Origin of the sequence: Escherichia sp. KTE52 (assembly GCF_000408325.1) — a bacterium.
In the GTDB taxonomy this organism is placed as follows: domain Bacteria; phylum Pseudomonadota; class Gammaproteobacteria; order Enterobacterales; family Enterobacteriaceae; genus Escherichia; species Escherichia marmotae.
The window spans coordinates 925,967-983,637 of record NZ_KE138677.1 but is presented as its reverse complement, the minus strand read 5'-3'; the positions used below and the strand labels follow the sequence as shown (position 1 = coordinate 983,637).

At 52.4% G+C, this 57,671-nt stretch carries 46 protein-coding genes and 1 pseudogene (2 of these 47 running past the window's edge); 37 read left to right on the top strand and 10 right to left on the bottom strand.

Annotated elements, in window-relative coordinates; all coding sequences use genetic code 11:
• On the top strand, positions 1-404 hold the 3' portion of the coding sequence (gene tadA, locus A1SC_RS12495; RefSeq protein WP_001516895.1) for a tRNA adenosine(34) deaminase TadA. Its footprint begins 100 nt before the window's first position; the window shows 404 of its 504 coding nt (coding positions 101-504); its start codon lies off the left edge, out of view; it ends in the stop codon at positions 402-404.
• Here tadA and mltF read toward each other — a convergent pair.
• The gene (mltF, locus tag A1SC_RS12500; RefSeq protein ID WP_000734181.1) at positions 401-1,957 is read right to left on the bottom strand and encodes a membrane-bound lytic murein transglycosylase MltF; all 1,557 of its coding nucleotides are present in this window, start codon (positions 1,955-1,957) and stop codon (positions 401-403) included. The two genes, tadA and mltF, sit on opposite strands and share 4 nt — an antisense overlap.
• 257 nt (positions 1,958-2,214) lie before the next feature.
• Between mltF and purL the strand changes: the two genes are divergently transcribed.
• The 5 genes from purL to glnB all read left to right on the top strand — a co-directional run bounded on the left by purL (position 2,215) and on the right by glnB (position 10,719).
• A complete protein-coding gene (gene purL / locus A1SC_RS12505; protein WP_016262267.1) occupies positions 2,215-6,102 on the top strand; it encodes a phosphoribosylformylglycinamidine synthase in 3,888 nt (1,295 codons plus the stop codon).
• Between the two features lie 588 nt (positions 6,103-6,690).
• Complete coding sequence (gene qseE / locus A1SC_RS12510; RefSeq protein ID WP_016262266.1) at positions 6,691-8,118, top strand: two component system sensor histidine kinase QseE/GlrK; 1,428 nt, start codon at positions 6,691-6,693, stop codon at positions 8,116-8,118.
• A 164-nt stretch (positions 8,119-8,282) separates the two neighbouring features.
• A complete protein-coding gene (gene qseG, locus A1SC_RS12515) occupies positions 8,283-8,996 on the top strand; it encodes a two-component system QseEF-associated lipoprotein QseG (RefSeq protein WP_001215851.1) in 714 nt (237 codons plus the stop codon).
• Positions 8,986-10,320, top strand: a complete 1,335-nt coding sequence (gene glrR, locus A1SC_RS12520; RefSeq protein WP_001516890.1) for a two-component system response regulator GlrR — start codon at positions 8,986-8,988, stop codon at positions 10,318-10,320. The genes qseG and glrR overlap by 11 nt, the downstream gene beginning before the upstream one ends.
• A 60-nt stretch (positions 10,321-10,380) precedes the next feature.
• The gene (gene glnB / locus A1SC_RS12525; RefSeq protein WP_000717694.1) at positions 10,381-10,719 is read left to right on the top strand and encodes a nitrogen regulatory protein P-II; all 339 of its coding nucleotides are present in this window, start codon (positions 10,381-10,383) and stop codon (positions 10,717-10,719) included.
• Between the two features lie 43 nt (positions 10,720-10,762).
• On the opposite strand, the gene hmpA is transcribed toward glnB, so the two are convergent.
• Complete coding sequence (gene hmpA, locus A1SC_RS12530; protein ID WP_000883084.1) at positions 10,763-11,953, bottom strand: NO-inducible flavohemoprotein; 1,191 nt, start codon at positions 11,951-11,953, stop codon at positions 10,763-10,765.
• Positions 11,954-12,282: 329 nt separating this feature from the next.
• On the opposite strand from hmpA, the gene glyA reads away from it, so the two are divergent.
• Positions 12,283-13,536, top strand: a complete 1,254-nt coding sequence (glyA, locus tag A1SC_RS12535) for a serine hydroxymethyltransferase (protein ID WP_016262265.1) — start codon at positions 12,283-12,285, stop codon at positions 13,534-13,536.
• A 199-nt stretch (positions 13,537-13,735) separates the two neighbouring features.
• Here the strand turns inward: glyA and A1SC_RS12540 are convergent, their stop codons facing one another.
• Positions 13,736-14,929, bottom strand: coding sequence for an ROK family protein (locus A1SC_RS12540; protein WP_001516887.1), 1,194 nt, complete (start codon positions 14,927-14,929; stop codon positions 13,736-13,738).
• A gap of 117 nt (positions 14,930-15,046) precedes the next feature.
• Here A1SC_RS12540 and A1SC_RS12545 point away from each other — a divergent pair, with 117 nt between their 5' ends.
• The 6 genes from A1SC_RS12545 to A1SC_RS12570 all read left to right on the top strand — a co-directional run bounded on the left by A1SC_RS12545 (position 15,047) and on the right by A1SC_RS12570 (position 23,976).
• The gene (locus A1SC_RS12545) at positions 15,047-18,328 is read left to right on the top strand and encodes a DUF5107 domain-containing protein (protein ID WP_016262264.1); all 3,282 of its coding nucleotides are present in this window, start codon (positions 15,047-15,049) and stop codon (positions 18,326-18,328) included.
• Between the two features lie 96 nt (positions 18,329-18,424).
• Complete coding sequence (locus A1SC_RS12550) at positions 18,425-19,408, top strand: substrate-binding domain-containing protein (protein ID WP_016262263.1); 984 nt, start codon at positions 18,425-18,427, stop codon at positions 19,406-19,408.
• 22 nt (positions 19,409-19,430) lie between these two features.
• Positions 19,431-20,942, top strand: a complete 1,512-nt coding sequence (locus tag A1SC_RS12555; RefSeq protein ID WP_016262262.1) for a sugar ABC transporter ATP-binding protein — start codon at positions 19,431-19,433, stop codon at positions 20,940-20,942.
• Between the two features lie 24 nt (positions 20,943-20,966).
• Entirely contained in the window at positions 20,967-21,965 is a 999-nt protein-coding gene (locus A1SC_RS12560; protein WP_016262261.1) for an ABC transporter permease, read from the top strand.
• Positions 21,966-21,997: 32 nt separating this feature from the next.
• Positions 21,998-23,092 carry a zinc-dependent alcohol dehydrogenase family protein gene (locus A1SC_RS12565; RefSeq protein ID WP_024214602.1) on the top strand — a complete coding sequence of 365 codons (1,095 nt, stop codon included), beginning with the start codon at positions 21,998-22,000 and terminating at the stop codon, positions 23,090-23,092.
• Between the two features lie 11 nt (positions 23,093-23,103).
• Positions 23,104-23,976, top strand: a complete 873-nt coding sequence (locus tag A1SC_RS12570) for an aldose 1-epimerase (protein ID WP_016262259.1) — start codon at positions 23,104-23,106, stop codon at positions 23,974-23,976.
• Positions 23,977-24,061: 85 nt separating this feature from the next.
• On the opposite strand, the gene A1SC_RS12575 is transcribed toward A1SC_RS12570, so the two are convergent.
• Complete coding sequence (locus A1SC_RS12575; protein ID WP_016262258.1) at positions 24,062-24,484, bottom strand: DoxX family protein; 423 nt, start codon at positions 24,482-24,484, stop codon at positions 24,062-24,064.
• Positions 24,485-24,720: 236 nt separating this feature from the next.
• Here A1SC_RS12575 and A1SC_RS12580 point away from each other — a divergent pair, with 236 nt between their 5' ends.
• The gene (locus A1SC_RS12580; protein WP_000244163.1) at positions 24,721-25,860 is read left to right on the top strand and encodes a 3-phenylpropionate MFS transporter; all 1,140 of its coding nucleotides are present in this window, start codon (positions 24,721-24,723) and stop codon (positions 25,858-25,860) included.
• Here A1SC_RS12580 and csiE read toward each other — a convergent pair whose 3' ends face one another.
• The 3 genes from csiE to suhB form a co-directional block, all read right to left on the bottom strand.
• A complete protein-coding gene (gene csiE, locus A1SC_RS12585) occupies positions 25,861-27,135 on the bottom strand; it encodes a stationary phase inducible protein CsiE (protein WP_016249077.1) in 1,275 nt (424 codons plus the stop codon).
• A gap of 196 nt (positions 27,136-27,331) precedes the next feature.
• Positions 27,332-28,180: an alpha/beta hydrolase gene (locus tag A1SC_RS12590; RefSeq protein WP_001516879.1), complete on the bottom strand. Its 849-nt coding sequence runs from the start codon at positions 28,178-28,180 to the stop codon at positions 27,332-27,334.
• 144 nt (positions 28,181-28,324) lie between these two features.
• Positions 28,325-29,128: an inositol-1-monophosphatase gene (gene suhB / locus A1SC_RS12595; RefSeq protein WP_000553448.1), complete on the bottom strand. Its 804-nt coding sequence runs from the start codon at positions 29,126-29,128 to the stop codon at positions 28,325-28,327.
• Positions 29,129-29,246: 118 nt separating this feature from the next.
• On the opposite strand from suhB, the gene trmJ reads away from it, so the two are divergent.
• From trmJ to sseB, 11 genes are all read left to right on the top strand, one after another.
• The gene (gene trmJ, locus A1SC_RS12600) at positions 29,247-29,987 is read left to right on the top strand and encodes a tRNA (cytosine(32)/uridine(32)-2'-O)-methyltransferase TrmJ (RefSeq protein ID WP_000940037.1); all 741 of its coding nucleotides are present in this window, start codon (positions 29,247-29,249) and stop codon (positions 29,985-29,987) included.
• A 270-nt stretch (positions 29,988-30,257) separates the two neighbouring features.
• Positions 30,258-30,746, top strand: a complete 489-nt coding sequence (gene iscR, locus A1SC_RS12605) for a Fe-S cluster assembly transcriptional regulator IscR (protein WP_001241357.1) — start codon at positions 30,258-30,260, stop codon at positions 30,744-30,746.
• Between the two features lie 111 nt (positions 30,747-30,857).
• Positions 30,858-32,072, top strand: coding sequence for a cysteine desulfurase (gene iscS / locus A1SC_RS12610; protein WP_001295373.1), 1,215 nt, complete (start codon positions 30,858-30,860; stop codon positions 32,070-32,072).
• Between the two features lie 27 nt (positions 32,073-32,099).
• Entirely contained in the window at positions 32,100-32,486 is a 387-nt protein-coding gene (gene iscU / locus A1SC_RS12615; protein WP_000331707.1) for a Fe-S cluster assembly scaffold IscU, read from the top strand.
• Between the two features lie 16 nt (positions 32,487-32,502).
• Positions 32,503-32,826: an iron-sulfur cluster assembly protein IscA gene (gene iscA / locus A1SC_RS12620; RefSeq protein WP_000028953.1), complete on the top strand. Its 324-nt coding sequence runs from the start codon at positions 32,503-32,505 to the stop codon at positions 32,824-32,826.
• 95 nt (positions 32,827-32,921) lie between these two features.
• Complete coding sequence (hscB, locus tag A1SC_RS12625; protein ID WP_000384411.1) at positions 32,922-33,437, top strand: co-chaperone HscB; 516 nt, start codon at positions 32,922-32,924, stop codon at positions 33,435-33,437.
• Between the two features lie 16 nt (positions 33,438-33,453).
• Positions 33,454-35,304: a Fe-S protein assembly chaperone HscA gene (gene hscA / locus A1SC_RS12630; RefSeq protein ID WP_001516878.1), complete on the top strand. Its 1,851-nt coding sequence runs from the start codon at positions 33,454-33,456 to the stop codon at positions 35,302-35,304.
• A gap of 1 nt (position 35,305) precedes the next feature.
• The gene (gene fdx / locus A1SC_RS12635) at positions 35,306-35,641 is read left to right on the top strand and encodes an ISC system 2Fe-2S type ferredoxin (RefSeq protein ID WP_001124467.1); all 336 of its coding nucleotides are present in this window, start codon (positions 35,306-35,308) and stop codon (positions 35,639-35,641) included.
• An 11-nt stretch (positions 35,642-35,652) separates the two neighbouring features.
• A complete protein-coding gene (iscX, locus tag A1SC_RS12640) occupies positions 35,653-35,853 on the top strand; it encodes a Fe-S cluster assembly protein IscX (RefSeq protein ID WP_000523616.1) in 201 nt (66 codons plus the stop codon).
• 58 nt (positions 35,854-35,911) lie between these two features.
• Positions 35,912-37,195, top strand: coding sequence for an aminopeptidase PepB (pepB, locus tag A1SC_RS12645; RefSeq protein WP_000133530.1), 1,284 nt, complete (start codon positions 35,912-35,914; stop codon positions 37,193-37,195).
• Positions 37,196-37,402: 207 nt separating this feature from the next.
• Positions 37,403-38,179, top strand: coding sequence for an enhanced serine sensitivity protein SseB (gene sseB, locus A1SC_RS12650; RefSeq protein ID WP_010378943.1), 777 nt, complete (start codon positions 37,403-37,405; stop codon positions 38,177-38,179).
• Positions 38,180-38,210: 31 nt separating this feature from the next.
• Here sseB and timP read toward each other — a convergent pair whose 3' ends face one another.
• Together timP and sseA are read right to left on the bottom strand one after the other, a co-directional pair.
• A complete protein-coding gene (timP, locus tag A1SC_RS25810) occupies positions 38,211-38,336 on the bottom strand; it encodes a small toxic inner membrane protein TimP (RefSeq protein ID WP_242664687.1) in 126 nt (41 codons plus the stop codon).
• Between the two features lie 143 nt (positions 38,337-38,479).
• The gene (sseA, locus tag A1SC_RS12655) at positions 38,480-39,325 is read right to left on the bottom strand and encodes a 3-mercaptopyruvate sulfurtransferase (protein WP_000108593.1); all 846 of its coding nucleotides are present in this window, start codon (positions 39,323-39,325) and stop codon (positions 38,480-38,482) included.
• Positions 39,326-39,531: 206 nt separating this feature from the next.
• Between sseA and yfhM the strand changes: the two genes are divergently transcribed.
• The 12 genes and pseudogenes from yfhM to A1SC_RS26015 all read left to right on the top strand — a co-directional run.
• Positions 39,532-44,490 (top strand): alpha2-macroglobulin, encoded by a 4,959-nt coding sequence (yfhM, locus tag A1SC_RS12660; RefSeq protein ID WP_016262257.1) that lies wholly within the window; start codon positions 39,532-39,534, stop codon positions 44,488-44,490.
• A complete protein-coding gene (pbpC, locus tag A1SC_RS12665) occupies positions 44,491-46,803 on the top strand; it encodes a peptidoglycan glycosyltransferase PbpC (RefSeq protein WP_016262256.1) in 2,313 nt (770 codons plus the stop codon).
• A 148-nt stretch (positions 46,804-46,951) separates the two neighbouring features.
• A complete protein-coding gene (gene ndk / locus A1SC_RS12670; RefSeq protein WP_000963841.1) occupies positions 46,952-47,383 on the top strand; it encodes a nucleoside-diphosphate kinase in 432 nt (143 codons plus the stop codon).
• Between the two features lie 149 nt (positions 47,384-47,532).
• The gene (locus A1SC_RS12675) at positions 47,533-48,687 is read left to right on the top strand and encodes a dual-specificity RNA methyltransferase RlmN (RefSeq protein ID WP_000003330.1); all 1,155 of its coding nucleotides are present in this window, start codon (positions 47,533-47,535) and stop codon (positions 48,685-48,687) included.
• Between the two features lie 284 nt (positions 48,688-48,971).
• Entirely contained in the window at positions 48,972-49,982 is a 1,011-nt protein-coding gene (gene rodZ / locus A1SC_RS12680) for a cytoskeleton protein RodZ (protein WP_001090818.1), read from the top strand.
• Between the two features lie 26 nt (positions 49,983-50,008).
• Positions 50,009-51,127, top strand: a complete 1,119-nt coding sequence (gene ispG / locus A1SC_RS12685) for a flavodoxin-dependent (E)-4-hydroxy-3-methylbut-2-enyl-diphosphate synthase (RefSeq protein ID WP_016262255.1) — start codon at positions 50,009-50,011, stop codon at positions 51,125-51,127.
• A gap of 110 nt (positions 51,128-51,237) precedes the next feature.
• Entirely contained in the window at positions 51,238-52,512 is a 1,275-nt protein-coding gene (gene hisS / locus A1SC_RS12690; RefSeq protein ID WP_001107164.1) for a histidine--tRNA ligase, read from the top strand.
• A gap of 17 nt (positions 52,513-52,529) precedes the next feature.
• A complete protein-coding gene (gene yfgM, locus A1SC_RS12695; RefSeq protein WP_016262254.1) occupies positions 52,530-53,150 on the top strand; it encodes an ancillary SecYEG translocon subunit YfgM in 621 nt (206 codons plus the stop codon).
• A gap of 10 nt (positions 53,151-53,160) precedes the next feature.
• The gene (gene bamB / locus A1SC_RS12700) at positions 53,161-54,339 is read left to right on the top strand and encodes an outer membrane protein assembly factor BamB (protein ID WP_001177078.1); all 1,179 of its coding nucleotides are present in this window, start codon (positions 53,161-53,163) and stop codon (positions 54,337-54,339) included.
• Positions 54,340-54,456: 117 nt separating this feature from the next.
• Entirely contained in the window at positions 54,457-55,932 is a 1,476-nt protein-coding gene (der, locus tag A1SC_RS12705; protein WP_001516872.1) for a ribosome biogenesis GTPase Der, read from the top strand.
• 67 nt (positions 55,933-55,999) lie between these two features.
• Entirely contained in the window at positions 56,000-56,221 is a 222-nt protein-coding gene (locus A1SC_RS12710; RefSeq protein WP_000422354.1) for a zinc ribbon domain-containing protein, read from the top strand.
• A gap of 182 nt (positions 56,222-56,403) precedes the next feature.
• Positions 56,404-56,610 (top strand): annotated as a pseudogene (locus A1SC_RS26015) (hypothetical protein); the annotation flags it as partial.
• A gap of 238 nt (positions 56,611-56,848) precedes the next feature.
• Here the strand turns inward: A1SC_RS26015 and xseA are convergent.
• On the bottom strand, positions 56,849-57,671 hold the 3' portion of the coding sequence (gene xseA, locus A1SC_RS12715; protein ID WP_016249069.1) for an exodeoxyribonuclease VII large subunit. 554 nt of this gene lie beyond the right edge of the window; the window shows 823 of its 1,377 coding nt (coding positions 555-1,377); its start codon lies beyond the right edge, outside the window; it ends in the stop codon at positions 56,849-56,851.

Sequence of the window (57,671 nt, the reverse complement as noted above, 5' to 3'; positions counted from 1 at the left end):
TGGTGCATAACAACCGGGTAATCGGTGAAGGCTGGAACCGACCTATTGGTCGCCATGATCCTACAGCTCATGCAGAAATCATGGCGCTGCGGCAGGGAGGGCTGGTGCTGCAAAACTATCGCCTGATCGACGCGACATTATATGTCACGCTGGAACCGTGCGTGATGTGCGCCGGAGCGATGATCCACAGCCGTATTGGTCGCGTGGTCTTTGGCGCGCGTGATGCGAAAACTGGCGCCGCCGGATCATTAATGGATGTACTTCACCACCCGGGCATGAATCATCGAGTGGAAATTACGGAAGGAATACTGGCGGATGAGTGCGCGGCGCTACTCAGCGATTTTTTCCGAATGCGCCGTCAGGAAATCAAAGCGCAGAAAAAAGCGCAATCCGCGACAGATTAATTTCGTTTCTCTTCACTTCCCTTCCTGGAAAACAGTAGAGAAGGGGAGTGCGTCAGATAATTAGATGACGACTGCGAAAGAAATGAGAGAAAGGGAAATTTTTCTTTACCCAATTCCGCTGGCGATACCGCCGGATAATCCTGAGCCAACTGCATCGCCGCTTCTGTTGCCTGCTTTTCTTTTTCTTGCAAGTAACCCACCAGGCTAATCTGGTACTTACGAATATTTTCTACATAAGCATAGGCTTCATGCCCACGTGCATAGCCGTAAGTCAGCTTGCTGTAATAGGGTTTCTGGCTAAGCAAAGGCAGACGTTGTTTAACATCGGCCCAGCTATCAGGATTACCTTTAGTTTTTGCCGTCAGGGCACGGGCATCCAGCATGTGTGCATAGCCCATATTATAGGCGGCGAGCGCAAACCAGATCCGCTCATTTTCTGGCACGCTTTCTGGCACTTTACTCATCATATTATGCAGGTAACGCGCGCCGCCGCTGATGCTTTGTTCGGCATCAGTACGGTCGGTAATGCCCAGGCTTTGCGCGGTATTTTTGGTTAACATCATCATGCCGCGCACGCCAGTCGGAGAAGTCGCCTGCGCGTCCCAGTGCGATTCCTGATAAGCTATCGCTGCCAGCAAACGCCAGTCAATTTCCTCGGCGTATTTCTCAAATAGCGGTTTTAACTGTGGCAGAACAGCATCAACGGCGCGTAAAAACGTGCGCGTATCGACATAATCAAAATCATTGCCATGCCCGAGATATTTCTCTTCAATACGCGCCAGTGTGCCGTCCTCATTCATTTCATTGAAGAAATCGAGCAGGGCAGCAGAAAGCGTATTATCGTTATCTAATTGACTAAACCAGGTCACGGGTTGTTCATCGGTAATATCCAGCGCCACGGCGAGTTCCGGGTGAACGCGCTGGAACAAGCTGATAGCGACAGAATCGGCAATGGTGTAATCCAGCTTACCTTCGATAACATCTTCCATTAACTCCGCAGACCCTTTTCTGTCGTCCACTTTCCAGCCTAATTCCGGGAACTTAGTCTCTTTCAGTTTTTGCAGATCATTAATGACAACATGCCCAGGTGCGACGGCCAACTTTTCCGCCGTCAGATTACCCAGCGTACGTGGTCGATACTGACCCACTTTATAGACCAGTTGTTGTGAAACGGAATAATAGGTTGGGCCGGGTTGATAATTTTTAACCCTTTCGCTGTTATAGACCAGCCCTGCAGCCAGCAGATCGGCATCACCGTTATCGAGATCGTCAAATAACTGGCTGATGTTCTGCCGCACGGTGACTTTCAGTTTAACGCCAAGATAGTCAGCAAACTGTTTGGCCAGTTCATAATCCAGCCCGAAGGGTTTGCCGTTGATTTCGTTCCAGGTGAGAGGTGTGTGAATAGTACTCACGCGCAACTCTCCCCGCGCTTGTATGGCGGCGATACGGTTGTCGGCTTTACCAAACCAGGGAATGGATGGCCAGAGAGCGACCGCGAGAAGCAGTGCCAGAATACCGATGAACAGATAATTAATCTTTAATTTTTTCAATTAGTTAATTCTCTGCGTCGTGCTTTTCCCTGCCTGAAAAATCGTAATAATGTAGAAAGGTTTCATCATAAATGAGCGGCATTTTGCGTAAACCCGCGCCAGTTGGCAACTTATTACAGATATTGGCGGCACGCGTTGCTAATCCACGGCGGCGATTTTATTTCCACGCAAACGGTTTCGTCAGCACGCCAGATTCTTTATAATGACGCCCGTTTCCCCCCTTTGGGTACACCGAAAGCTTAGAAGACGAGAGACTTATGATGGAAATTCTGCGTGGTTCGCCTGCACTGTCGGCATTCCGAATCAATAAACTGCTGGCACGTTTTCAGGCTGCCAGGCTCCAGGTTCACAACATTTACGCCGAGTATGTCCATTTTGCTGACCTCAATGCACCGTTAAACGATGATGAGCACGCGCAACTTGAACGCCTGCTGAAATATGGCCCGGCACTCGCCAGCCATGCCCCGCAAGGCAAACTACTGCTGGTGACTCCGCGTCCTGGCACCATCTCTCCCTGGTCTTCGAAAGCGACCGATATTGCCCATAACTGCGGGCTGCAACAGGTAAACCGTCTTGAACGTGGCGTTGCTTACTATGTTGAAGCCGGTACGCTGACTCACGAACAATGGCAGCAGATTACCGCTGAACTACACGACCGCATGATGGAAACGGTCTTTTTTGCGTTAGATGATGCAAAGCAGTTGTTTGCTCATCATCAACCGGCTCCGGTTACCAGCGTTGATTTGCTGGGACAGGGTCGTCAGGCCCTGATCGACGCTAACCTGCGTCTTGGCCTGGCATTGGCAGAAGATGAGATTGACTATCTGCAAGACGCTTTCACAAAGCTTGGTCGTAACCCGAACGACATCGAGCTTTATATGTTCGCCCAGGCGAACTCTGAGCACTGCCGTCACAAGATTTTTAACGCCGACTGGATTATCGACGGTGAACAACAGCCAAAATCGCTGTTCAAGATGATTAAAAACACCTTCGAAACCACACCAGATCACGTTCTCTCTGCATATAAAGATAACGCCGCCGTGATGGAAGGTTCCGAAGTAGGCCGCTATTTTGCCGACCATGAAACGGGGCGCTACGATTATCATCAGGAACCGGCTCACATCCTGATGAAAGTGGAAACCCACAACCACCCGACGGCAATTTCTCCGTGGCCGGGTGCGGCGACCGGTTCCGGTGGTGAAATCCGTGATGAAGGCTCAACCGGACGCGGCGCGAAGCCGAAAGCCGGCCTGGTTGGATTCTCCGTTTCCAACCTGCGTATTCCAGGCTTTGAACAGCCGTGGGAAGAAGATTTTGGTAAACCGGAACGTATTGTTACCGCACTGGACATTATGACCGAAGGCCCGCTGGGCGGCGCGGCGTTTAACAACGAATTTGGCCGTCCGGCACTGAACGGTTACTTCCGTACTTATGAAGAAAAAGTGAACAGCCACAATGGCGAAGAGCTGCGTGGTTATCACAAGCCGATCATGCTGGCGGGCGGGATCGGCAACATCCGCGTCGATCATGTGCAGAAAGGCGAAATCAACGTTGGTGCTAAGCTCGTCGTCCTCGGTGGTCCGGCAATGAACATCGGTCTTGGCGGCGGAGCAGCGTCTTCTATGGCTTCCGGTCAGTCTGATGCCGACCTCGATTTCGCTTCTGTACAGCGCGACAACCCCGAAATGGAACGTCGTTGCCAGGAAGTGATCGACCGCTGCTGGCAGTTGGGCGATGCAAACCCAATCCTGTTTATCCATGACGTTGGTGCAGGTGGTCTTTCTAACGCTATGCCGGAACTGGTGAGTGACGGCGGGCGTGGCGGTAAATTCGAATTGCGCGATATTCTTAGCGACGAACCGGGGATGAGTCCGCTGGAAATCTGGTGTAACGAATCCCAGGAACGCTACGTGCTGGCTGTTGCCGCCGATCAGTTGCCGTTGTTTGACGAACTGTGTAAGCGTGAACGCGCGCCATATGCGGTGATTGGTGAAGCAACCGAAGAACTGCATCTTTCTCTGCACGATAGTCATTTTGATAATCAGCCGATCGATCTGCCGCTGGACGTGTTGCTTGGTAAAACGCCGAAGATGACCCGCGATGTACAAACGCTGAAAGCGAAAGGCGACGCGCTGGTTCGTGAAGGGATTACTATTGCTGACGCGGTGAAACGCGTGCTGCATCTGCCGACCGTGGCAGAGAAAACCTTCCTCGTTACCATTGGCGACCGTAGCGTAACCGGCATGGTGGCGCGCGATCAGATGGTCGGTCCGTGGCAAGTACCGGTAGCTAACTGTGCGGTTACTACCGCCAGCCTCGACAGCTACTACGGTGAAGCAATGGCAATTGGTGAACGTGCGCCGGTTGCGCTGCTGGATTTTGCCGCCTCTGCTCGTCTGGCGGTCGGTGAAGCGTTAACCAACATTGCTGCTACGCAGATTGGCGATATTAAACGCATCAAACTTTCCGCCAACTGGATGGCGGCGGCAGGCCACCCTGGTGAAGATGCGGGCCTGTATGAAGCAGTGAAGGCGGTGGGCGAAGAACTTTGTCCGGCGCTCGGCCTGACGATCCCGGTCGGTAAAGACTCTATGTCGATGAAAACCCGCTGGCAGGAAGGTAATGAAGAGCGCGAAATGACCTCCCCGCTGTCGCTGGTAATCTCTGCATTTGCCCGTGTGGAAGATGTGCGTCACACCATTACGCCGCAGCTTTCTACCGAAGATAACGCACTGCTGCTGATTGACCTCGGCAAAGGCAATAACGCGCTGGGCGCAACGGCGCTGGCGCAGGTATATCGTCAGCTTGGCGATATACCGGCAGATGTGCGCGATGTTGCTCAACTGAAAGGTTTCTACGACGCCATTCAGGCGCTGGTCGCCCAACGTAAGCTGCTCGCCTACCACGATCGTTCTGACGGTGGCCTGTTGGTGACGCTGGCGGAAATGGCGTTTGCCGGTCATTGCGGCATTGAAGCAGATATCGCAACTCTGGGTGAAGATCGCCTGGCCGCGTTGTTTAACGAAGAGCTGGGGGCGGTGATTCAGGTACGCGCTGCAGACCGTGAAGCCGTAGAAGGCGTACTGGCACAGCACGGACTTGCTGATTGTGTCCATTATGTCGGTCAGGCTGTTTCTGGTGACCGTTTTGTGATTACGGCCAACGGGCAGGCTGTATTCAGCGAAAGTCGCACCACGTTGCGTGTCTGGTGGGCAGAAACCACCTGGCAGATGCAGCGTCTGCGTGACAATCCGGAGTGTGCCGATCAGGAACACCAGGCGAAATCTAACGATGCCGATCCGGGTCTGAATGTGAAATTGTCGTTCGATATCAACGAAGATGTGGCGGCACCGTTTATTGCCACTGGCGCGCGCCCGAAAGTTGCTGTGCTGCGTGAGCAGGGTGTGAACTCGCATGTTGAAATGGCGGCAGCGTTCCACCGTGCGGGCTTCGATGCTATCGACGTGCATATGAGCGACCTGCTGGCTGGACGCACTGGCCTGGAGGATTTCCACGCCCTGGTCGCGTGCGGTGGTTTCTCCTACGGTGACGTGCTGGGCGCAGGTGAAGGTTGGGCGAAGTCTATCCTGTTCAACGACCGTGTGCGCGATGAGTTTGCAACCTTCTTCCATCGTCCGCAAACGCTGGCGCTGGGGGTATGTAACGGTTGCCAGATGATGTCTAATCTGCGTGAATTGATCCCTGGTAGCGACCTGTGGCCACGTTTTGTGCGTAACACCTCCGATCGCTTTGAAGCGCGTTTCAGCCTGGTTGAAGTGACCCAAAGCCCGTCGCTGCTGTTGCAGGGGATGGTGGGTTCACAGATGCCGATAGCTGTTTCTCACGGTGAAGGGCGCGTGGAAGTGCGTGACGCTGCGCATCTGGCGGCACTGGAAAGCAAAGGGCTGGTGGCGCTGCGCTATGTTGATAACTTTGGTAAAGTCACTGAAACTTACCCGGCTAACCCGAACGGTTCCCCGAACGGCATTACGGCGGTCACGACTGAAAGCGGTCGTGTCACCATCATGATGCCGCACCCGGAACGTGTTTTCCGCACTGTCAGCAACTCCTGGCACCCGGAGAACTGGGGTGAGGATAGCCCGTGGATGCGTATTTTCCGCAATGCGCGTAAGCAGTTGGGGTAAGACTGCGGGTATTTTACGCAACGCATTGGTTTTACAGGCCGGATAAGGCGTTTACGCCGCATCCGGCATTAAACACCAACCACTATCATATGCTCCCAACTCCGGGAGCTTTTTTGTGTCTGTAAATCACGACAATGGGTGGTTTACCGTGTCGCTCATTGGCGACATTTAACCTGTTGATTTTATTTAAGACTAATAATTTTATCTTTGACCGTCTCTTTTAGGCGACACAACGGCTGATTTATAGTCAAATCGTGAAGCACTCATAAACCTATCAAAACAACGTACAATCAGTACGTTATCAAACTATTTTGTTTATTGGCACAGTTAATGCATAATAGTAACCAGTGGCTCATTCACCCACTTATGTCAGCCCCTTCGGGACGTGCTACATAAAAACCGAATGACGCACAACAAGGTGCCTGCCGTCCAACTTCTGATATCAGCGTAGCTATATCAACCATCGGGCGAAACGTCGAGTTAGGCACCGCCTTATTCCACAACAAAGCCGGGTAATTCCCGGCTTTGTTGTATCTGAACAGCCCCTCGGTTAGCATCACGTTATTCGCGTCTGACGAGAGTAATGCCTTGAAACGCTGGCCCGTTTTTCCCCATTCATTACGACAACTGGTAACGCTGGCATTCCTGCTGATCCTGCTGCCCTTGTTAGTGTTGGCATGGCAAGCCTGGCAAAGCCTGAATGTACTTAGCGATCAGGCGGCGCTGGTCAACCGCACGACGCTTATCGATGCCCGGCGCAGTGAAGCGATGACCAACGCGGCGCTGGAGATGGAGCGTAGCTACCGTCAGTATTGCGTGTTGGACGATCCCACCCTGGCGAAGGTCTACCAAAGCCAGCGCAAGCGTTACAGCGAAATGCTCGACGCCCACGCAGGCGTGCTGCCGGACGATAAACTCTACCAGGCATTGCGTCAGGATTTGAACAATCTCGCCCAACTTCAGTGCAACAACAGCGGCCCCGATGCCGCCGCTGCTGCGCGTCTGGAAGCCTTCGCCAACGCGAATACTGAAATGGTACAGGCCACGCGCACCGTGGTGTTCTCTCGTGGGCAGCAACTGCAACGAGAAATTGCCGAACGTGGGCAATATTTCGGCTGGCAATCGCTGGTACTGTTTTTGGTAAGCCTGGTAATGGTGCTGCTTTTCACACGGATGATTATCGGTCCGGTAAAAAATATTGAACGGATGATCAACCGATTGGGGGAAGGGCGTTCTCTGGGGAATAGCGTTTCGTTCAGCGGCCCTCGTGAATTACGTTCGGTCGGGCAACGAATTATCTGGTTAAGCGAGCGCCTGTCATGGCTGGAATCTCAACGCCATCAGTTTTTAAGACATCTATCTCATGAATTAAAAACGCCGCTGGCGAGTATGCGCGAAGGTACTGAATTACTTGCTGATCAGGTTGTTGGGCCGCTCACGGCAGAGCAGAAAGAGGTGGTGAGCATTCTCGATAACAGCAGTCGCAATCTGCAAAAGCTGATCGAACAACTGCTTGATTACAACCGTAAACAGGCGGACGGCGCGGTGGCACTGGAGAACGTCGAGCTTGCACCACTGGTGGAGATGGTAGTTTCCGCTCACAGCTTGCCTGCACGGGCTAAAATGATGCATACCGACGTCGATCTGCAGGCAACAGTTTGCCAGGCAGAGCCAATGTTGTTGATGAGCGTGCTGGATAATCTTTACTCCAATGCGGTGCACTACGGGGCTGAATCCGGTAACATTTGCCTTCACAGCAGCTTACATGGCGCGCGGGTTTACATTGATGTCATCAATACAGGTATGCCCATTCCGCAAGAGGAACGCGCCATGATCTTCGAACCCTTTTTTCAGGGAAGTCACCAGCGAAAAGGGGCGGTGAAGGGCAGCGGTCTGGGATTAAGCATTGCCAGGGATTGTATTCGCCGTATGCAAGGGGAACTGTATCTGGTCGATGAGAGCGGGCAAGACGTTTGTTTCCGTATTGAATTGCCTGCGTCAAAAAACACGAAATAATGCTAAGAGCCTATCCCATTAGGCTATTTTATTTGCCAGTTTGGCCCCGGGCAGTGCTCGAAATCCTCACGTACTACGTGTACGCTCCGGTTTCTCCGCGCTGTCCATGTCCAAACTTCCTGCAACAATTACGCCCACTGGGAAAGGCTCTAAGTCTGGTGAATATGCGACACATTTTTCAACAAATTTTGCCCCGGCGGCTATGGCTGGCGGGGTTGCCTTGTCTGGCATTGCTGGGCTGTGTGCAGAGTTACAATAAACCAGCTCTTAATACGCCAGCAGAAGAAAAAATTCCGGTTTATCAACTGGCTGATTATCTTCCTACTGAATGTAGTGACATCTGGGCGCTGCAAGGGAAATCAACCGAAACTAACCCGCTTTACTGGCTACGGGCGATGGATTGTGCCAACCGCTTAATGCCAGCGCAATCGCGTCAGGAAGCCCGCAAGTATGGCGACGGTAGCTGGCAAAATACCTTTAAACAGGGAATTTTGCTGGCCGACGCTAAAATTACGCCTTTTGAGCGCCGCCAGTTAGTTGCGCGCATTGACGCGTTAAGTACCGAGATCCCGGCGCAGGTTCGCCCGCTGTATCAGCTCTGGCGCGATGGTCAGGCGTTACAATTGCAACTGGCGGAAGAGCGTCAACGCTACAGTAAACTCCAGCAGTCCAGCGATAGCGAGCTGGATGCTTTGCGCCAGCAACATCACGTTCTACAGCAGCAACTGGAACTTACCACCCGTAAACTGGAAAATCTGACCGATATTGAACGTCAGCTCTCGACCCGTAAACCTGCCGGAAATTTCGCGCCGGACGCGACGCACGAGAGTGAAAAGCCCGCGCCATCTACCAATGAGGTCACCCCTGATGAGCCATAAACCTGCGCATTTATTATTGGTCGATGATGATCCCGGATTGTTGAAATTACTTGGTCTGCGCCTGACCAGCGAAGGCTACAGCGTGGTCACGGCGGAAAGTGGCGCTGAAGGGTTGCGGGTACTGAATCGCGAAAAAATAGATTTAGTCATCAGCGACCTGCGGATGGATGAAATGGACGGTATGCAACTGTTTGCCGAAATCCAGAAAGTGCAGCCGGGGATGCCGGTTATCATCCTCACCGCGCATGGTTCCATTCCCGATGCCGTTTCCGCGACACAGCAAGGCGTGTTTAGTTTCCTCACCAAACCCGTCGATAAAGACGCGTTGTATCAGGCAATTGACGATGCGCTGGAGCAATCCGCGCCAGCCACCGACGGACGCTGGAGCGAGGCTATTGTCACCCGCAGTCCGCTGATGCTGCGTTTGCTGGAACAGGCGAGGCTGGTAGCGCAGTCTGACGTTAGTGTGCTGATTAACGGCCAGAGCGGCACGGGGAAAGAGATTTTCGCCCAGGCGATCCACAACGCCAGCCCACGCAACAACAAACCGTTTATTGCCATTAACTGTGGCGCATTGCCTGAACAGTTGCTGGAGTCAGAACTGTTTGGTCATGCACGCGGCGCGTTTACTGGTGCCGTCAGCAATCGCGAAGGTTTATTCCAGGCGGCGGAAGGCGGTACGCTGTTTCTCGATGAGATTGGCGATATGCCCGCGCCGTTACAGGTAAAATTGCTGCGCGTGTTGCAGGAGCGCAAAGTCCGTCCGCTGGGCAGCAACCGCGATATTGATATCGACGTGCGGATTATTTCCGCCACTCATCGCGACCTGCCAAAAGCGATGGCGCGAGGTGAGTTCCGCGAAGATCTCTATTACCGCCTCAACGTTGTTAGTCTGAAGATCCCCGCACTGGCGGAGCGCACGGAAGATATTCCGTTGTTAGCAAACCATTTATTGCGTCAGGCGGCAGAGCGACATAAACCGTTTGTCCGTGCGTTCTCCACCGATGCGATGAAGCGCCTGATGACCGCCACCTGGCCGGGCAATGTGCGCCAGTTGGTGAATGTGATTGAACAGTGCGTGGCGCTGACGTCATCTCCGGTGATTAGTGATGCGCTGGTGGAGCAGGCGCTGGAAGGAGAAAACACGGCGCTACCTACCTTTGTTGAGGCGCGTAATCAGTTTGAACTCAACTACTTGCGCAAGCTGCTGCAAATCACCAAAGGCAATGTCACCCACGCGGCGAGAATGGCGGGGCGCAACCGGACAGAATTTTATAAACTGCTTTCCCGACACGAACTGGATGCAAACGATTTCAAGGAATGAATTGGCGTAATGTGTTACGTTTAGCAGATCAAAAGACAGGCGACCTTTTCAAGGAATAGCATGAAAAAGATTGATGCGATTATTAAACCCTTCAAGCTGGACGATGTCCGCGAAGCACTGGCTGAAGTCGGCATTACCGGTATGACGGTAACCGAAGTGAAAGGTTTTGGCCGCCAGAAAGGCCATACCGAGCTGTATCGCGGCGCGGAGTATATGGTGGATTTTCTGCCGAAGGTGAAAATTGAGATCGTCGTACCCGACGACATTGTGGATACCTGTGTAGACACCATTATTCGCACAGCGCAAACCGGTAAAATTGGTGACGGTAAAATCTTCGTCTTTGACGTGGCACGGGTCATTCGTATCCGTACCGGTGAAGAGGACGACGCGGCAATTTAAACCGCGTCGGGGTTGCCGGATGTCTCCATCCGGCAATATCAAATCACAGCACCTTATGTGGGCCAAAGCATTCGTAATGAATGTTTTCCTGCTTCACGCCCAGATCCACTAACTGTTTTGCGGCAAACTGCATGAAGCCAACCGGGCCGCAGAGATAGAACTGCATTGCCGGATTGCTGAACGCACCTTCGAGTTTGCTCAGATCCATCAGACCTTCGCTATCAAACTGACCTTTCGCGCGATCGGCTTCACTCGGCTGACGATACCAGGTATGCGCGGTAAAGCGCGGCAGCGATTGCCCCAGTTCCTTAACTTCATCGGCAAAGGCGTGAACATCGCCATTTTCTGCAGCATGGAACCAGTTCACCTGGGCGCTATGGCCTGTTTTTGCCAACGTGTCGAGCATCGCCAGCATTGGCGTCTGACCGACACCCGCAGAGATTAAGGTCACTGGCGTGTCATTCGCTACATCCATAAAGAAATCACCAGCCGGAGCCACCAGCTTAACGACATCGCCAACGTTAGCGTGATTGTGCAGCCAGTTGGATACCTGTCCGCCATCTTCGCGTTTCACTGCAATACGATAGCCTTTGCCATCCGGTTTACGGGTCAAAGAGTACTGACGAATTTCCTGATGCGGGAAACCTTCCGGCTTCAGCCAAATGCCGAGATATTGTCCCGGACGGTATTCTGCCACTGCGCCACCGTCGACCGGTTCCAGTTCGAAACTGGTGATCAATGCGCTGCGTGGTGTTTTAGCCACAATGCGGAAATCGCGCGTACCTTCCCAGCCACCGGCTTTGCTGGCGTTTTCGTTATAAATTTCTGCTTCGCGATTGATAAACACATTTGCCAGTACGCCATACGCTTTGCCCCATGCGTCCAGCACTTCCTGACCCGGGCTGAACATTTCGTCGAGGGTGGCCAGCAGGTGTTCGCCTACGATGTTGTACTGCTCCGGTTTGATCTGGAAGCTGGTGTGTTTCTGCGCGATTTTCTCCACTGCTGGCAGCAGCGCAGGCAGGTTTTCAATATTACTGGCGTAGGCGGCAATGGCGTTAAACAGGGCTTCACGTTGATCGCCATTACGCTGGTTACTCATATTGAAAATGTCTTTGAGTTCTGGGTTATGAGTAAACATACGGTCGTAGAAATGGGCGGTTAATTTCGGCCCTGTTTCCACCAGCAAAGGGATAGTGGCTTTTACTGTAGCGATGGTTTGAGCGTCAAGCATAGAGTCTTCCTTTTTTTGCATCTTAATTGATGTATCTCAAATGCATCTTATAAAAAATAACCCTGTCCTGTAAATGGTTCCTTGGTGTTTTTCATTAGGAATGTGATGAAGTGAAAAATTTGCATCACAAACCTGAAAAGAAATCCGTTTCCGGGAGTAAGTCCTTTATTCACCAAAGCCTTGACGTGCTTGAAGGTAATCGTTTGCGTAAATTCCTTTGTCAAGACCTGTTATCGCAGAATGATTCGGTTATACTGTTCGCCGTTGTCCATCAGGACCGCCAAAATTAGGCGAAAAAATTTTATTGTTAGCTGAGTCAGGAGATGCGGATGTTAAAGCGTGAAATGAACATTGCCGATTATGATGCCGAACTGTGGCAGGCTATGGAGCAGGAAAAAGTACGTCAGGAAGAGCACATCGAACTGATCGCCTCCGAAAACTACACCAGCCCGCGCGTAATGCAAGCACAGGGCTCTCAGCTAACCAACAAATATGCTGAAGGTTATCCGGGTAAACGTTACTACGGCGGTTGCGAGTATGTTGATATCGTCGAACAACTGGCGATCGATCGCGCGAAAGAGCTGTTCGGCGCTGACTACGCTAACGTTCAGCCGCACTCCGGTTCCCAGGCTAACTTTGCGGTCTACACCGCGCTGCTGGAACCAGGCGATACCGTTCTGGGTATGAACCTGGCACACGGCGGTCACCTGACTCACGGTTCTCCGGTTAACTTCTCCGGTAAACTGTACAACATCGTTCCTTACGGTATCGATGCAACAGGTCATATCGACTACGCAGATCTGGAAAAACAAGCGAAAGAACACAAACCGAAAATGATCATCGGCGGCTTCTCAGCATATTCCGGCGTGGTTGACTGGGCGAAAATGCGTGAAATCGCTGACAGCATCGGTGCTTACTTGTTCGTTGATATGGCGCACGTTGCGGGCCTGGTTGCTGCTGGCGTCTATCCGAACCCGGTTCCTCATGCTCACGTTGTCACTACTACCACTCACAAAACCCTGGCGGGTCCGCGCGGCGGCCTGATCCTGGCGAAAGGTGGTAGCGAAGAACTGTACAAAAAACTGAACTCTGCTGTCTTCCCGGGTGGGCAGGGCGGTCCGCTGATGCACGTAATCGCCGGTAAAGCAGTAGCGCTGAAAGAAGCGATGGAGCCGGAGTTCAAAACTTACCAGCAGCAGGTCGCGAAAAACGCCAAAGCGATGGTAGAAGTGTTCCTCGAGCGCGGCTACAAAGTGGTTTCCGGCGGTACTGATAACCACCTGTTCCTGGTTGATCTGGTTGATAAAAACCTGACCGGTAAAGAAGCTGACGCCGCTCTGGGCCGTGCTAACATCACCGTGAACAAAAACAGCGTACCGAACGATCCGAAGAGCCCGTTTGTGACCTCCGGTATTCGTGTGGGTACTCCGGCGATTACCCGTCGCGGCTTTAAAGAAACAGAAGCGAAAGAACTGGCTGGCTGGATGTGTGACGTGCTGGACAGCATCAATGATGAAGCGGTTATCGAGCGCATCAAAGGTAAAGTTCTCGACATCTGCGCTCGCTACCCGGTTTACGCATAAGCGAAACGGTGGTTTGCTGACAATGTGCTCGTTGTTCATGCCGGATGCGGCATGAACGCCTTATCCGGCCTACAAAACTTTGCAAATTCAATACATTGCAATATCCGTGTAGGCCTGATAAGCGTAGCGCATCAGGCAATCTTACGTTTGTGATCATCGCGAGGCTTCCTTCGGGAAGCCTTGTTACGTTATCGCGGCATTAAATTTGCCGTAACTGCGCTTCAACATACAAATAGCCAATCCCCAGCACCTGTTGCGCGCGGCTTAATTGCCCGAAGCCAATTTGCGTCGCTTTCACGCCAGGCCCTTCATCGCGGTCGAACGGATTAAACCCTGTCTGGCGAATAATGGTATTAAGCCAGTTCTCGCCAAAGGCGCAGCTACGACCATACAGCCAAATCTGATTAATATTGAGGATGTTGAGGAAGTTATACAGACTTAAACCAATGGCGTTAGCACTGCGGTCAACCCAACTGGTGACCCACGGTTCTCCACTTTGCCAGGCAGCGATTAATTGCGCGGTAGTCAGTTTTTCGGGATCAAGTTGAGTATTGTCCGGCTGTGATTTTAGCCATACCCGCGCCTGCTTTTTTAATGCGCTTAACGAGGCGACGGTTTCCAGGCAGCCGTAACGTCCACAATCACAGGCGACGCCATCGGGGTTAACGATGGTGTGACCAATCTGTCCGCTGCCATACAAACTGCCGCGATAAATTTGCTCGTTAATCACGAACGACGAGCCAATGCCGTAATCAACGTTGATCACGCAGAAATCACGCCCCTGCGAATTTTTTTGCCATTTCTCCGCCAGCGCCAGCATCACGCAGTCATTATCGACCATTACCCGAATGCCGAGCTTTTCTTCCAGCAGATATTTCACCTCAACCGGCGCTGTCCACGGCGCTTGCGGCATGGTTTGCGATACGCCGGTGACCGGATCAACCTGGCCGTGAATTGCCAGCGCCAGATTGATAGTGCGCTCTGGCCACAGTTTGCGATGGCGATGCCAGCATTTTTCGATCTCCGCCAATAGCGCCTGCGGTGTCGGAGCGTCAATCTGAAAGCGTTCAAATTCACCTTTCGGACTTAAACAGGCATTAGCGACCTGACACTCAATGCTGGTGGGCGTAACGTTCAGACACAGCGTCCAGGCACCCTCCGGTGCAATGAGCCATGTGCCGCTGCTATGCCCGCGCGTCTGGCTTTCATCGTCGATATTCACCACCCGCTTTTCGTTTTCCAGCTCCTGCAAAATATTACTGACTGCCGGAATTGAAATTTGCGCCAGTCGGGCCAGCGTCGATTTATTGGCACGTTTTTGCCGGTACAGCAGTTCCAGAATCACGCATTTGTTATGGTGGCGGATCTGTTGATTGTTAATGCAGGCTCTCATCTTCACTAAACCTTGTTTAGTTAATTGCGTGATTATTCCGCGAAAACATTGCCAGATTGTTCAATACACTGCCACAAATCTTTTAATTCAGTATGTCTTGTTAATATTGAGGGCACCATGACTCCAGTAAAAGTGTGGCAAGAGCGCGTTGAGATCCCGACCTATGAAACCGGGCCGCAGGATATACATCCCATGTTTCTGGAAAATCGCGTTTATCAGGGATCGTCCGGCGCGGTTTATCCCTATGGCGTGACAGATACGCTGAGCGAGCAGAAAACCCTGAAATCGTGGCAGGCGGTATGGCTGGAAAACGACTACATCAAAGTGATGATCCTGCCGGAACTGGGCGGTCGTGTGCATCGCGCGTGGGATAAAGTAAAACAGCGCGATTTTGTCTATCACAATGAGGTGATAAAACCGGCGCTGGTAGGGCTGCTGGGGCCGTGGATCTCTGGCGGGATTGAGTTTAACTGGCCGCAACACCATCGCCCGACCACCTTTATGCCCGTTGATTTCGCCATCGAAGCACATGAAGATGGCGCACAGACTGTATGGGCTGGCGAAACGGAACCGATGCACGGTTTACAGGTGATGACCGGTTTCACGCTGCGCCCTGACCGCGCCGCACTGGAAATCGCCAGCCGCGTCTATAACGGCAATGCTACGCCGCGTCATTTTTTGTGGTGGGCCAATCCGGCGGTGAAAGGTGGTGAAGGGCATCAGAGTGTTTTCCCACCGGATGTGACTGCGGTATTCGATCATGGCAAACGGGCCGTTTCAGCTTTCCCCATTGCCACCGGAACCTATTACAAAGTGGACTACTCCGCCGGAGTGGACATTTCTCGTTATAAAAATGTACCCGTTCCAACATCATATATGGCCGAAAAATCACAGTACGATTTTGTTGGCGCGTGGTGTCACGATGAAGATGGCGGTTTGCTTCACGTTGCCAACCACCATATTGCACCAGGTAAAAAACAGTGGAGCTGGGGACACAGTGAATTTGGTCAGGCGTGGGATAAGAGCCTGACCGACAATAACGGCCCGTATATCGAACTGATGACTGGCATTTTTGCTGACAACCAGCCCGATTTTACCTGGCTTGATGCTTACGAAGAGAAGCGTTTCGAGCAGTATTTCCTGCCTTATCATTCTCTGGGCATGGTGCAAAACGCCTCCCGCGACGCGGTGATTAAATTAGAGCGTAGCGAGCGGGGGATTGAGTGGGGGCTGTATGCCATCTCCCCGTTGAGTGGATATCGTCTGGCGATCCGCGAAATCGGCAAATGCAACGTGTTACTTGACGATGCCGTAGCCCTGACACCAGCGACCGCCATCCAGGGCGTGTTACACGGTATTGATCCGGGCAGATTGACTATCGAACTTTCCGATGCTGACGGCAATATTGTACTGAGTTATCAGGAACATCAGCCGCAAGAACTACCGTTGCCGGACGTTGCTAAAGCGCCACTGGCAGCACAAGACATTACCAGTACAGATGAAGCCTGGTTTGTCGGTCAGCATCTGGAGCAATACCATCACGCCAGCCGTTCGCCGTTCGATTACTACCTGCGCGGCGTGGCGTTGGATCCGCTCGATTATCGCTGCAACCTGGCGCTGGCGATGCTGGAATATAACCGCGCAGATTTCCCGCAAGCGGTGGCATATGCCAGTCAGGCGCTAAAACGCGCACATGCACTGAATAAAAACCCGCAGTGCGGACAGGCAAGTTTGATTCGCGCCAGTGCTTACGAACGTCAGGGGCAATATCAACAAGCCGAAGAGGATTTCTGGCGTGCAGTCTGGAGCGGCAACAGTAAAGCGGGCGGCTATTACGGTCTGGCACGACTGGCGGCGCGTAATGGCAACTTCGAGGCAGGGCTGGATTTTTGCCAACAAAGCCTGCGCGCCTGCCCAACTAATCAGGAAGTGCTTTGCCTGCATAATCTGCTGCTGGTATTAAGCGGCCGTCAGGATAATGCGCGTTTACAGCGCGAGAAACTGCTGCGCGATTATCCGCTGAACGCCACCCTGTGGTGGTTGAACTGGTTCGATGGTCGTTCTGAATCTGCCTTCACGCAGTGGCGAGGTCTGTGTCAGGGGCGCGACGTGAACGCCCTGATGACTGCCGGGCAGTTGATTAACTGGGGAATGCCCGCCCTGGCGGCAGAGATGCTGAACGCACTGGACTGCCAACGCACGTTGTCGCTTTATCTGCAAGCGAGCTTATTGCCGAAAGCTGATCGTGGCGAACTGGTGACAAGAGCCATTGATGTCTTTCCGCAGTTTGTCCGTTTCCCGAATACGCTGGAGGAAGTGGCGGCACTGGAGAGCATTGAAGAGTGTTGGTTCGCCCGTCATTTACTGGCCTGCTTCTACTACAACAAGCGTTGCTACGACAAAGCCATTGCCTTATGGCAGCGTTGCGTAGAGATGTCGCCGGAGTTTGCCGACGGCTGGCGCGGGTTGGCGATCCATGCGTGGAATAAGCAGCACGATGATGAACTGGCCGCGCGTTATCTTGATAATGCTTATCAGCTTGCGCCACAGGATGCACGTCTGCTTTTCGAACGCGATTTGCTGGATAAGTTAACCGGATCTTCGCCGGAGAAACGACTGGCGCGTCTGGAAAATAATCTGGAAATTGCCCTGAAACGCGACGACATGACCGCAGAACTGCTCAATTTGTGGCATCTCACCGGTCAGGCAGACAAAGCGGCGGACATTCTCGCCACGCGCAAATTCCATCCGTGGGAAGGCGGGGAAGGGAAAGTTACCTGCCAGTTTATCCTCAACCAGTTGTTACGCGCCTGGCAACACCTTGATGCCAGACAGCCGCAGCAGGCAAGCGAACTGCTTCATGCCGCGTTGCATTATCCGGAGAATTTAAGCGAAGGTCGTTTACCTGGGCAGACTGATAACGACATCTGGTTCTGGCAGGCAGTATGCGCGAAAACGCAGGGCGATGAAGCTGAGGCGACGCGCTGCTTACGAATGGCGGCGACCGGCGATCGCACCATTAACATCCACAGTTATTACAACGATCAGCCGGTCGATTATCTCTTCTGGCAAGGGATGGCACTGCGATTGCTGGGCGAACAACAAACGGCACAGCAACTGTTCAGTGAAATGAAACAGTGGGCGCAACAGATGGCGAAAACCAGTATCGAAGCGGATTTCTTTGCTGTTTCACAACCGGACTTGTTGTCGCTGTATGGCGATTTACAACAGCAGCATAAAGAAAAATGCCTGATGGTGTCGATGCTGGCGGCTGCGGGATTAGGGGAGATTGCGCAATATGAATCTGTGCGCGCTGAACTGACGGCGATTAATCCGGCCTGGCCGAAAGCGGCATTATTCACCACCGTGATGCCTTTTATTTTTAACTACGTTCACTAAACCCTATTAACTGTAATATTTGAGCGGTATGCGCTGCCGCTCATCACTAAATAATTAAAATAAGCCGTTGTAAATAAAAACCCTACAGGAGGCACTATGCCTGAAAAAATGAGAGCACCCCGTAATATAATTTTAATAGCTACGCTTTTGGGTAGCGCACTATTCGCCAGGGCTGCGGAAAAAGAAATGACCATTGGCACAATATATCTTGATACTCAGGGATATTACGCCGGTGTACGTCAGGGTGTTCAGGATGCGGCAAAAGATTCCTCAGTACAGGTACAGTTAATAGAAACCAACGCACAGGGGGATATTTCAAAAGAAAGTACTTTTGTTGATACCCTCGTGGCGCGTAATGTTGATGCCATTATTTTGTCGGCAGTGTCTGAAAATGGCAGTAGCCGCACCGTTCGACGCGCCAGTGAGGCGGGTATTCCAGTGATTTGCTACAACACCTGTATTAATCAGAAAGGGGTCGATAAATATGTCTCGGCGTATCTGGTGGGCGATCCTCTGGAATTCGGTAAAAAACTGGGTAATGCCGCCGCCGATTATTTTATTGCCAACAAAATTGAGCAACCAAAAATTGCCGTCATAAATTGCGAAGCTTTTGAAGTTTGTGTGCAGCGGCGTAAAGGGTTTGAAGAAGTATTAAAAGCCCGTGTTCCCGGAGCGCAAATTGTCGCGAATCAGGAAGGTACTGTTTTAGATAAAGCGATTTCTGTCGGTGAAAAACTGATTATCTCCACGCCGGATCTCAACGCCATTATGGGAGAATCGGGCGGCGCGACACTCGGCGCAGTTAAAGCAGTACGTAATCAAAATCAGGCCGGGAAAATTGCCGTCTTTGGTTCAGATATGACGACTGAAATTGCCCAGGAACTGGAAAACAACCAGGTGCTGAAAGCGGTAGTGGATATTTCCGGTAAGAAAATGGGTAACGCTGTTTTTGCGCAAACATTGAAGGTTATCGATAAAAAAGCCGACGGTGAGAAAGTGATTCAGGTGCCTATCGATCTCTATACCAAAACGGAAGACGGTAAGCAGTGGCTGGCAACGCATGTTGATGGTCTGCCCTAATAGCTGATTCGCAGAGGTCCCTATGTTCACGGCAACAGAGGCAGTCCCGGTAGCAAAAGTGGTGGCAGGAAATAAGCGTTATCCCGGCGTCGTTGCGCTGGATAACGTTAATTTCACGCTCAATAAAGGCGAAGTTCGCGCGCTGTTAGGTAAAAACGGCGCGGGCAAATCGACCCTCATTCGAATGCTCACCGGCAGCGAACGCCCGGACAGCGGCGATATCTGGATTGGCGAGACGCGGCTGGAAGGTGACGAAGCTACGCTGACTCGCCGTGCCGCTGAACTGGGGGTACGCGCGGTTTATCAGGAGTTAAGTCTGGTGGAAGGGCTGACGGTGGCGGAAAACCTCTGCCTCGGTCAATGGCCTCGCCGCAACGGCATGATTGATTACCCGCAAATGGCGCAGGATGCCCAGCGTTGTTTACAGGCGCTGGGCGTTGACGTTAGCCCTGAACAACTTGTATCGACGCTAAGTCCGGCGCAAAAGCAACTGGTGGAAATTGCGCGAGTGATGAAGGGCGAGCCGCGCGTGGTCATTCTTGATGAACCTACCAGTTCGCTTGCCAGTGCGGAAGTTGAACTGGTGATCAGCGCCGTGAAAAAGATGTCGGCACTGGGCGTGGCGGTGATTTATGTCAGCCACCGGATGGAAGAAATCCGCCGTATCGCTTCCTGCGCCACCGTCATGCGCGATGGTCAGGTGGCGGGCGATGTGATGCTCGAAAACACCTCCACCCGTCATATTGTGTCGCTGATGCTTGGACGCGATCACGTTGATATTGCGCCGGTTGCCGCCCAGGAAATTGCTGACCAGATCGTGCTGGATGTTCGTGCGTTACGCCACAGACCAAAACTGGCGGAGATCAATTTTTCACTGCGTCGTGGTGAAGTGCTCGGTATTGCTGGCCTGCTGGGAGCCGGGCGCAGTGAATTGCTGAAAGCGATTGTTGGACTGGAAGCGTTTGAGCAGGGCGAAATTGTTATCAACGGCGAGAAAATCACGCGCCCGGATTACGGCGACATGTTGAAACGCGGCATCGGCTATACCCCGGAAAATCGCAAAGAAGCGGGGATCATTCCCTGGCTGGGCGTTGACGAAAATACAGTGCTGACCAACCGGCAAAAAATCAGCGCTAACGGCGTGCTGCAATGGTCCACCATCCGCCGCCTGACCGAAGAGGTGATGCAACGGATGACAGTCAAGGCTGCCAGTAGCGAAACGCCGATTGGTACGCTTTCCGGCGGTAATCAGCAAAAAGTGGTGATCGGTCGTTGGGTCTATGCCGCCAGCCAGATTCTGTTGCTCGACGAGCCAACGCGCGGCGTCGATATCGAAGCCAAGCAGCAGATTTACCGTATTGTCCGCGAGCTGGCCGCAGAAGGAAAAAGCGTGGTGTTTATCTCCAGTGAAGTGGAGGAGTTGCCGCTGGTGTGCGACCGCATCCTGTTGTTACAGCACGGCACGTTCTCGCAGGAGTTTCACTCGCCGGTCAATGTGGATGAGCTGATGTCCGCCATTCTGTCTGTGCACTGATGAATTTTACCGAGGAACCTGAAGATGTCTGCTTCGTCATTACCATTGCCGCAGGGCAAGAGCGTCTCGCTCAAACAATTTGTCAGTCGCCACATTAATGAGATCGGTTTGCTGGTGGTAATAGCCATTTTGTATCTGGTCTTCTCCCTGAACGCACCAGGCTTTATCTCATTAAATAACCAGATGAACGTGCTACGCGATGCCGCCACCATCGGTATTGCCGCCTGGGCGATGACGCTGATTATTATCTCCGGTGAAATTGATGTCAGCGTTGGGCCAATGGTGGCTTTTGTCTCGGTGTGCCTGGCATTTTTACTGCAATTTGAGGTTCCTCTGGCGGTGGCGTGTTTGTTGGTGTTGCTGTTAGGCGCGCTGATGGGAACGCTCGCCGGGGTGTTACGTGGCGTGTTTAACGTGCCAAGTTTTGTGGCCACGCTGGGGTTGTGGAGCGCCCTGCGCGGTATGGGGCTGTTTATGACTAACGCCCTGCCTGTGCCGATTGACGAAAACGAGGTACTGGACTGGCTGGGTGGGCAATTTCTCGGCGTGCCGGTATCCGCGCTGATCATGATGGTGTTGTTTGCGCTGTTTGTGTTCATCAGCCGTAAAACTGCCTTCGGGCGTTCGGTTTTTGCTGTGGGCGGTAATGCCACGGCGGCGCAGTTGTGCGGGATTAACGTCCGGCGAGTACGCATTCTTATTTTTACCCTTTCAGGATTATTAGCGGCGGTGACCGGCATTTTACTGGCGGCGCGCCTCGGTTCTGGTAACGCAGGCGCGGCAAACGGTCTGGAGTTTGACGTGATCGCAGCCGTGGTAGTTGGTGGTACGGCGCTTTCCGGTGGTCGCGGCTCCCTGTTCGGTACGCTGCTTGGCGTTCTGGTCATTACGCTAATCGGTAACGGCCTGGTGCTGCTCGGAATTAACTCCTTTTTCCAGCAGGTGGTCCGCGGCGTCATCATCGTGGTGGCGGTACTGGCGAATCTCTTGCTGACCCAGCGAAGCAGTAAAGCGAAACGCTAAATATTAACGCCCCTGGCGCGGGTGCGGCAGGGATGAAAATTAATCGTATTGTTAATGAGGGACTTATGAAAACGATGCTGGCAGCTTACTTACCAGGAAATTCGACCGTTGATCTACGGGAAGTTGCGGTGCCGACGCCGGGGATTAACCAGGTACTGATCAAAATGAAATCCTCCGGGATTTGCGGAAGCGATGTCCACTATATCTATCATCAACACCGCGCCACGGCGGCGGCGCCCGATAAACCGTTGTATCAGGGATTTATCAACGGTCATGAACCGTGCGGGCAGATTGTGGCTATGGGGCAAGGCTGTCGACATTTTAAAGAGGGCGATCGTGTGCTGGTGTATCACATTTCCGGCTGTGGTTTTTGCCCGAACTGCCGCCGCGGCTTTCCTATCTCTTGTACTGGCAAAGGAAAAGCGGCTTACGGCTGGCAGCGTGACGGTGGTCATGCCGAATATCTGCTGGCGGAAGAAAAAGATCTGATCCTCCTGCCAGACGCACTGAGCTACGAAGATGGAGCGTTTATCAGTTGCGGCGTTGGCACGGCGTATGAAGGGATTTTGCGCGGCGAAGTCTCCGGCAGCGATAACGTGCTGGTGGTCGGTCTGGGGCCGGTCGGGATGATGGCGATGATGCTGGCGAAAGGTCGCGGTGCGAAACGGATCATCGGCGTTGATATGTTGCCGGAACGTCTGGCGATGGCGAAACAGTTAGGTGTGATGGATCACGGTTATTTAGCAACCACTGAAGGTCTGCCGCAGATAATTGCCGAACTCACCCACGGCGGCGCGGATGTTGCGCTCGATTGTTCCGGTAATGCTGCGGGGCGCTTGCTGGCATTGCAATCCACCGCCGACTGGGGACGCGTGGTTTACATCGGGGAAACTGGAAAAGTGGAGTTCGAGGTCAGCGCCGATCTGATGCACCATCAACGGCGGATTATTGGCTCCTGGGTGACCAGCCTGTTCCATATGGAAAAATGCGCTCACGATCTGACGGACTGGAAACTGTGGCCGCGTAACGCCATTACCCACCGCTTCTCACTGGAACAGGCGGGTGAGGCGTATGCGCTGATGGCAAGTGGCAAATGTGGGAAAGTCGTGATTAATTTCCCGGATTAAGGAGTTAGCGGATGACCATCTATACCTTATTTCATGGGGCGCTAAAGCTGGATATCTCTGACCAGGGCGGAGTCATAGAAGGCTTCTGGCACGACACGACGGCGTTGCTACGTCCGGGTAAAAAAAACGGTGTGGCAACCGATGCCTCCTGTTTTCCGCTGGTGCCGTTTGCTAACCGGGTGAGCGGCAACCGCTTTGTCTGGCAAGGGCGTGAGTATCCGCTACATCCTAACGTTGAATGGGACGCGCATTATCTGCACGGCGATGGCTGGCTGGGCCAGTGGCAATGTGTAACGCGCAGCGATGATAGTTTATGTCTGGAGTATGAACATCGCGGTGGCGTTTATCATTATCGGGTAAGTCAGACGTTTCATTTAACGGCAGATGCGCTGACGGTCACGCTCTCTGTCACCAATGAAGGTGCAGAGACGCTGCCGTTTGGTATGGGCTGGCATCCTTATTTTCCGTTGTCGTCGCAAACGCGGATTCAGGCGCAGGCGAGCGGTTACTGGCTGGAGCGGGAACAGTGGCTGGCGGGGGCGTTTTGCGCGCAGTTACCGCTGGAGCTGGATTTCAATCAGCTCGCGCCGTTGCCGCGTCAGTGGGTGAACAATGGTTTTTCCGGATGGAATGGTCAGGCACGCATTGAGCAGCCACAGCAGGGTTACGCCATCACTATGGAAACGACGCCGCCCGCACCGTGTTATTTCATCTTTGTTTCGGATCCGACGTTTGATAAAGGGTATGCGTTTGATTTCTTCTGCCTGGAGCCGATGAGTCATGCGCCGGATGACCATCATCGTCCCGAAGGCGGAGATCTCATTGCGCTTGCGCCGGGGGAGTCAACAACCTTAGAGATGTCGTTGCGGGTTGAGTTGCTGTAATTTATAAAATGCCGGATGCACAGGCCTACAATGGGTGCCGGAGCGGTAGGCCGGATAAGGCGTTCACGCCGCATCCGGCATGTTTTTAACGCCGATCGAGAGAAATCGCCCCCGGTCCGGTAATCGCCAGCAGCAAGAATGCGCCTGCAATACTGACATTTTTCCAGAAATTAATCATATTTGGCCCGACCGCATCCCCCGTCATATCCCAGTAATGATGGCCAATCACCGCTGTACCCAGCGTGTAGAAAATAAACAGCACCGCCAGCGGACGAGTGAAAAAACCAAGCACGATTAATATCGCGGCAGGCACTTCCATAACTACCGCAATAATTGCCGCCAGCATCGGCATTGGTGCGCCCAGCGAGGCCATATATTGGACCGTACCGTCAAAGCCCATCATTTTGGGAAAACCAAAAATAATGAAAATTAAGATGATGGCAATACGGGCAATTAACAACAAAACGGGGCGGGTTGCGCCAAAATCAAAATAACGTAGTGTGTTCATAACCAATCCCTTTGCAAAAAGATGTGATTTAAACGTAATACACACTCTGGCACCTCGCCACGCCCCAGGCGTTGAGATATTCGCTAATTATCCTGGTTTGCTATAACGGCATAGCGCAGGTCGCTGACAATGTGCTTGCTGCTTCATGCCGGGAAGCTCGCTCGAATATTCTTATTTTCCAACTTGCAACAACATTCGATTAACTCCAGACTAACGCCTCCTGACGGGAGGGACTCATGGTTTTGCAATCCACGCGCTGGCTGGCGCTCGGTTATTTCACGTACTTTTTTAGCTACGGCATTTTTCTACCTTTCTGGAGCGTCTGGCTTGAGGGGATTGGCTTAACGCCAGAAACCATCGGTCTGTTGTTAGGGGCCGGTCTGGTTGCCCGTTTTCTCGGTAGTTTGATAATCGCGCCCCGCGTCAGCGATCCTTCTCGTCTGATTTCCGCGCTGCGGGTGCTGGCGTTGCTGACGCTGCTGTTTGCCGTTGCCTTCTGGGCTGGCGCGCATGTCGCGTGGCTGATGGTGGTAATGGTCGGTTTTAACCTCTTTTTCTCACCGCTGGTGCCGTTGACTGACGCGCTGGCGAATACCTGGCAAAAGCAGTTTCCGCTTGATTACGGCAAAGTGCGGCTGTGGGGCTCGGTGGCATTTGTCATTGGTTCGGCGCTGACGGGCAAACTGGTCACGGTGTTTGATTATCGGGTGATCCTCGCGATGTTGACGCTGGGCGTGGCATCCATGCTACTTGGTTTTCTCATTCGCCCGACCATTCAACCACAAGGGGTAAGCCGCCAGCAGGAGAGCACGGGATGGCCGGCCTGGCTGGCGCTGGTTCGCCAGAACTGGCGCTTTCTGGCTTGTGTTTGTCTATTGCAGGGAGCGCACGCGGCGTATTACGGTTTTAGCGCCATTTACTGGCAGGCAGCGGGTTACTCGGCTTCGGCGGTGGGCTATTTGTGGTCACTTGGGGTGGTGGCGGAAGTGATCATCTTTGCGCTGAGTAACAAACTTTTCCGTCGCTGTAGCGCTCGCGATATGTTGTTGATCTCAGCGATTTGCGGAGTGGCGCGTTGGAGCATTATGGGGGCAACCACTGAGTTACCGTGGTTGATATTGGTGCAGATCCTGCATTGCGGCACTTTTACCGTGTGCCACCTGGCCGCCATGCGCTATATCGCCGCTCGTCAGGGTAGTGAGGTGATCCGTTTGCAGGCGGTTTACTCTGCCGTCGCGATGGGCGGCAGTATCGCTATCATGACCGTCTTCGCCGGATTCTTGTATCAATATCTGGGGCACGGCGTGTTCTGGGTGATGGCATTGGTGGCGCTTCCGGCAATGTTTCTGCGCCCAAAAGTGGTTCCCTCATGCTGATTATTCCAGCATTTTACGGATCTGCTCCTGTTGGTGTGCGGTCAGGGTCTGATTCGTATGAATCAGCGGCGGCGAAAAGAGCGGTAACGGGATGGTATAAGGTGCAATAATCAGCACAGCGTTTCTCGGTGCGCCATTTCGTAAAAAGGCCTTCACCGATATATGTTTAATATTGAGCGGCAGTAGCGTAATTTCGCGCAATTGTTGCTCAATACTTGCTTCTCTTTCACTGTCATTGTCCGTCAGTAAAACAATCTGTTTTTCGTTAACTTCATTTGCTTGCATCAGCCATGCGCCGAAAATCACCGCCACCAGACCACTTTCCTCATCGGAAAAACGGACATTGTATTCACTTTCAAACCCGGCCAGCGCCGCGCGGGTTGTACGAACCAGGCGTGGGTAAAGTCGGCTGAACTCTTCTGGCAAGGTGTTATCAATACCGATGGCAAACAAACTGCGGCGTAATGCCTGAGCGAGATGAGTATAAAGCTGATCGCATAACCCCTGTTCATCATAGAAACGGACATTTCCCAGCTCACGAAAATGTTGTACCAGACGGACGATAGCCTGACGCAATTGCCGATCGCGCTGATGGGTATCCTGCAGCGGATTGGGAACCCGCAACATGGAAAAGAGCAATGCCATAAACAACGGTTCATCTGGTGGTACAGGCTGGCGCGCCCGGCGTTGCCAGTGGCGGCCAATTTCTTGTGCTATCTGAAATTCAAGGCAGGATTCAGCCCATCGACGTTGCTGTGGGTTAAATTGTGGCGTGATCCCGGCATGATGTTGTAGCAGGCAATATTGCAGATACAGGCACAGAAAATGAATATCACGAGCTTCAAAGCATTTTTGCAATCGTCGCGAACACAGATTAACTAAAGCTTGTAGGTTTGTATCGTCGTAAAAGTTGCGAGCAATCCCCCGACGCTTCAATTCTTCCTTTATGGCAGGGGCGAAACGACCGGTGATAAATGACGGGCATAAACGGAAACCGCGTCGTAGCCAGTGAAATAAACATAAACGTTGATTAAGTACTGTACCTTCAATCCGGTAGCTACCGTCATAACCAGTAGTGAGCGTGAGTTGATGATAGCGCAGGATCTCCCGTCCTGTTTCGCTGATATCAAAACTGGCAATATCATCATCCACACCATTAAGCTCGCTAAACGTTGCCGTGGTAGCGGCCAACCCCGGCTGAAATAGCGTTAACAAGATCTGGCAGCGGCGCTGGGGAGCAGAAAGGGCAGATGGTGGAGCAAGTGTAGACATCATCTGTTGATCTCCCATAAGCATAATTGATAAGGATAGCTAAAGTTTGCTTAGGGAAATGGTGAATGGAACGCTATTTATCAGAAATGCGGGCAGGCGTCACAGAATTTTTATCGATATAAACAGCAATGGCCAGTTGAATGCCATGTCTTAAGGTGATTTCATGCTGTTTTATCGGGTTTTAATCTTAAGGTTAATTCTATGGGCTCAACGTATTGAGGATAAAATCTACCGCTTGTTCGCGATAAACATCACCATGACGATCGGAAAAAGCGTCAATGTGTTCGCCATCGGGGATCAGAATCAGCCGTTTTGGCTCTTTCGCCAGAGCATATAACTTTTCACTGTGCTGCCAGGGGATAACGTGATCGGCTTTGCCGTGAATCAGTAAAAGCGGAATGGGGCTGACGCTGGCAATGTAATTTTCACCGCTGTAACTTTCATCAAGTAAGTAACCACTGCCGGGGATCATCTGGTTGGCGATGGTTGAGTAAGAGGCAAATGTGGAGTCGAGGATCACCGCGCGGATGCCCTCACGATTGCCCTGACCAATAACATCAAGAATATTCGCACCGCCAATACTCTGACCAAACAGTACCAGTCGCTGCGGGTTTACATCACTGCGATGGCGCACCACGTTGATGGCGCTCAGTGTATCGTCCAGTAATCCGGCTTGCGAAGGCGTTCCTTTAGACTTACCAAACCCACGATAATCAAACATAAACACGTTGAAATTGCGTTCGGGTAACCAACTGACCAGTGGCCAATGTGCAGACATATTTCCGGCATTGCCATGAGCATGGATCACCGTAGCGATGGCGTTTTCAGCGGGGCCAGTCGATGACGGAATAAACCAGCCTTGCAGGCGTGTGCCATCTTCAGCGGTAAACTCTACGGATTCTGCTGACCAGGGGTCAGGGCCATAAATTTTGTTATCAGGATAATAGAAAAAATTGATAGCGACGCGCGGCACTAAATAAACGCAGACGGCAACAACAAAGAGAATAAACAGAATCTTGAAAACGCGCTTGTTTACTGGCAGGACCATAACCTTTCCTTGCGACTTTTTTGTAATCCATTAATCGGGGAAAGATGGTGGGAGAGCGGTGAGGGAAAGTAAAGCGGCGAGAAAGTATTTCGGAATAGCGCCTGAAAGGCGAGGGCGGGTGAGAGAAATCACCCGCCAGAGAAATTAACGCTTCAGTGCGTCGCTTAACTCGTCACGCATGTTTGACAGCATGGCTTTTACTACGCGTGGGTTACCCGCAACGATGTTACCGGTCAGTATATAGTTATGACCACCAGTGAAGTCGCTGACGATACCACCAGCTTCACGAACCAGCAGTTCGCCTGCGGCGAAGTCCCACGGACGCAGACCGATTTCAAAGAAACCGTCAACGCGACCAGCAGCGACATAAGCCAGATCCAGTGCCGCAGAACCAGTACGACGGAAGTCAGCACATTCGTTGAACAGTTTGCCGACGATGTTAATGTAGGTGGTGGCGTACTGTTTTGCTTTGAACGGGAAGCCGGTCGCCAGAATAGTACCGTCGAGATCGCGAGCGGTGCTGCCGCGCAGACGGTAGCCGTTCAGTTGTGCGCCCTGACCGCGAGTCGCGGTGAACAGTTCGTTACGCATAGGATCGTAAACCACAGCAACTTCGGTGCGGCCTTTGATGCGAACAGCGATAGATACCGCGAAATGCGGCAGACGTTTGATAAAGTTGGTGGTGCCATCCAGTGGATCGATAACCCATTGAACATCCTGATCAGTACCTTCAAGTTCACCGCTTTCTTCGGTGATGATGGTGTGCTGCGGGTAAGATTTACGAATCGTGTCGATAATCACCGCTTCGGCAGCTTTATCTACGTTGGTCACGAAATCGTTGCTGCCTTTCTGGCTCGCTTCTACAGCGTCCGGGGTTTCATAGTTTTTGGCAATTAAATTACCCGCCTTGCGCGCTGCGCGCACGGCGATGTTCAGCATCGGATGCATCGGTCTCTCTCACTGGATGTTAAAGAACGGGAAAACGGCGCAGAGTATAGCAGCGAGATCGGCATCTGTCTTCGTTTTATGATAAGATGCGCGAATAATCTTTAGACGAAGAAAGACAATGCTGCAAAATATTCGAATTGTGCTGGTGGAGACGTCACACACCGGCAATATGGGTTCTGTTGCCCGAGCCATGAAAACAATGGGATTAACCAATCTGTGGCTGGTTAATCCTCTGGTGAAACCTGACTCCCAGGCGATCGCGTTGGCAGCGGGAGCCAGTGATGTGATTGGTAATGCGCAGATTGTCGATACACTCGACGAAGCGTTGGCTGGTTGTAGCCTGGTCGTTGGCACCAGCGCGCGTTCCCGTACGCTGCCGTGGCCGATGCTCGACCCGCGCGAATGCGGTTTGAAAAGCGTCGCTGAAGCGGCAAACACGCCGGTGGCGCTGGTCTTTGGTCGCGAGCGCGTCGGCTTGACCAATGAAGAGCTGCAGAAATGCCATTATCATGTCGCGATTGCCGCGAACCCGGAATACAGCTCGCTGAACCTGGCGATGGCAGTACAGGTTATCGCCTATGAAGTGCGTATGGCCTGGCTGGCGACCCAGGAAAACGGTGAGCAGGTTGAGCATGCAGAGACGCCGTATCCGCTGGTGGATGATCTGGAACGTTTTTACGGTCATCTGGAGCAAACGTTGCTGGCAACCGGTTTTATTCGTGAAAACCATCCGGGGCAGGTGATGAATAAATTGCGTCGTCTGTTTACGCGTGCGCGCCCGGAAAGTCAGGAGTTGAATATCCTGCGTGGGATTCTGGCTTCTATTGAGCAGCAGAATAAAGGCAATAAGGCCGAATAACAGTCATTGCCTGATGCGACGCTTAACGCGTCTTATCAGGCTTACAAGTGCGCGGAACCGTAGGTCGGATAAGGCGTTTACGCCGCATCCGACAACAGGTACAAATGCCACGATAAGAAAATGGCACTGAAGGCTAAATACCTGACTAAATCAGTCAAGTAAATAGTTGACCAATTTACTCGGGAATGTCAGACTTGACCCTGCTATGCAATACCCCCACTTTTACAATAAAAAACCCCGGGCAGGGGCGAGTTTGAGGTGAAGTAAGACATGAGACTGACATCTAAAGGGCGCTATGCCGTGACCGCAATGCTGGACGTTGCGCTCAACTCCGAAGCAGGCCCGGTTCCGTTGGCTGATATTTCTGAACGTCAGGGAATTTCCCTTTCTTATCTGGAACAACTGTTTTCCCGTCTGCGTAAAAATGGTCTGGTTTCCAGCGTACGTGGACCTGGCGGTGGTTATCTGTTGGGCAAAGATGCCAGCAGCATCGCCGTTGGTGAAGTGATTAGCGCCGTTGACGAATCTGTAGATGCCACCCGTTGTCAGGGTAAAGGCGGCTGCCAGGGCGGCGATAAATGCCTGACCCACGCGCTGTGGCGTGATTTGAGCGACCGTCTCACCGGTTTTCTCAACAACATTACTTTAGGCGAACTGGTCAATAACCAGGAAGTGCTGGATGTGTCTGGTCGTCAACATACTCACGACGCGCCACGTACCCGCACACAAGACGCGATCGACGTTAAGTTACGCGCTTAATAAAAAGAATTCAGAGTCAGGCCGGAGTGTTTATCACTTCGTAAACACGGTCGTACATCCAGCCGGTAGCCTGATTCCTTGCATTGAGTGATGTACGGAGTTTATAGAGCAATGAAATTACCGATTTATCTCGATTACTCCGCAACCACGCCGGTGGACCCGCGTGTTGCCGAGAAAATGATGCAGTTTATGACGATGGACGGAACCTTTGGTAACCCGGCCTCCCGTTCTCACCGTTTCGGCTGGCAGGCTGAAGAAGCAGTAGATATCGCCCGTAATCAGATTGCCGATCTGGTCGGTGCTGACCCGCGTGAAATCGTCTTTACCTCTGGCGCAACCGAATCTGACAACCTGGCAATTAAAGGTGCAGCCAACTTTTATCAGAAAAAAGGCAAGCACATCATCACCAGCAAAACCGAACACAAAGCGGTACTGGACACCTGCCGTCAGCTTGAGCGTGAAGGTTTTGAAGTCACCTACCTGGCGCCGCAGCGTAACGGAATTATCGATCTGAAAGAACTCGAAGCGGCGATGCGTGATGACACCATCCTCGTTTCTATCATGCACGTGAATAACGAAATCGGCGTGGTACAGGATATTGCGGCTATCGGTGAAATGTGCCGTGCCCGTGGCATTATCTATCACGTTGATGCAACCCAGAGCGTGGGTAAACTGCCTATCGACCTGAGCCAGTTGAAAGTTGACCTGATGTCTTTCTCCGGTCACAAAATCTACGGTCCGAAAGGTATTGGCGCGCTGTATGTGCGTCGTAAACCACGCGTGCGCATTGAAGCGCAAATGCACGGCGGCGGTCACGAGCGTGGTATGCGTTCCGGTACACTGCCGGTTCACCAGATCGTGGGTATGGGCGAAGCCTATCGCATCGCAAAAGAAGAGATGGCGACCGAGATGGAACGTCTGCGCGGCCTGCGTAACCGTCTGTGGAACGGCATCAAAGATATCGAAGAAGTTTACCTGAACGGTGACCTGGAACACGGTGCGCCGAACATTCTCAACGTCAGCTTTAACTACGTTGAAGGTGAGTCGCTGATTATGGCGCTGAAAGACCTCGCGGTTTCTTCAGGTTCCGCCTGTACGTCGGCAAGTCTCGAACCGTCCTACGTGCTGCGCGCGCTGGGGCTGAACGACGAGCTGGCACATAGCTCTATCCGTTTCTCTTTAGGTCGTTTTACTACTGAAGAAGAGATCGACTACACCATCGAGTTAGTTCGTAAATCCATCGGTCGTCTGCGTGACCTTTCTCCGCTGTGGGAAATGTACAAGCAGGGCGTGGATCTGAACAGCATCGAATGGGCTCATCATTAATCGGTATCGGAATCAGGAGAATTTATAATGGCTTACAGCGAAAAAGTTATCGACCATTACGAGAATCCGCGTAACGTGGGTTCCTTCGACAACAACGACGAAAACGTGGGCAGCGGCATGGTGGGTGCACCAGCCTGTGGCGACGTGATGAAGTTGCAGATTAAAGTCAACGATGAAGGTATCATTGAAGACGCGCGTTTTAAAACTTACGGCTGCGGTTCCGCTATCGCTTCCAGTTCTCTGGTGACCGAATGGGTGAAAGGGAAATCTCTCGACGAAGCACAGGCGATCAAAAACACCGATATTGCTGAAGAACTTGAACTGCCACCGGTGAAAATTCACTGTTCTATTCTGGCAGAAGACGCGATCAAAGCCGCCATTGCGGACTATAAAAGCAAACGTGAAGCAAAATAAGAGTTGAGGTTTGGTTATGTCGATTACACTGAGCGACAGTGCAGCAGCGCGAGTAAATACCTTTCTGGCTAACCGCGGTAAAGGGTTTGGCCTGCGTCTGGGTGTGAGAACCTCTGGGTGTTCAGGTATGGCGTATGTACTGGAATTTGTTGACGAACCGACGCCGGAAGACATCGTGTTTGAAGACAAAGGCGTGAAAGTCGTGGTCGATGGCAAAAGCCTGCAATTTCTGGACGGTACGCAACTGGACTTCGTAAAAGAAGGCCTGAACGAAGGGTTTAAATTCACCAACCCGAACGTAAAAGATGAATGTGGTTGCGGCGAAAGCTTCCACGTCTGATGCGCATACCGATAACCCCACCGTGGTCGCCTGCGCGTGGGGTTTGTTTTACCTGATTCGCCGTCATTGCGGCGGATCGCAGCCCTGAGAATGTTATGGATTACTTCACCCTCTTTGGCTTGCCTGCCCGTTATCAACTCGATACCCAGGCATTGAGCCTGCGTTTTCAGGATCTACAACGTCAGTATCATCCTGATAAATTCGCCAGCGGAAGCCAGGCGGAACAACTCGCCGCCGTCCAGCAATCCGCAACCATTAACCAGGCATGGCAAACGCTGCGTCATCCATTGATGCGGGCAGAATACCTGCTTTCGCTGCACGGTTTTGATCTTGCCAGCGAGCAGCATACAGTGCGCGACACCGCGTTCCTGATGGAACAACTGGAGCTGCGCGAGGAGCTGGACGAGATCGAACAGGCGAAAGACGAAGCGCGGCTGGAAAGCTTTATCAAACGCGTCAAAAAGATGTTTGATACCCGCCATCAGTTGATGGTTGAACAGTTAGACAACGAGGCGTGGGACGCGGCGGCGGATACCGTGCGTAAGCTGCGTTTTCTCGATAAACTGCGAAGCAGTGCCGAACAACTCGAAGAAAAACTGCTCGATTTTTAATTTCTGGAAGCTAAACATGGCCTTATTACAAATTAGTGAACCTGGTTTGAGTGCTGCGCCGCATCAGCGTCGTCTGGCGGCCGGTATTGACCTGGGCACAACCAACTCGCTGGTGGCGACAGTACGCAGCGGTCAGGCCGAAACGTTAGCCGACCATGAAGGCCGTCACCTGCTGCCGTCTGTTGTTCACTATCAACAGCAAGGGCATTCGGTGGGGTATGACGCGCGTACTAATGCAGCGCTTGACACCGCCAACACCATTAGTTCTGTTAAACGCCTGATGGGGCGCTCGCTGGCTGATATCCAGCAACGCTATCCGCATTTGCCTTATCAATTCCAGGCCAGCGAGAATGGTCTGCCGATGATTGAAACGGCGGCGGGACTGCTGAACCCGGTGCGCGTTTCTGCGGACATCCTCAAAGCACTGGCAGCACGGGCAACTGAAGCCCTGGCAGGCGAGCTGGATGGTGTGGTTATCACCGTTCCGGCGTACTTTGACGATGCCCAGCGTCAGGGCACCAAAGACGCAGCGCGTCTGGCTGGCCTGCATGTCCTGCGCTTGCTCAACGAACCGACCGCTGCGGCTATCGCCTACGGGCTGGATTCCGGTCAGGAAGGTGTGATTGCCGTTTATGACCTCGGCGGCGGGACTTTTGATATTTCCATTCTACGTTTAAGTCGCGGCGTGTTTGAAGTGCTGGCGACCGGCGGTGATTCTGCGCTCGGTGGTGATGACTTCGACCATCTGCTGGCGGATTACATTCGCGAGCAGGCGGGCATTCCTGACCGTAGCGATAACCGCGTTCAGCGTGAACTGCTGGATGCCGCCATTGCGGCCAAAATCGCTCTGAGCGATGCCGATTCCGTGACTGTTAATGTTGCGGGCTGGCAGGGCGAAATCAGCCGTCAACAATTCAACGAACTGATCGCACCACTGGTTAAACGAACCTTACTGGCCTGTCGTCGCGCGCTGAAAGACGCGGGCGTTGAGGCTGATGAAGTTCTGGAAGTGGTGATGGTTGGCGGTTCTACCCGTGTGCCGTTGGTGCGTGAACGGGTGGGCGAATTTTTCGGTCGTCCGCCACTGACCTCCATCGACCCGGATAAAGTTGTCGCCATTGGCGCGGCGATTCAGGCTGATATTCTGGTGGGTAACAAGCCGGACAGTGAAATGCTGCTGCTCGACGTGATCCCCCTGTCGCTGGGCCTTGAGACTATGGGCGGCCTGGTGGAGAAAGTGATCCCACGTAATACCACCATTCCGGTGGCCCGCGCCCAGGATTTCACCACCTTTAAAGATGGTCAGACGGCAATGTCTATCCATGTTATGCAGGGTGAGCGTGAACTGGTGCAGGATTGCCGCTCGTTGGCACGTTTTGCGCTGCGTGGGATCCCGGCGTTACCGGCTGGCGGTGCGCATATTCGCGTAACGTTCCAGGTCGATGCCGACGGTCTTTTAAGTGTGACGGCGATGGAGAAATCCACCGGCGTTGAGGCGTCTATTCAGGTCAAACCTTCTTATGGTCTGACCGACAGCGAAATCGCCTCAATGATTAAAGACTCAATGAGCTATGCCGAGCAGGACGTAAAAGCCCGTATGCTGGCTGAACAAAAAGTCGAAGCGGCGCGCGTACTGGAAAGTCTGAACGGCGCGCTGGCTGCGGATGCCGCGCTGTTAAGCACCGCAGAACGTCAGGTCATCGACGATGCCGCTGCTCACCTGAGTGAAGTAGCGCAGGGCGATGATGTTGACGCCATCGAACAAGCGATTAAAAACGTAGACAAACAAACCCAGGATTTCGCCGCTCGCCGCATGGACCAGTCGGTTCGTCGTGCGCTGAAAGGCCATTCCGTGGACGAGGTTTAATATGCCAAAGATTGTTATTTTGCCTCATCAGGATCTCTGCCCTGATGGTGCTGTTCTGGAAGCTAAGAGCGGTGAAACCATTCTCGACGCTGCGCTGCGTAACGGCATCGAGATTGAACACGCCTGTGAAAAATCCTGCGCTTGCACCACCTGCCACTGTATCGTTCGTGAAGGTTTTGACTCGTTGCCGGAAAGCTCTGAGCAGGAAGACGACATGCTGGACAAAGCCTGGGGGCTGGAGCCGGAAAGCCGTTTAAGCTGCCAGGCGCGCGTCACCGATGAAGATTTAGTGGTCGAAATTCCGCGTTACACTATCAACCATGCGCGTGAGCATTAACAGAGGTTAGTATGGGACTTAAGTGGACCGATAGCCGCGAAATTGGCGAAGCACTGTACGATGCGTATCCCGATCTCGACCCGAAAACGGTTCGATTCACCGATATGCATCAGTGGATTTGCGATCTGGAAGATTTCGACGACGACCCGCAGGCATCTAACGAGAAAATCCTCGAAGCGATTTTGTTAGTCTGGCTGGACGAAGCTGAGTGAATAAACGGGCTGCCTGGGGGTAGCCCGTTTTGCTGTTAAACAAATAAGGATAACTAAAATGACAGAAGCGATGAAAATTACCCTTTCTTCCCAACCTGCTGATGCGCGTTGGGGAGAAAAAGCGACTTACAGCATTAATAATGATGGCATTACCCTGCACCTGACCGGGGCTGACGATTTGGGGCTGATCCAGCGTGCGGCGCGCAAGATTGACGGTCTGGGCATTAAGCATGTTCAGTTAAGCGGTGAAGGCTGGGATGTGGATCGTTGCTGGGCGTTCTGGCAGGGTTACAAAGCGCCTAAAGGTACGCGTAAAGTCGAGTGGCCGGAGTTGGACGATGCACAACGCCAGGAACTGGATAACCGCCTGATGATCATCGACTGGGTGCGTGACACCATCAACGCACCGGCTGAAGAACTGGGGCCATCACAACTGGCGCAGCGTGCTGTTGATCTGATCAGCAACGTTGCGGGCGATCGTGTGACTTACCGGATCACTAAAGGCGAAGATCTGCGCGAGCAGGGTTATATGGGGCTGCACACCGTTGGACGCGGATCAGAACGTTCCCCGGTATTGCTGGCGCTGGACTATAACCCAACGGGCGATAAAGAAGCGCCGGTATACGCTTGCCTGGTAGGCAAAGGCATCACCTTTGATTCCGGCGGTTACAGTATCAAACAGACCGCGTTTATGGACTCGATGAAGTCCGATATGGGCGGTGCTGCAACGGTTACCGGAGCGCTGGCATTTGCTATTACGCGCGGTCTGAATAAACGCGTGAAACTGTTCCTCTGCTGTGCGGATAACCTGATCAGCGGCAACGCGTTCAAACTGGGCGATATCATCACCTATCGCAACGGTAAAAAAGTCGAAGTGATGAACACCGATGCGGAAGGGCGACTGGTGCTGGCAGATGGCCTGATTGATGCCAGCGCGCAGAAACCGGAACTGATTATTGATGCTGCGACCCTGACCGGAGCGGCGAAAACCGCGCTGGGTAATGATTATCACGCACTGTTCAGTTTTGACGATGCGCTGGCAGGGCGTTTGCTGACGAGTGCCGCGCAGGAGAATGAACCATTCTGGCGTCTGCCACTGGCGGAGTTCCATCGTAACCAGTTACCGTCAAACTTTGCCGAACTTAACAATACCGGAAGCGCGGCTTATCCGGCAGGGGCGAGTACGGCGGCGGGCTTCCTGTCGCACTTTGTTGAGAACTATCAGCAAGGTTGGCTGCACATTGACTGCTCAGCGACTTACCGTAAAGCGCCGGTTGAGCAGTGGTCTGCGGGCGCGACCGGGCTGGGTGTGCGCACGATTGCCAATCTGTTAACTGCGTAATCTTTTATGCCGGATGCGGTTCAAGCCACATCCGGTTTTTTTATCAGACCGTTGGCAAAGTGCATTTGTTCATGCTGGATGCGGCGTAAACGCCTTGTCCAGCCTACAAAGTATTGCAAATTCAACAAATTGCGATTCACTTGTAGGCCTGATAAGCGTAGCGCATCAGGCACTTGCGCCCAGAACGTTGAATGATTTGTGGTTCTTATGTCCGAAACAAAAAATGAACTTGAAGACCTGCTGGAAAAAGCAGCAACCGAACCGGCACACCGTCCGGCCTTTTTCCGTACTCTACTGGAATCCACTGTCTGGGTGCCGGGTACAGCGGCGCAGGGCGAGGCAGTAGCTGAAGATAGTGCACTTGATTTACAGCACTGGGAAAAAGAAGATGGCACCAGCGTCATTCCTTTTTTCACCTCGTTAGAAGCACTTCAACAGGCGGTTGAAGACGAACAGGCATTTGTCGTGATGCCCGTTCGCACGCTGTTTGAGATGACCCTTGGTGAAACGCTCTTCCTTAATGCAAAACTGCCCACCGGCAAAGAGTTTATGCCGCGTGAAATCAGTTTGCTGATCGGTGAAGAGGGAAACCCACTGAGCAGTCAGGAAGTGCTGGAAGGTGGCGAGTCGCTGATATTATCGGAAGTCGCAGAGCCGCCAGCACAAATGATTGATTCGCTCACCACCTTATTTAAAACCATTAAGCCGGTGAAGCGCGCTTTTATTTGTTCAATTAAAGAAAGCGAAGAGGCACAACCTAATTTGCTTATTGGTATTGAAGCAGATGGCGATATCGAAGAAATTATTCAGGCGGCGGGAAGCGTGGCGACCGATACGTTACCGGGCGATGAACCTATCGATATTTGTCAGGTGAAAAAAGGGGAAAAAGGAATTAGCCACTTTATTACCGAACATATTGCGCCATTCTATGAACGTCGCTGGGGTGGATTCCTGCGTGATTTTAAACAGAATCGGATAATATAAAATATGCCGCCCCAAAGGGCGGCATTCGGGCTTACTTGCTGCACTGAAGGTTGTTAGCCACCAGTAAATTATTACCAGAGAAACTCCGGTTATTATTTACCTGGGAAAACAGCGCACCAGAAACAATAAGTACGATACAAAAGCACCGTATCTTCATTGTGCGATCCATGCGAAGACCGCATCACGACAGCACCACTGGCGATATTGCCGCGATAGCAAGCGCTGTGAAGCACCTGCGTTGCTTATGCAACACAAGTCAATCTGCTGGAAAGGCCGCGAACCAGACCAGCAATAAAAAGCTTATATCACTGGCTCAACCGGCAAATCTGCCCGTGCCCCCCATTCACTCCATGCACCGTCGTACAGTTTTATGTTTGGTACATCCAGCGTAGCGAGTGCCAGCAACACGACGGCTGCCGTTACGCCAGAACCGCAACTGACAATAATCGGTTTGTCATAGCTGACGCCGCGTCCAAAAAATATTGTATCCAGTTCATCGGTCGTCTTCAGTTCGCCTTCGCGCACCAACTCCGTCCACGGAACATTCAGCGCGCCGGGAATATGCCCACGACGTAAACCTGGGCGAGGTTCATCAACTTCAGCATTAAAACGCGCTGCCGGTCGGGCATCAATAATTTGCGCCGTTTTTTCATGGCTTGCCAATAACACATCGGTCACTTTCACCACGGCTTCCAGGTTAAACGCGGTGTTAAACTCCCCTTCCGGCAATACCACCGCGCCCTCTTCTAACAGAAGACCATCGCGCTGCCAGCCCGCCAGTCCACCGCCCAGAATCGACACTTTCTCCACGCCAAAAGTGCGCAGCATCCACCATGCGCGCGGTGCAGAGAAAAGGTTACCTTCATCATAGACAATCAGATGTTTGTCCTGATTAACGCCCAGTTCACGCATTGCCACTGCGAATGTTTCCGGGCGTGGCAGCATGTGCGGAAGCGGGGAAGTGTGATCGGAAAGTGCTTCGATATCGAAAAATACTGCGCCGGGGATATGTCCATTGAGATATTCCTGGGCAATGTCACGATCTTCCTGTCCGGGCGGTGCCATACGGGCATCAATAATCTGAATTTCCGGATCATCTATATGTTCAGCGAGCCAGTCGGCTCCTACAAACCATGTCGTGGACATAGGCATCTCCATTTTTGCCGGGGTTAAGCTAAATTGTCGGATGTTTGCCGAAAAGCGACAAGCAAAAGAGACTGATTTGGCTGTCTGAGCCACATTTCTCACTAAAATTCGGATTCTGTAGGCGTGATAGTGAATTACATAACGTCATTTCTCACGCATAATAATTATTCGATGTTGCTAACGGGCCATTGTGGCAGGGATGAGAGATGAAAAAGTTACGCATAGCCGCCTGCATGTTAATGCTGGCGCTGGCAGGGTGCGACAACAACGATAACGCGCCAATAGAGGTGAAAAAAGACGCGTCCTCAGAAGTTGCTAAAGACACATCGTCGGGAAATACGAATTCTGCAAAAACCTCCGCGGTAGAGCGACAAAAACTGGCACAACAGAGTGCCGGTAAAGCACTGACATTGCTGGATCTCTCTGAAGTACAACTCGATGGCGCAGCCACGCTGGTGCTGACTTTCTCCATCCCCCTCGACCCGGATCAGGATTTCTCGCGTGTTATCCATGTCGTCGATAAAAAGAGCGGCAAAGTGGATGGTGCCTGGGAGCTATCAGATAATCTCAAAGAGCTACGCTTGCGCCACCTTGAACCTAAACGTGATTTGATCGTCACTATTGGCAAGGAGGTCAAAGCTCTCAATAACGCAACCTTCAGTAAAGATTACGAAAAAACGATTTCTACCCGCGATATCCAACCCAGCGTCGGTTTTGCCAGCCGTGGTTCGCTGCTGCCCGGGAAAGTCGTTGAAGGGCTGCCGGTAATGGCGCTCAACGTTAATAATGTCGATGTTAACTTCTTCCGTGTGAAGCCTGAATCTCTGCCTGCTTTCATTAGCCAGTGGGAATACCGCAATTCGCTGGCGAACTGGCAATCGGACAAACTATTGCAGATGGCTGATTTGGTCTACACCGGGCGTTTTGATCTCAATCCTGCGCGTAACACCCGTGAAAAATTATTGCTGCCGCTGGGCGATATCAAGCCGCTTCAACAGGCGGGCGTGTATCTGGCGGTGATGAATCAGGCAGGACGTTACGATTACAGTAATCCGGCTACGTTGTTTACGTTAAGTGATATTGGCGTATCGGCCCACCGTTATCACAATCGTCTGGATATCTTTACCCAAAGCCTGGAAAACGGCGCGGCTCAGCAAGGAATTGAAGTCTCGTTATTAAATGAGGAAGGGCAGACTCTGGCTCAGGCGACCAGTGATGCACAGGGCCATGTGCAACTGGAAAATGACAAAAACGCGGCACTGCTGCTGGCGCGTAAAGACGGTCAGACAACGTTGCTTGATTTAAAACTTCCGGCGCTGGACTTAGCGGAATTTAACATTGCAGGCGCGCCAGGCTACAGCAAGCAGTTCTTTATGTTTGGCCCGCGCGATCTTTATCGCCCTGGCGAAACGGTAATTCTCAATGGGTTATTGCGGGATGCGGACGGTAAAATGTTACCGGATCAACCTGTCAAACTGGACGTGATTAAACCCGACGGGCAGGTTCTTAGGAGCGTCGTTAGTCAGCCGCAAAATGGCCTCTATCACTTTACCTGGCCACTCGATAGCAGTGCGCCAACAGGCATGTGGCATATCCGCGCTAACACGGGCGATAACCAGTATCGAATGTGGGATTTCCACGTCGAAGATTTCATGCCTGAGCGTATGGCGCTGAATCTGAGTGGCGAGAAAACGCCGTTAACGCCGAAAGATGAGGTGAAATTCTCTGTGGTGGGTTACTACCTGTACGGAGCGCCTGCTAACGGTAATACCTTGCAGGGGCAGCTTTTCCTGCGGCCACTGCGTGAAGCGGTTGCTGCATTACCCGGTTTCGAATTTGGTGATATTGCTGCCGAAAACCTTTCCCGATCATTGGATGAAGTCCAGTTGACGCTGGATGATAAAGGGCGCGGCGAAGTTTCTACAGAAAGTCAGTGGAAAGAAACACATTCTCCATTGCAGGTTATTTTCCCGGGGAGTTTACTGGAATCCGGCGGCCGCCCGGTGACGCGCCGTGTTGAACAGGCTATCTGGCCTGCGGATGCGTTGCCAGGGATCCGCCCGCAGTTCTCGTCAAAATCGGTTTACGATTACCGCACTGACAGCACGGTAAAACAGCCCATTGTTGATGAAGACAGTAACGCTGCTTTTGATATCGTTTATAGCGATGCACAGGGCGTGAAAAAAGCCGTGTCGGGCTTGCAGGTGAGACTGATTCGTGAACGTCGTGATTACTACTGGAACTGGTCGGAAGATGAAGGCTGGCGGTCGCAGTTTGATCAAAAAGATCTGATCGAAAATGAGCAAACACTGGATCTGCAAGCGGGTGAAACCGGCAAAGTGAGTTTCCCGGTAGAGTGGGGCGCTTATCGTCTGGAAGTTAAAGCGCCGAATGAAGCGGTCAGTAGCGTGCGTTTTTGGGCCGGATATAGCTGGCAGGATAATAGCGACGGTAGCGGTGCGGTGCGACCAGACCGTGTCACGATGAAACTGGATAAAGCCAGTTATCGACCTGGCGATACGATCAAGTTGCATATTGCTGCGCCAACGGCGGGTAAAGGCTACGCGATGGTCGAGTCCAGTGAAGGGCCGCTGTGGTGGCAAGAGATTGATGTCCCGGCACAAGGGCTGGATTTGATGATTCCGGTCGATAAAACCTGGAATCGACATGACCTCTATTTAAGTACGCTGGTGGTTCGTCCGGGAGATAAATCTCGTTCCGCGACGCCAAAACGTGCGGTTGGCGTGTTGCATTTGCCGCTTGGCGATGAAAACCGTCGCCTCGATCTGGCGTTGGAAACACCAACAAAAATGCGCCCCAATCAGCCATTAACCGTGAAAATCAAAGCCAGCAATAAAAATGGTGAGATGCCAAAACAGGTGAATGTGCTGGTGTCGGCCGTTGATAGTGGTGTGCTGAATATCACTGATTACGTTACACCAGATCCGTGGCAGGCATTCTTTGGTCAGAAACGTTATGGTGCTGATATTTACGATATTTACGGTCAGGTTATTGAAGGTCAGGGACGTCTGGCAGCGCTGCGCTTTGGTGGCGATGGCGATGAGCTGAAACGCGGGGGTAAACCGCCCGTGAACCACGTCAATATTGTTGCGCAACAGGCACAGCCGGTAACGCTCAACGAACAGGGGGAAGGTACGGTTACGCTACCCATTGGCGATTTTAATGGTGAGCTACGAGTCATGGCGCAGGCCTGGACAGCGGATGACTTCGGCAGCAGCGAAAGTAAAGTGGTTGTTGCCGCACCGGTGATAGCGGAACTGAATATGCCACGCTTTATGGCCAGCGGCGATACCTCGCGTCTGACGCTGGATATCACTAATCTTACCGATAAACCGCAAAAACTGAACGTTGCTCTGACCGCCAGCGGTTTACTTGAACTGGTGAGTAACTCGCCCGCAGGCGTTGAATTAGCGCCAGGCGTGCGAACTACGCTGTTTATCCCGGTACGCGCACTGGCGGGCTATGGCGATGGCGAAATTCGGGCCACCATTAGCGGGTTAGTGTTACCGGGTGAAACCGTTGCCGATCAGCATAAGCAGTGGAAAATTGGCGTCCGTCCGGCATTCCCGGCACAAACGGTCAATTATGGTACGGCGTTGCAGCCTGGTGAAACATGGGCGATGCCAACTGATGGATTGCAAAACTTCTCGCCTGTTACGCTGGAAGGACAGTTGTTGTTGAGCGGCAAACCACCGCTGAACATTGCTCGTTATATTAAAGAGTTAAAAGCGTATCCTTACGGATGTCTGGAGCAAACCACCAGCGGCCTGTTCCCGTCACTTTATACCAACGCCGCCCAGCTACAGGCATTGGGTATCAAAGGCGACAGTGATGATAAACGCCGTGCGGCAGTCGATATTGGCATTTCGCGTTTGCTGCAAATGCAACGTGATAACGGCGGCTTTGCGCTGTGGGATAAAAACGGTGACGAAGAGTACTGGCTGACTGCTTACGTGATGGATTTTCTGGTTCGCGCAGGTGAGCAGGGTTACAGCGTGCCGACAGAAGTCATTAACCGGGGAAATGAGCGTCTGCTGCGCTATTTACAAGATCCGGGCATGATGTCGATTCCGTATGCGGATAACCTCAAAGCCAGCAAGTTTGCCATACAGTCTTATGCTGCGCTGGTACTGGCACGGCAGCAAAAAGCACCGCTGGGTGCACTGCGTGAAATCTGGGAGCGTCGTGCAGATGCTGCTTCGGGTTTGCCACTGTTGCAACTTGGCGTTGCGCTGAAAACGATGGGCGATGCGACGCGTGGTGAAGAAGCGATTGCACTGGCGCTGAAAACGCCGCGCAATGATGAGCGGAAATGGCTGGGCGATTACGGTAGCCCACTGCGCGACAACGCGTTGATGCTCTCCTTGCTGGAAGAGAACAAACTGTTGCCAGATGATCAGAACACCTTATTGAACACGCTTTCGCAGCAGGCGTTTGGTGAACGTTGGCTATCAACTCAGGAAAGTAACGCGTTGTTCCTGGCTGCCCGTGCGATTCAGGATTTACCGGGCAAATGGCAGGCGCAAACGTCTTTCTCTGCCGCACCGCTGACAGGCGAGAAAGCGCAAAACAGCAATCTGAATAGCGATCAACTTGCAACTTTGCAGGTAACCAACAGTGGCGACCAACCGCTATGGCTGCGTGTGGATGCCAGCGGTTATCCGCAGTCTGCACCGCTTCCAGCGAATAATGTTCTGCAAATTGAGCGCCATATATTAGGTACTGATGGTAAGAGCAAGTCTCTGGACTCGTTGCGTAGTGGCGATCTGGTGCTGGTCTGGTTGCAGGTAAAAGCCAGTAACAGCGTGCCGGATGCGCTGGTGGTTGATTTGTTGCCAGCGGGTCTGGAACTGGAAAACCAGAACCTGGCGAACGGCAGCGCCAGTCTGGAACAAAGTGGTGGCGAAGTGCAAAACTTGCTCAATCAAATGCAGCAAGCGAGCATTAAGCACATTGAGTTCCGTGACGATCGCTTTGTGGCCGCGGTTGCCGTTGATGAATATCAACCGGTAACGCTGGTATATCTGGCGCGGGCGGTAACGCCGGGAACGTATCAGATGCCGCAGCCGATGGTGGAATCGATGTATGTTCCCCAATGGCGGGCGACGGGTGCGACTGAAGATTTGCTGATTGTCAGACCGTAAATGCCTCGTCTGTTAACAAAACGCGGCTGCTGGATAACGCTGGCAGCCGCGCCTTTTATCATCATTCTGGCGGCGTGGGGAGCAGATAAACTCTGGCCTCTGCCGCTACATGAAGTCAATCCCGCACGCGTGGTTGTGGCGCAGGACGGTACGCCACTGTGGCGCTTTGCTGATGCAGATGGTATCTGGCGTTATCCGGTAGCAATCGAAGATGTTTCTCCACGTTATATTGAAGCACTGATTAATTACGAAGATCGCTGGTTCTGGAAGCATCCGGGCGTAAACCCGTTCTCGGTGGCGCGCGCAGCCTGGCAGGATCTGACTTCTGGTCGGGTTATCTCTGGCGGTAGCACGCTCACCATGCAAGTGGCGCGTCTGCTTGATCCTCACCCCAAAACATTTGGCGGCAAAATTCGTCAGCTCTGGCGCGCGTTTCAACTGGAGTGGCATCTGTCTAAACGTGAAATTCTGACTTTGTATCTTAATCGCGCCCCGTTTGGCGGTACGTTGCAGGGAGTTGGGGCAGCAAGCTGGGCTTATCTTGGGAAATCGCCTGCAAATTTAAGCTATTCCGAGGCAGCAATGCTGGCGGTATTACCGCAAGCACCCAGTCGGCTGCGCCCGGATCGCTGGCCGGAGCGTGCCGAGGCTGCGCGTAATAAAGTGCTCAAACGGATGGCAGTGCAAGGTGTATGGTCCCGTGAGCAGGTAAAAGAGTCAATCGAAGAACCTGTCTGGCTGGCACCCAGACAGATGCCAAAACTGGCACCGCTGTTTTCGCGGATGATGCTCGGTAAAAGTAAAAGCGACAAAATCGTTACTACACTGGATGCAGGCCTTCAGCGGCGTCTGGAAGAACTGGCGCTAAACTGGAAAGGACGATTGCCGCCGCGCAGTTCACTGGCGATGATCGTGGTTGATCATACTGATATGCGTGTTCGCGGCTGGGTAGGATCGGTTGATCTCAATGATGATTCACGCTTTGGTCATGTCGATATGGTTAATGCGATCCGATCGCCGGGATCGGTGCTTAAACCGTTTGTCTATGGTCTGGCGCTGGATGAGGGATTGATCCATCCGGCATCGTTGTTGCAGGACGTCCCCCGACGCACCGGCGATTATCGACCAGGTAACTTTGATAGCGGATTTCATGGCCCGATCAGCATGAGCGAGGCGCTGGTGCGCTCGCTGAACTTACCCGCCGTGCAGGTGCTGGAAGCCTATGGTCCGAAACGGTTTGCGGCAAAGCTGCGTAACATCGGGTTACCGCTGTTTCTGCCCAACGGTGCTGCGCCGAATCTGTCGCTCATTCTCGGTGGCGCAGGTGCAAAACTGGAAGATATGGCAGCAGCGTATACCGCTTTTGCTCGCCGCGGTAAGGCAGGTAAATTGCGCTTACAGCCTGACGCCCCCCTGCTTGAACGCCCCTTAATGTCGCCGGGGGCTGCGTGGATCATCCGCCGGATCATGGCTGATGAAGCGCAACCCTTGCCGGATGGCGCTTTGCCGCGCGTCGTACCACTGGCATGGAAAACTGGCACCAGTTATGGCTATCGAGATGCATGGGCGATAGGTATAAATGCTCGCTATATCATCGGTATCTGGACCGGCAGGCCGGACGGTACGCCTGTTGTTGGTCAGTTTGGCTTTGCCAGCGCCGTACCGTTGTTGAATCAGGTCAATAATATCTTACTGTCGCGCAGTGCAAATCTGCCAGAAGACCCACGTCCGAACTCTGTAAGCCGTGGTGTTATCTGCTGGCCGGGCGGGCAGTCTTTGCCGGAAGGTGACAGTAACTGTCGGCGTCGCCTGGCAACCTGGTTACTGGATGGAAGCCAGCCGCCAACTCTGTTACTGCCGGAGCAGGAAGGGATTAATGGCATACGTTTCCCTATCTGGCTGGATGAAAATGGCAAACGAGTCGCCGCCGATTGTCCACAGGCGCGACAAGAAATGATAAATGTCTGGCCGCTACCGCTGGAACCCTGGCTGCCTGCTCCGGAACGCCGGGCTGTGCGTTTGCCTCCGGCATCGACAATGTGCCCGCCATACGGTCGCGATGCCCAACTCCCGTTGCAACTAACAGGAGTACGTGATGGCACCATTATTAAGCGATTACCTGGCGCTGCTGATGCTTCTTTGCCTGTGCAAACCAGTGGTGGCGCAGGTGAACGCTGGTGGTTTCTTAATGGTGAGCCGTTAACTGAACGTGGGCGTAACGTTACGCTGCGTTTGAGTGAAAAAGGCGATTATCAATTACTGGTGATGGATGAAATGGGGCAAGTAGCGACGGTGAGATTTTCCATGCAGTAGTCTGTTTCACGACGGTTTGTTGCTTAAGCTCGGTTTATTTTAAAAAAATGTTACCTTCATCAATAGTCAACGGCCTTGTTGCTCATTATAATCCGCGCCATCTCGTACGCTGGTACAGACAACAACAGAACAATTTACAGAGGTAAAAATGGCTATTGAACGTACTTTTTCCATCATCAAACCGAACGCGGTAGCAAAAAACGTCATTGGTAGTATCTTTGCGCGCTTCGAAGCTGCAGGGTTCAAAATTGTCGGCACTAAAATGCTGCACCTGACCGTTGAACAGGCTCGTGGTTTTTATGCTGAACACGATGGAAAACCGTTCTTTGATGGTCTGGTTGAGTTCATGACCTCTGGCCCGATCGTGGTTTCTGTGCTGGAAGGCGAAAATGCGGTTCAGCGTCACCGCGATCTGCTCGGCGCAACCAACCCGGCAAATGCGCTGGCGGGTACTCTGCGTGCTGATTACGCTGACAGCCTGACTGAAAACGGCACCCACGGTTCTGATTCCGTAGAATCTGCCGCTCGCGAAATCGCTTATTTCTTCGGTGAAGGCGAAGTGTGTCCGCGCACGCGTTAATAATTTCGTAAATGCCGCGTGCAAACGTGGCATCCGTGCGCCAGAATTTGTACAATGCAGCGCCCCCGGACGAGCAGCCGCTCACCGGGGCGTTTCTTTTTTCAACCCTCCAGGGGCCATAACGTGTAATAACGAGGCCGGAATAGCATATGTCTGAACAATTAGTCACACCTGAAAACGTCACCACGAAAGATGGGAAAATCAACCTGCTGGATCTCAACCGTCAGCAGATGCGGGAGTTTTTTAAAGAGTTAGGTGAAAAACCCTTCCGCGCCGATCAGGTGATGAAGTGGATGTATCATTATTGCTGCGACAACTTTGATGAGATGACCGACATCAACAAAGTGTTGCGCGGCAAGCTGAAAGAGGTGGCGGAAATCCGCGCACCGGAAGTGGTTGAAGAACAGCGCTCATCTGACGGCACCATTAAATGGGCGATTGCCGTGGGCGATCAGCGCGTCGAAACGGTGTATATCCCGGAAGATGACCGAGCCACACTTTGTGTCTCTTCGCAGGTAGGGTGTGCGCTGGAGTGTAAATTCTGTTCCACCGCCCAGCAGGGCTTTAACCGTAACCTGCGGGTGTCGGAAATTATCGGCCAGGTGTGGCGGGCGGCGAAAATCGTCGGCGCAGCAAAAATCACCGGTCAGCGCCCAATCACTAACGTTGTTATGATGGGCATGGGCGAGCCGCTGCTTAACCTGAACAATGTGGTTCCGGCGATGGAAATCATGCTCGATGACTTTGGCTTTGGCCTGTCTAAACGCCGCGTGACGCTCTCTACTTCGGGCGTGGTTCCGGCGCTGGATAAACTGGGCGATATGATTGACGTTGCACTGGCAATCTCTCTGCATGCACCAAATGATGAAATTCGTGACGAAATTGTACCGATCAATAAAAAGTACAATATCGAAACTTTCCTTGCCGCGGTGCGCCGTTATCTGGAGAAATCCAACGCTAACCAGGGCCGTGTTACTATCGAGTACGTGATGCTCGACCACGTTAATGACGGTACTGAACACGCGCACCAACTGGCGGAGCTGCTGAAAGATACGCCGTGTAAGATCAACCTGATTCCGTGGAACCCGTTCCCGGGTGCGCCGTATGGTCGTAGCTCGAACAGCCGTATCGATCGCTTCTCAAAAGTGCTGATGAGCTACGGTTTCACCACCATTGTGCGTAAAACCCGTGGTGATGATATCGACGCCGCTTGTGGCCAGTTAGCGGGAGATGTCATCGACCGTACTAAACGTACTCTGCGTAAACGGATGCAGGGTGAAACCATCGACATTAAAACGGTCTGATAGCCATTACGCCACGGTTACTTTATGTACCGTGGCGTAATGTTTTATGAATGTCGCATTAAGTTGCAATTGTCTGATCAATATTAACGGTGCGTTTTTGCTGACTTTAAGGCAGTATGTAACGATGCAACAGTAAGTTAGCTTTGATTCACGTGGGCTTTGTCACGAGCACACAGACAGTCTTATACTGTATGATAAAGGTTAACCTTACAGATGTTTCGCGGTGTGGGTGGGCGTGATGGTTCACCGGCATCCCAATTCTCATTTAAACGTACCTGCAGCGAATGAATACTGAAGCCACGCACGATCAAAATGAAGCACTTACCACCGGCGCTCGCTTGCGTAATGCCCGTGAACAAATTGGACTTAGCCAGCAAGCCGTTGCCGAACGACTTTGTTTGAAGGTTTCCACGGTACGCGACATTGAAGAAGATAAGGCACCAGCCGATCTTGCTTCAACATTCTTGCGCGGGTATATCCGCTCTTATGCGCGTCTGGTCCATATTCCAGAAGAAGAACTGCTGCCAGGGCTGGAAAAGCAGGCACCTCTGCGGGCCGCAAAAGTTGCGCCGATGCAGAGTTTCTCCCTCGGGAAGCGACGTAAAAAACGCGATGGCTGGTTGATGACCTTTACCTGGCTGGTTCTGTTTGTAGTGATTGGCCTGAGTGGTGCCTGGTGGTGGCAGGATCACAAAGCCCAGCAGGAAGAGATCACCACGATGGCTGATCAATCTACCGCGGAATTGAATAATAACCAGAGCCAGAGTGTACCGTTAGATACGGCTACTGATCAGAACAGTACCACTACGTCGCCATCGGCGGCGGAGACCACCGTTACGAACACGCAAGCGCCAGCCGTGACGACGCCAGTTCCTGCTGTAGATCCACAGCAGAACGCGGTTGTTCCTCCTTCGCAGGCGAATGTTGATACTGCGGCCACTACTACACCGGCGGCTCCGGTTGCAACAACGACGCCAGATGCCGCAGCACCATTGCCAACCGATCAGGCTGCTGTAACAACGCCAGCGGCTGATCCTAATGCACTGGTCATGAACTTTACCGCCGATTGCTGGCTGGAAGTTACCGATGCTACCGGTAAAAAACTGTTCAGCGGGATGCAACGTAAAGGCGGTAATTTGAATTTAGCCGGTCAGGCACCGTATAAACTGAAAATTGGTGCGCCAGCCGCAGTGCAGATCCAGTATCAAGGGAAACCTGTCGATCTGAGTCGTTTTATCAGAACTAACCAGGTTGCGCGTCTGACCCTAAATGCCGAACAATCACCGGCGCAGTAACAGACGGGTAACGCGGGAGATTTTTCATGCATAACCAGGCTCCAATTCAACGTAGAAAATCAACACGTATTTACGTTGGGAATGTGCCGATTGGCGATGGTGCTCCCATCGCCGTACAGTCCATGACTAATACGCGCACGACGGATGTCGAAGCGACGGTCAATCAAATCAAGGCGCTGGAACGTGTCGGTGCCGATATCGTTCGCGTCTCTGTACCGACGATGGACGCTGCAGAAGCGTTCAAACTTATCAAGCAGCAGGTTAATGTGCCGCTGGTGGCCGACATCCACTTCGACTATCGCATTGCGCTGAAAGTGGCGGAATATGGCGTTGATTGCTTGCGCATTAACCCTGGTAATATCGGCAATGAAGAGCGTATTCGCATGGTGGTTGACTGCGCGCGCGATAAAAACATTCCGATTCGTATTGGCGTTAACGCCGGATCGTTGGAAAAAGATCTGCAAGAAAAATATGGCGAACCGACGCCGCATGCGCTGCTGGAATCCGCTATGCGTCATGTTGATCATCTCGATCGCCTGAACTTTGATCAGTTCAAAGTCAGCGTGAAAGCGTCTGACGTCTTCCTGGCCGTGGAGTCTTACCGTCTGTTGGCAAAACAGATCGATCAGCCGTTGCATCTGGGTATTACCGAAGCCGGTGGCGCACGTAGCGGGGCAGTGAAATCCGCTATTGGTTTAGGTCTGCTGTTGTCGGAAGGCATTGGCGATACGCTGCGCGTATCACTGGCGGCAGATCCGGTTGAAGAGATCAAAGTCGGTTTTGATATTTTGAAATCGCTGCGGATCCGTTCGCGCGGGATCAACTTCATTGCCTGTCCGACCTGTTCTCGTCAGGAATTCGACGTTATTGGTACGGTCAACGCGCTGGAGCAGCGTCTGGAAGATATCATCACCCCGATGGACGTTTCTATCATCGGCTGTGTGGTGAACGGTCCTGGCGAGGCGTTGGTTTCCACGCTTGGCGTCACGGGCGGCAACAAGAAAAGCGGCCTCTATGAAGATGGCGTGCGCAAAGACCGTCTGGACAACAACGACATGATCGACCAGTTGGAAGCACGCATTCGTGCAAAAGCCAGCCAACTGGACGAAGCGCGTCGAATTGACGTTCAGCAGGTTGAAAAATAATAACGTGATGGGAAGCGTCTCGCTTCCCGTGTATGATTGAACCCGCATGGCTCCCGAAATATTGAGGGAAGCGTTGAGGGTTCATTTTTATATTCAGAAAGAGAATAAACGTGGCAAAAAACATTCAAGCCATTCGCGGCATGAACGATTACCTGCCTGGCGAAACGGCCATCTGGCAGCGCATTGAAGGCACACTGAAAAACGTGCTCGGCAGCTACGGTTACAGTGAAATCCGCTTGCCGATTGTAGAGCAGACCCCGCTATTCAAACGTGCGATTGGTGAAGTCACCGACGTGGTTGAAAAAGAGATGTACACCTTTGAGGATCGCAATGGCGACAGCCTGACTTTGCGCCCTGAAGGGACGGCGGGCTGTGTACGCGCCGGCATCGAGCATGGTCTTCTGTACAATCAGGAACAGCGTCTGTGGTATATCGGGCCAATGTTCCGTCACGAGCGTCCGCAAAAAGGGCGTTATCGTCAGTTCCATCAGTTGGGCTGCGAAGTCTTCGGTCTGCAAGGCCCGGATATCGACGCCGAACTGATTATGCTCACCGCCCGCTGGTGGCGCGCGCTGGGTATCTCTGAACACGTTACCCTCGAGCTGAACTCAATTGGTTCGCTGGAAGCGCGTGCCAATTACCGCGATGCGCTGGTTGCTTTCCTCGAACAGCATAAAGAAAAGCTGGACGAAGACTGCAAACGCCGCATGTATACCAACCCGCTGCGCGTGCTGGACTCCAAGAATCCGGAAGTGCAGGCGCTACTTAACGATGCTCCGGCGTTGGGCGATTATCTGGACGAAGAGTCTCGCGAGCACTTTGCTGGTCTTTGCAAACTGCTGGAGAGCGCAGGTATCGCCTACACCGTAAATCAGCGTCTGGTTCGTGGTCTGGATTACTACAACCGTACCGTTTTCGAGTGGGTGACTAACAGTCTTGGTTCTCAGGGCACAGTGTGCGCAGGCGGTCGTTATGACGGTCTGGTGGAACAACTGGGCGGACGCGCAACACCGGCAGTGGGTTTTGCAATGGGCCTCGAACGTCTTGTGTTGTTAGTTCAGGCAGTTAATCCGGAATTTAAAGCCGATCCTGTTGTCGATATATACCTGGTGGCCTCAGGTGCTGATACTCAATCTGCGGCTATGGCATTAGCTGAGCGTCTGCGTGATGAATTACCTGGCGTGAAATTGATGACCAACCACGGCGGCGGCAACTTTAAGAAACAGTTTGCCCGTGCTGATAAATGGGGCGCATGTGTTGCTGTGGTGCTGGGTGAGTCCGAAGTGGCCAACGGCACGGCAGTAGTGAAGGATTTGCGCTCTGGTGAGCAAACGGCAGTTGCGCAGGATAGCGTAGCTGCGCATTTGCGCACGTTACTGGGTTAAGGAAGGAGAAGGACTGCGTGGAAATTTACGAGAACGAAAACGACCAGGTTGAAGCAGTTAAACGCTTTTTTGCTGAAAATGGCAAAGCACTGGCTGTTGGGGTGATTTTAGGTGTTGGCGCACTGATTGGCTGGCGCTACTGGAACAGCCATCAGGTTGAGTCCTCACGATCCACTTCTCTTGCTTATCAAAATGCGGTTACCGCAGTGAGCGAAGGCAAACCGGACAGCATCCCGGCGGCGGAAAAATTCGCTGCTGAAAATAAAAATACTTATGGCGCGCTGGCTTCTTTGGAACTTGCGCAGCAATTTGTTGACAAAAATGAACTAGAGAAAGCTGCCGCCCAATTACAACAAGGGTTGGCGGACACGAGCGATGAAAATCTCAAAGCCGTGATAAATCTGCGTCTTGCCCGAGTTCAGGTGCAGCTCAAGCAGGCTGATGCCGCGCTGAAAACCCTCGATACCATTAAAGGTGAAAGTTGGGCTGCTATTGTTGCTGACCTGCGTGGTGAAGCATTGCTGAGCAAAGGTGATAAGCAAGGTGCGCGTAGTGCGTGGGAAACAGGCGTGAAAAGCGATGTTACCCCGGCACTGAGTGAAATGATGCAGATGAAAATTAATAATTTGTCCATCTGAGAGGGACCCGATGCAATTGCGTAAATTACTGCTGCCAGGAATGCTTTCCGTTACCCTTTTAAGCGGCTGTTCGCTGTTTAACAGTGAAGAAGATGTGGTGAAGATGTCCCCATTACCGACCGTTGAAAACCAGTTTACGCCGACCACGGCGTGGAGCACTTCCGTTGGTAGCGGCATTGGTAACTTCTACTCTAATCTTCATCCGGCATTGGCGGATAACGTTGTCTATGCTGCCGATCGCGCTGGTTTGGTTAAAGCGATGAATGCGGATGACGGCAAAGAAATCTGGTCTGTCAGTCTGGCCGAGAAAGATGGCTGGTTATCTAAAGAGCCTGCGTTACTTTCCGGCGGCGTGACCGTCGCGGGTGGTCATGTCTATATTGGCAGCGAAAAAGCGCAGGTTTACGCGCTGAACACCAGCGATGGTACTGTTGCATGGCAAACCAAAGTAGCGGGTGAAGCACTTTCTCGTCCGGTAGTCAGTGACGGTCTGGTTTTGATTCACACCAGCAACGGTCAGTTGCAGGCGTTGAACGAAGCTGACGGCGCTGTTAAATGGACAGTTAACCTCGATATGCCTTCGCTCTCTCTGCGTGGCGAGTCTGCGCCAGCAACTGCATTTGGTGCGGCAGTGGTCGGTGGTGATAATGGTCGCGTCAGTGCTGTGTTGATGCAGCAGGGACAGATGATTTGGCAGCAGCGTATCTCCCAGGCGACCGGTTCTACCGAAATCGACCGTTTGAGCGATGTTGATACTACGCCGGTTGTGGTGAACGGTGTTGTTTTCGCGCTGGCCTATAATGGTAACCTGACGGCGCTTGATTTGCGCAGTGGTCAGATTATGTGGAAACGCGAGTTGGGGTCGGTGAATGATTTCATCGTCGACGGCAACCGCATCTATCTGGTCGATCAAAATGACCGGGTGATGGCGCTGACCATCGACGGTGGCGTTACACTGTGGACTCAAAGCGATCTGCTGCATCGCCTGCTGACGTCCCCGGTGCTGTATAATGGCAATCTGGTGGTGGGTGACAGCGAAGGTTATCTGCACTGGATTAACGTTGAAGATGGCCGTTTCGTTGCCCAGCAAAAAGTTGATAGCTCCGGTTTCCAGACTGACCCGGTTGCCGCTGATGGCAAACTGCTGATCCAGGCAAAAGACGGGACCGTGTATTCCATTACACGTTAATCGTCTCTGTCGTTCACTTTGAAAACGGCTCCTGGACAGGGGCCGTTTTCCTGTTTTTAACAACGACGCGAAAATTGCGGGCGTTGTCTGATGATTTATAAAAATGAGGCTTTAAACATGGTACCTGTGGTCGCGCTTGTCGGGCGCCCTAACGTAGGAAAATCCACGTTATTTAACCGTCTAACTCGCACCCGAGATGCGCTGGTTGCGGATTTCCCGGGTCTGACTCGTGACCGTAAGTACGGTCGTGCGGAAATTGAAGGCCGCGAGTTTATCTGTATTGATACCGGCGGGATTGACGGCACAGAAGACGGTGTAGAAACCCGCATGGCGGAACAATCGCTGCTGGCGATTGAAGAGGCGGATGTGGTGCTGTTTATGGTGGATGCACGCGCGGGCCTGATGCCAGCGGATGAAGCCATTGCCAAACATCTGCGTTCCCGCGAAAAGCCAACCTTCCTGGTGGCGAATAAAACCGACGGACTGGATCCGGATCAAGCAATCGTTGATTTTTATTCACTTGGTTTAGGTGAAATCTACCCGATTGCCGCTTCGCATGGTCGTGGTGTTTTGAGTCTGCTTGAGCATGTTCTGCTGCCGTGGATGGAAGATATCGCGCCGCAAGAAGAAGTGGATGAAGACGCGGAATATTGGGCGCAATTTGAAGCGCAAGAGAATGGCGAGGAAGAAGAAGAGGAAGACGACTTCGATCCGCAAAGTCTGCCGATCAAACTGGCGATAGTGGGTCGTCCGAACGTGGGTAAGTCTACACTCACTAACCGTATTCTCGGTGAAGAGCGCGTGGTGGTTTACGACATGCCCGGGACTACGCGTGACAGCATCTACATTCCAATGGAACGTGATGGACGTGAGTATGTACTCATTGACACAGCAGGCGTACGTAAACGTGGCAAAATTACCGATGCGGTAGAGAAGTTCTCGGTAATCAAAACGTTGCAGGCAATTGAAGATGCCAACGTTGTGATGCTGGTGATTGATGCACGCGAAGGTATTTCCGATCAGGATCTCTCCCTGCTGGGCTTTATTCTCAATAGTGGGCGCTCACTTGTGATTGTGGTGAACAAGTGGGATGGCCTGAGCCAGGAAGTGAAGGAGCAGGTGAAAGAGACGCTGGACTTCCGTCTGGGCTTTATCGATTTTGCTCGCGTGCACTTTATCTCTGCGTTGCATGGTAGTGGCGTTGGTAACCTGTTTGAATCAGTGCGTGAAGCGTATGACAGCTCTACCCGTCGCGTAGGCACGTCTATGCTGACGCGTATCATGACTATGGCTGTTGAAGACCACCAGCCGCCGCTGGTTCGCGGTCGTCGCGTGAAGCTGAAATATGCCCACGCCGGTGGTTACAACCCGCCGATTGTGGTAATCCACGGCAACCAGGTAAAAGACCTGCCGGATTCCTATAAGCGTTATCTGATGAATTACTTCCGCAAATCTCTGGATGTGATGGGTACGCCGATTCGTATTCAGTTTAAAGAAGGGGAAAACCCGTATGCGAACAAGCGTAACACCCTGACGCCGACCCAGATGCGTAAGCGCAAGCGTCTGATGAAGCACATCAAAAAAAATAAGTAATAGTAGGTAAGTACTTATCTATAGTTTCCCTCTCGTAAGTAGGGGGAAACTTATCGAAGGAGTTTATATGGAACTCAACTGCCCAATCTGTCAGAAACCTCTCGAGCGTAATGGTGACATCGCTCATTGTGAAACCTGTGACAAAAATTTCTCTCTCCAGGCATTGTGCCCTGATTGCCATCAGCCTTTGCAGGTACTCAAAGCCTGCGGTGCGGTAGATTACTTCTGTCAGAATGGTCACGGGCTTATTTCCCGCAAACGTGTTGAGTTTGTCCTTCCTGAATATTAAGTTTTATTTAAAATTTATATTCACACTATAAAAATTAGATTTATCAGTGTCTGGTCGATAAACAGATCGGTTAGACCATTTTAATTAAAATTGTATTTATATTTGCTTGAGTGATTTTTCCTTTATGTGTGGAATATACTGCCTGTCATTATTAATTTTTTGTATTGATATATTATTCAGGGATGGTGCATTGGGGGCGCTGTATTGTAATGATGCTGATCTCTGGTGCAGCCATTGCCGCACCGGAGACAAACATTAAACAAAATAACGACCCATAGCTCGAGTTCGGCAGCGAAGCGACCCGACAAGAAGCACAAAATAATAAAGGAACTTCATTTAAAGAACGCAGTGCCGATTACATCACCAACTCTGCAACACAAGGGTTTGAAAAACACATCGACCTCTGTTGAAAACAGAATTACCTTCTGGTGCAGTTGTTGTGGTGGCACCAAATGTCGCCAACGAAACCTGGGCGTTGGGACACTGAGTTGATTCAGGCAAATGTGATATAGCAAAACAGTGTGGAAGTATGAGTAATACGGCAGGGTACATTCAGTGATGCCCGGATTATATCTGGTGTTGGCATGGTGATATTGCCGGATGCGATACTGGCGCATCTTATCCGGCCTACGGATTAGCCGCTTTTTTACGTGGTTTGCGGGTTTTCATAACTGAACTGACTTCGCTGACCACCACGCCATCACCTAACCGCGTGGTCAACGTATCGCCCGCTTTGACCTGCTTAACCTGTTTCAGCACTGTGCCATCGGCGGCGCTGGTTACGCTATATCCACGCGCCAGTGTTGACAGCGGGCTCACGGCTTCCAGGTGTGTTACTGCATTACCAAAACGTTCACGTGTTACGCTAAGTTGTGCGTGTAACACTTCCGCCAGACGATATTCCAGTTGCTGAATCCGCGTTTGCGCGCGATGAATACGTGACTGCGGATTTTGCTGGGTTAGTCGCTGTGTTAATCGCTGCTGTTGCTGTCCGACACGTTTTAGCTGATTTTCCAGTGCAAAGCTCATCCGCTTTTGTAGACGTTCGAGAGTGGTTTGCTGACGCGCCAGCCGTAGCTGTGGGTGCTGCTGCTGTAATCGATGATGAATCTGTGTAAAACGCCGGGTGCGATTGGCGAGATAATAATCCATCGCCATCTCCAGTCGCTGACGGGCAGATTGCACCTGACGGAGTAATTCTTGCTGATTACGGCTCACCACTTCGGCGGCAGCCGATGGTGTGGGTGCTCGTAAATCGGCAACAAAATCGGCAATGGTCACATCAGTTTCATGTCCAACGGCGCTGACAACCGGAATGTGACTGGCAAAAATCGCCCGCGCTACGCGTTCGTCGTTAAAACTCCATAAATCTTCCAGCGACCCGCCGCCGCGCCCGACAATCAATACGTCGCACTCGTTGCGCTTATTCGCCAGTTCAATGGCGCGAACA

What these genes read in the sequence shown, in the direction of transcription:
- purL (WP_016262267.1), top strand. Translation starts at nt 2,215, where the DNA reads ATGATGGAAATTCTGCGTGGTTCGCCTGCACTGTCGGCATTCCGAATC.
- qseG (WP_001215851.1), top strand. Translation starts at nt 8,283, where the DNA reads ATGCGACACATTTTTCAACAAATTTTGCCCCGGCGGCTATGGCTGGCG.
- glrR (WP_001516890.1), top strand. Translation starts at nt 8,986, where the DNA reads ATGAGCCATAAACCTGCGCATTTATTATTGGTCGATGATGATCCCGGA.
- glnB (WP_000717694.1), top strand. Translation starts at nt 10,381, where the DNA reads ATGAAAAAGATTGATGCGATTATTAAACCCTTCAAGCTGGACGATGTC.
- hmpA (WP_000883084.1), bottom strand. Translation starts at nt 11,953, where the DNA reads ATGCTTGACGCTCAAACCATCGCTACAGTAAAAGCCACTATCCCTTTG.
- glyA (WP_016262265.1), top strand. Translation starts at nt 12,283, where the DNA reads ATGTTAAAGCGTGAAATGAACATTGCCGATTATGATGCCGAACTGTGG.
- A1SC_RS12540 (WP_001516887.1), bottom strand. Translation starts at nt 14,929, where the DNA reads ATGAGAGCCTGCATTAACAATCAACAGATCCGCCACCATAACAAATGC.
- A1SC_RS12545 (WP_016262264.1), top strand. Translation starts at nt 15,047, where the DNA reads ATGACTCCAGTAAAAGTGTGGCAAGAGCGCGTTGAGATCCCGACCTAT.
- A1SC_RS12550 (WP_016262263.1), top strand. Translation starts at nt 18,425, where the DNA reads ATGCCTGAAAAAATGAGAGCACCCCGTAATATAATTTTAATAGCTACG.
- A1SC_RS12555 (WP_016262262.1), top strand. Translation starts at nt 19,431, where the DNA reads ATGTTCACGGCAACAGAGGCAGTCCCGGTAGCAAAAGTGGTGGCAGGA.
- A1SC_RS12560 (WP_016262261.1), top strand. Translation starts at nt 20,967, where the DNA reads ATGTCTGCTTCGTCATTACCATTGCCGCAGGGCAAGAGCGTCTCGCTC.
- A1SC_RS12565 (WP_024214602.1), top strand. Translation starts at nt 21,998, where the DNA reads ATGAAAATTAATCGTATTGTTAATGAGGGACTTATGAAAACGATGCTG.
- A1SC_RS12570 (WP_016262259.1), top strand. Translation starts at nt 23,104, where the DNA reads ATGACCATCTATACCTTATTTCATGGGGCGCTAAAGCTGGATATCTCT.
- A1SC_RS12575 (WP_016262258.1), bottom strand. Translation starts at nt 24,484, where the DNA reads ATGAACACACTACGTTATTTTGATTTTGGCGCAACCCGCCCCGTTTTG.
- A1SC_RS12580 (WP_000244163.1), top strand. Translation starts at nt 24,721, where the DNA reads ATGGTTTTGCAATCCACGCGCTGGCTGGCGCTCGGTTATTTCACGTAC.
- csiE (WP_016249077.1), bottom strand. Translation starts at nt 27,135, where the DNA reads ATGATGTCTACACTTGCTCCACCATCTGCCCTTTCTGCTCCCCAGCGC.
- A1SC_RS12590 (WP_001516879.1), bottom strand. Translation starts at nt 28,180, where the DNA reads ATGGTCCTGCCAGTAAACAAGCGCGTTTTCAAGATTCTGTTTATTCTC.
- suhB (WP_000553448.1), bottom strand. Translation starts at nt 29,128, where the DNA reads ATGCATCCGATGCTGAACATCGCCGTGCGCGCAGCGCGCAAGGCGGGT.
- trmJ (WP_000940037.1), top strand. Translation starts at nt 29,247, where the DNA reads ATGCTGCAAAATATTCGAATTGTGCTGGTGGAGACGTCACACACCGGC.
- iscR (WP_001241357.1), top strand. Translation starts at nt 30,258, where the DNA reads ATGAGACTGACATCTAAAGGGCGCTATGCCGTGACCGCAATGCTGGAC.
- iscS (WP_001295373.1), top strand. Translation starts at nt 30,858, where the DNA reads ATGAAATTACCGATTTATCTCGATTACTCCGCAACCACGCCGGTGGAC.
- iscU (WP_000331707.1), top strand. Translation starts at nt 32,100, where the DNA reads ATGGCTTACAGCGAAAAAGTTATCGACCATTACGAGAATCCGCGTAAC.
- iscA (WP_000028953.1), top strand. Translation starts at nt 32,503, where the DNA reads ATGTCGATTACACTGAGCGACAGTGCAGCAGCGCGAGTAAATACCTTT.
- hscB (WP_000384411.1), top strand. Translation starts at nt 32,922, where the DNA reads ATGGATTACTTCACCCTCTTTGGCTTGCCTGCCCGTTATCAACTCGAT.
- hscA (WP_001516878.1), top strand. Translation starts at nt 33,454, where the DNA reads ATGGCCTTATTACAAATTAGTGAACCTGGTTTGAGTGCTGCGCCGCAT.
- fdx (WP_001124467.1), top strand. Translation starts at nt 35,306, where the DNA reads ATGCCAAAGATTGTTATTTTGCCTCATCAGGATCTCTGCCCTGATGGT.
- iscX (WP_000523616.1), top strand. Translation starts at nt 35,653, where the DNA reads ATGGGACTTAAGTGGACCGATAGCCGCGAAATTGGCGAAGCACTGTAC.
- pepB (WP_000133530.1), top strand. Translation starts at nt 35,912, where the DNA reads ATGACAGAAGCGATGAAAATTACCCTTTCTTCCCAACCTGCTGATGCG.
- sseB (WP_010378943.1), top strand. Translation starts at nt 37,403, where the DNA reads ATGTCCGAAACAAAAAATGAACTTGAAGACCTGCTGGAAAAAGCAGCA.
- timP (WP_242664687.1), bottom strand. Translation starts at nt 38,336, where the DNA reads ATGAAGATACGGTGCTTTTGTATCGTACTTATTGTTTCTGGTGCGCTG.
- sseA (WP_000108593.1), bottom strand. Translation starts at nt 39,325, where the DNA reads ATGTCCACGACATGGTTTGTAGGAGCCGACTGGCTCGCTGAACATATA.
- yfhM (WP_016262257.1), top strand. Translation starts at nt 39,532, where the DNA reads ATGAAAAAGTTACGCATAGCCGCCTGCATGTTAATGCTGGCGCTGGCA.
- pbpC (WP_016262256.1), top strand. Translation starts at nt 44,491, where the DNA reads ATGCCTCGTCTGTTAACAAAACGCGGCTGCTGGATAACGCTGGCAGCC.
- ndk (WP_000963841.1), top strand. Translation starts at nt 46,952, where the DNA reads ATGGCTATTGAACGTACTTTTTCCATCATCAAACCGAACGCGGTAGCA.
- A1SC_RS12675 (WP_000003330.1), top strand. Translation starts at nt 47,533, where the DNA reads ATGTCTGAACAATTAGTCACACCTGAAAACGTCACCACGAAAGATGGG.
- rodZ (WP_001090818.1), top strand. Translation starts at nt 48,972, where the DNA reads ATGAATACTGAAGCCACGCACGATCAAAATGAAGCACTTACCACCGGC.
- ispG (WP_016262255.1), top strand. Translation starts at nt 50,009, where the DNA reads ATGCATAACCAGGCTCCAATTCAACGTAGAAAATCAACACGTATTTAC.
- bamB (WP_001177078.1), top strand. Translation starts at nt 53,161, where the DNA reads ATGCAATTGCGTAAATTACTGCTGCCAGGAATGCTTTCCGTTACCCTT.
- der (WP_001516872.1), top strand. Translation starts at nt 54,457, where the DNA reads ATGGTACCTGTGGTCGCGCTTGTCGGGCGCCCTAACGTAGGAAAATCC.
- A1SC_RS12710 (WP_000422354.1), top strand. Translation starts at nt 56,000, where the DNA reads ATGGAACTCAACTGCCCAATCTGTCAGAAACCTCTCGAGCGTAATGGT.